The following is a 57,671-nucleotide window of genomic DNA, read 5'->3' as shown; positions in this document are numbered from 1 at the left end:
CTGCCCCACGTGCGGCGGCGCAACGTCGGATTCGCCCTGAAACTGCACCAGCGGGCCTGGACGCTGGCGCGGGGTGTGGGCGAGATCTGCTGGACGTACGACCCCTTGGTGCGCCGCAATGCGTACTTCAACATCGCCAAGCTGGCTGCCGAGCCTGCCGAGTACCTGCCGGACTTCTACGGCCCCATCGACGACGGGGTCAACCGCAGTGACGACAGCGACCGGATTCTGGTGCGGTGGCGTCTGGAGTCTCCGGACGCCGAGTCGGTCTGCGCCGGGCGGCCCAGACCGGCCGACGCGGAAGTCGCCCGGTCGCGCGGAGCGACCGTCGCCCTCGGAGTCTCCGCCACGGGCGCGCCGTCGGTGGGGCACCTCGGCGGCAACGCACGGACCGTACTGGTGGCCGTACCCGAAGACATCGAGGCACTGCGCGAGAGCGACCCGGCGTGCGCCGTGAGCTGGCGCACGGCGGTACGGGACGTGCTGGGCGGACTGCTCGCCGACGGCGCGCGGGTGCGCGGCTTCGACCCGGCGGGCTGGTACGTCGTGGACCGCGGAAGCCCGACGCAGGTCGCCGGCGGCACGCGCCGGCACGGAACACACCACAACGAAGCGCCACAGGAGACAGCGTGAAGGTCACCGGAGTCGAACTGCGCACCATCAAGGCACCCCTCGTATCCCCGTTCCGCACCTCGTTCGGCACCGAGACCGTGCGGGAGGCCCTCCTGGTGCGCGTCGTCACCGACGAGGCCGAGGGCTGGGGAGAGTGCGGCGCGGGCACCGCTCCTCAGTACTCGTCGCAGTACACGCACGCCGCCGCGGACGTCCTCAGCCGCTTCCTGGTTCCGGCGCTCGCCGGGGTGGCCGACCTCGACGCCCACCAGGTCGCCCCGGCTCTGGCCGTGTTCAAGGGGCACCGCATGGCCAAGGCCGCCCTGGAGACGGCGGTGCTGGACGCGGACCTCCGGGCCCGGGGAGTGCCCCTCGCACACGCCCTCGGCGCGGTCCGCGACAGAGTGCCGTGCGGGGTGTCGGTGGGGATCACGGAGTCGATCCCCGCGCTCCTCGACGCCGTCGCCGGATATCTGGACGCCGGCTATCTGCGGATCAAGCTGAAGATCGAACCCGGCTGGGACATCGAGCCGGTGCGCGCCGTCCGCGAACGGTTCGGCGACATCCCGCTGCAGGTGGACGCCAACGCCGCCTATCGCCGCGGCGACGCCCGCCATCTGGCCCGGCTCGACCCGTTCGCCCTCCTGATGCTGGAGCAGCCTCTCGCGGAGGACGACCTCCTCGGCCACGCGGAACTCGCGAAGCGCATCACCACCCCGATCTGCCTCGACGAGTCGATCGTCTCCGCCCGCGCCGCCGCCGACGCGCTCGCGCTCGGCGCCTGCCACGTGGTCAACATCAAGCCGGGCCGCGTCGGCGGCTATCTGGAGGCGCGGCGGATCCACGACGTCTGCGCGGCGCACGGCGTCCCCGTCTGGTGCGGCGGCATGCTCGAGACGGGACTGGGCCGCGCCGCCAACGTGGCGCTTGCCGCACTGCCCGGGTTCGTGCTGCCCGGCGACACCTCGGCCTCCGACCGCTACTACCGGACCGACATCACCGCACCGTTCCACCTCGTGGACGGACATCTCGCCGTGCCGACCGGGCCGGGCCTCGGCGTCACCCCCGTCCCGGAGATTCTGGACGAGGTGACGGACTCGACGACCTGGGTGCCCGTCCCCTGAGGCCCTCACCGCGCCGGCCCGTTCGTCCGTGTGGACGAACGGGCTGGCATCATTACGTCATGCGCGACCAACTCCGATGCCGGTGGGCCGGGCTAGTTTCGGCCCCGTGCTCATTCCCGTGACCAGCCTTCCGCGAGCGAGCCTCGCGCGTGTCCTGGAGGAACTCGGTTCCACCCTGCTCGACGTGGTCTGCGGTGACGTAGAACGCGCCGACGGCATCGGCGGCGTCGTCATCCACGACCCACTCGACGAGCCGGAACTCCCGGACAACGCACTGGTACTGGGCGTAGCCCTGCACGACCTCTCCGACATCGCCCGAGTCGTCACCCGCCTGGGGCAGCGCGGCGCCGCCGCCCTGGTGGTACGCGCGCCCCTCACCGCCGACGAGGCGCTGATCGATGCGGCCGAGGCGTCGGGCGTGGCCGTGCTCTCCTTCGCCCGCGGCGCCTCCTGGACGCACCTGGCGGGGATGCTCCGGACGCTGACGACCGACAGCAACCGGCATGACATGGGTGGTCACACGGCCGACCGGATCGAGTCCGGCGACCTCTTCGCGGTCGCCAACGCGATTGCCGCGCTGCTGGACGCGCCCGTCACCATCGAGGACCGCAACTCGCGCCTGCTGGCCTTCTCCAGCCGGCAGGAGGACATCGACCCCTCGCGGGTCCAGACGATCCTGGGCCGGCAGGTCCCCGAGCACTACACGCGCATCCTTGAGGAACGCGGGGTGTTCCAGGCGATCTACCGCAGCGACCGCCCCGTCTTCGTCGCGTCTCTCCCCGAGTCGGGCGACACGACACAGCCGCCCGAAATGCCGCGCGCGGCGATCGCCGTGCGCGCCGGGGACGAGATCCTCGGCGCGATCTGGGTGGTCGTCGCCGAGCCGCTGAGCGAGGACCGCAGCGAAGCGCTCTACGAGGCGTCCAAGCTGGTCGCGATGCACATGGTGTGGCAGCGCGCGGACGCGGACATGGAAAGGCGGCAGCGCGCGGAGCTGCTGGCCACCGCACTGGAGAGCGGCCCCGGATCACCCGAGGCGATCCGCCGCCTCGGCCTGAAGGACGAGCCCGCCGTCGTTCTCGCACTCACCGTCGTCGACGCGGCGAATGAACACCGGCTGCCCGCCCGTACCGCCACCGAACGCAAACGCCTCGCTGACGCGTTCGCCATGCATCTGGCCGCGGTGCACCCGCGCGCCACCGCGGCGCTGATCGGCGACATCGCGTACGGCATCCTGCCCCTTCTTCCGCAGAACCGGCACGATGCCGAGGAACGGGCGGCCCGCATCGCCACCGAGTTCCTGGCCCGCGTGGGCTCCCGGCTGCGCCCCGTGATCGGCGTAGGGCCGTACGCCGAGGACAGCGCGGCGCTGGCCCGGTCGCGTACCGGAGCCGAACGGGCGTCGCGCGTCCTGCGGTCGGGAACCGCCGGGCAGCCGGTCGCCCGCCTGGACGACGTCCACGTCGAGGCACTGCTGCTGGAGCTCGCCGACCTCGTCCCGCGCGGGGACCTGCCCAGCGGCGTCGTCGCGCGCGTCATCGCCTACGACGAGATCCACGAGACCAACCTGGCCGAGACGCTGCGGAGTTGGCTCGACGCCTTCGGCGATGTCGCCACGGCCGCCGCCTCGATGTTCGTGCACCCCAACACCTTCCGCTACCGGCTTCGGCGCGCGGCGGAGGTCGGCCGGATCGACCTCAATGATCCGCCCGCACGTCTCTCGGCCATGCTGCAGCTGCACCTGATGTCGCTCAGGTCCGCCCCGGACGGCGGATGAGCGGACAGGCCGTCCCGCCCGCTCATCCGGAAGCTTCCTGACGGCCCAGACCGAGTGTCCTGATCAGAAAGGCCAGCCACTCGGCGTCCTGTGCGGTCGCGACCTCGTACGACGTCGCCGCGCCGTGCCCGGCGTTGTCGAAGACGTGCAGGAGGATCGGCGCGTCCCCTTCCTGTGCCGCCTGCAGGCGGGCGGCGAACTTGCGCGCATGCCAGGGAGGACACCGCGGATCGGTCGCCCCGGCCTGAAGATAGATCGCCGGGAAGACGCCGGGCCCGACCAACTGGTAGGGCGAGAGCCGCAGCAGCCGCCGCACTTCCGCAGGATCGTCCGGATCCGCCCACGCCTTGCGGATGACGAAGTCCAGATAGGGATCGCGGGTTCCCCCGATGAGGTCGAGGAGCGGCGCCATCGGCAGCACGGCACACCACAGCTCGGGGCGCGTCGTGAGGGCGACCCCGCACATGAGACCACCGTCGGAGCCACCGGTCAGCGCGAGCCGCTCGGGTGTGGTGCGCCCTGTGGCGATGAGGTGCTCGGCGACGGCGATGAGGTCGCGGTCGCGCACGTGCTTGCGTTCCCGGTGCGCGGCCAGGTACCAGTCGCGGCCGAACTCGCCGCCCCCGCGCAGATGCGCCTGGACGAGCACGCCGCCGGCCGCGACGAAGGCGGCCATCTCGGGCTGGTACTGCGGCAGCAGAGGCACGTTCGCCGCTCCGTACGCGGAGATCAGCGTGGGCGCGGGCTGCGTCGGGTCGCTGCCCGCCGGTCGTACCACGTGGTAAGGGATCTCCACGCCGTCGAGTGCGACGGCCCGCTCGAACGTCACGTCGGCGTCGAGGGTGACCGCCGGGGCCGACAGCGTCTCGGTGTCCGCCTCTCCCGGACGGTGCCGATAGACGCCCCAGGAGCTGGTCGGGGTGGAGAAGGCGAAGACGAAGTCGTCCGGGGGAGAGCCCACGGCCAGGCCGGTCAGGGCGAAGAACGGTGCGGAGAGCGCCCCCTGCCCGGGCAGCGGAACCTCCCCGGTGACGGCGCCGGAGCGGTCGAGGATCCGTACCCGGGCGCAGGTCCGGTCGAACTCACTGAGGTACAGATGGTCACCGACCGGAGACAGGGACCGCAGCACCGTCTCGCCCTCCGGCACCAACTCCGTCCACGAAGCAGGGTCGTTGGGGTCGGCGGCGTCCAGCGGGAGCGCAACCACGCGCCCGCGTGGTGCCGCCACATCGGTCACCGCGATGTAGCGGTCGCCGACGATGTGTCCGGCGACGGTCCCGGCGCAGTCGGTGACGAAGGGGCGCCAGGGGGTGGTGGGCCGGGACAGATCGCGTACGGCGACCGGAACAGGACTGCCCACCCGGTGACTTGCGACGGCCCAGCGGCCGTCGGCCGAGAACTGCACGAGTGTGTACTCCTGGGAGCCCTCGCCGACCGGGATCGGTTCCACCACGGTGCTGCCCGCGCTGTCCCGCGTGGCGAGCCGGTGACGGTACACGGCCTGCCGGAACTCGTGCGGCGCACCGGTCAGGGCGAGGAAGAGGAAGCCGCTGCTGTCGGGCAGCCACGACACGCCACCGGCCCACGCGCTGTGCAGGACCTGCCGCGGCGCGCCGTCCAGTACGCGCCCCGAGTCCACCTCGATGAGCCGGACCGTGTTGTGCTCGCTGCCGTCGGTGCAGACGCCAAGGGCCAGGACGCGACCGTTCGGCGACGGCGCGAGCCACGACAGGAACGCGGGGTTCTGCCCGTCGCCGAACGCGGTCAGGTCGACCACCGGCCGGCCCGCGCCGAACGGCCGGTCGGCGACGACCACGCCGGGCGCCGCCGCACCGGGTGCGTTCACGGCGCGGAACCAGCGGCCCGCCGCGAACCTCGGCAGTGCCGGGCGGGACCCGGCATCGTAGGTCTCAATCAGCTTTCGTACGGCCGCGGGGTCCTGCCCGTCGTAGGCGATCGCCGTGGCGAGTTCGGCCTGTCGGCGCTGCCACCGCCGCACCTCGTCGGTCTCCGGCTCCAGCCACCGGTACGGGTCCGGCACCCGGACGCCCGCAACGTCCTCGAAGGCGTCGACGGTCCGCGCGGGCGGATACGGCGGAGGGCTGCTGTTCACTGTGACTCCGACTCCTCGGTGTCCCGGAGACCGTCGAGGTCTCCGGGACGCATGGACTGATCTGCATCTGCATCTGCATCCGGGGGCGCCTCGAAGCCCGCTCGTGCGGCCGCGACGAACTCGGCACGCAGCCGCTCGAACGCCCCGGGGATCCGGTTCACCTGCCGGAAGTGGAGCAGTGCGTCGTAGGCAGCCGGGAAGTCGTCGACGGGGTCGAGCTCCCCACCGGCGAGCGTCCCCTCGACGCCGTCGAAGAACCCGGCGGGCGCGCGGCGCGGATCGAGGAGGGTCACCTCCGGGCCGAGACGGTCGAGCCGTGATTCGACGGACTCCGGCGTCAGGGTCCGCGCCCCGAGCGTGACGTCGCAGTCGAACGGACGCGACGACCGCTGGGTGAAGGTGACTTCGGGCCCGGAGCCGTACGTCGTCCCGATGACGACGAGGTCCGCTCCCAGCTCGGAGGAGAGCAGACCGCCCAGGGTCGGCCGACGGTGCAGCGGTGTACGGCGGACGTGTGCGTTGTGGGCGCTCACCACGATGCGCCGCTCCCGGCGCAGGATCCACTCCACGCTGCGCGCCATGAAGGCCTCCCGCGGATAGGGACCCTCCGAGGAGGTCCCGTCCTCGTCGGCCTCGGCGACGAAGGCTTCGAGCGAGGCCGCGCACCACAGGGCGATCTCGGCGGCCTCGTCGTCCGGGCCGCTGTGCCGGCGGTAACGGAGTGCGCGCTCGTCCAGTCCGCGAAGGCCGTCGAGCAGCCGGGCACGGTCCGAGGAGGACATCGCCGCGTACCGGACCGCCGCCTGCGACCGGTCGCCCAGATCGCTCAACCGCAGCAACTCCTCGTCGCCCGGACGTGCGGGCAGCCGGTCGAGGCAGGCACGGACCGCCGGGCCGGGGGAGGTGGACGAGCCGGGCAGGTCCATTCCGTAGAAGGCGACCTTCGCCGACCCGCCGGAGTTGCGCCGACGCATCCAGCGCAGTTGCCTCCACATCGGCTCGCACTCGCCGAAGCGGTAGGTGATGCCGTCCCGGGCGACGGTCCCGACCCGTCCCGGCCCGCCGTCGATCCACTCGTCGACGGCCAGCCCCTCGGCGAATCCGGACTCCAGGACCAGCCCGGTGAACCCGCACTCCCGGACCAGGAACCGGAAGAGCAGGTCCCTGAGCCCGTAGAACTCCGTGATGTTGTGCGCGCCCTCGCCGAGCGCCACCACCCGTGCTCCGCCGATCAGTTGACGCAGCGCAGCCATGTCCGCAGACGTGTCGTGGAACGTATCCATGACGGCTCACCACCTTCCCGCGCGCGGCATTCAGTTGTGGAAGTACCAGAGTTCCGGCGTATACAGGAAGCTGAGCAGTGAGCTGAACGACGACGGCGGCCCGGAGAGGCTGTTCTTCCACACGACAAGGGTGTGCGGAGTCGGGAAGTAGAGCACCGGCAGGTCCTGGCCGAGGCGGGTCACCTCGGCCGACAGGGCCTTGGAATCCGCTCCGAACGTCGACGCGTCGATCAGCTTGTCCGCCTCGGCGTCGCGGTACCCGCCGAGATTGAAGCTGCCTCCCGTGTTGAACACGGTGTTGCTGCTCGGGTATCCGGCCGCCAGGTACAGCGGTCCGTAGTCCTGCGCCGCCCACTTGTTCTTGTTGGCGGGCGCGAAGGAGTTGCCGTAGTTGGTGTACAGGTAGTTGAGCGACTTGCTCACGAGCGTGACCTTGATGCCCAGCTTCTTGGCCTCCGATGCGAAGGCGGTGCCCCGGGCGCCGACGTACGCCGGGGTGTTCGCGGAGGCGAGGGAGAAGTCGACCGTCTGCCCGCGCGGGATGCCCGCCCCGCACTCGTCGGCCCCGGTGCCCGGGCGTCGGCAGGTGGTGGCGCCGCCCGGCTCGACCTTCCAGCCGTGGTCGGCGAGCAGGCTCTTGGCGGCGGCCGGGTCGTACGGGTAGGGCGCCTTGTCACCGAACGCGGGCGGATACGGGGATTCGCCGCCCGCGGTGGAGTAGTTGGGGGAGGCGGCACCGTTGTACACGCCCCGGCTTCTGATGTAGCCCTGCTGGTCGATCAGGTGTTGCAGGGCCTGGCGGAAGTACGGCTGCGCGATCACCTTGTCGAAGTGGTGGGTGGTGTTCTCGAAGTTCAGGACCAGTGGGTCGAACCGGGCGGGCGCCGGGGCGCCGTAGACGTGGTAGCCCTTCTTCTTCAGCGCGCCGATCTGCATGATGAAGCTGGAGTCCAGCGTTCCGACGGTCAGGTTGCCGGCCTTGAACTGGTTGAGGACCGCCGGGGCGGAGGTGAACGACTTGAAGTCGACCCGGTCGAGCCGTGAGCCGCCCGGGCCGCTGTAGGACGTGTTGGGGACCAGGGAGAACGAGCCGGTCGTGGGGTCGAAGCTCTTGAGACGGTACGGGCCGTTGACCACCTGCCAGAGCGGGTTGTCGGCGAATGTGGCCTGGGACTCCGACTGCTTGGTGAGGTAGGTGTAGATGGCCTTGGCGTTCTTCGGCTGCGTGTAGTCCAGGTGCGGCCCCGAGGTGCGGGCGATGTTCCACTCCTTGGAGGGCATCACGTACAGCAGGGTCAGCATCGACATCAGGTAGGACGGGTTGTACGCGGTCGTGGACCTGAGGGTGAGCTCGTCCGACGCGGTGGCCTTCGCGGTGATGCCGTCGGGAAACTGTCCTGGGGTGTAGAAGCTCCAGTTGGCCGGGCTCTCCTTGAGCGCGGCCTTCAGCAGGGCCAGGGAGAAGACGACGTCGTCGGCGGTGACCGGCCTGCCGTTGGACCATGAGTAGTGCTTCATCTTGATGCTCACGGTCTTGCGGTCGGTGCTGTAGCGGGGCGCCTCGGCCAGGCTCAGGGCGGCGTCCGCGATCTGGTCGCCCTCGCCACTGGGGCGGTAGAGGGAGCGCCACAGGAGCCCCCGGGCGATGACGGTGCCGTTGGCGGACGCCGGCGGATACGGATAGATGTAGTTGGGGCTGAGCCCGGGAGTCAGCGCGACCGTGGCCGTGCCGCCGTCCTTGGGCTTCCCGGACTCCTTCGGCAGGGTCTTGTAACCGCCCTGCAGATCCTTGGCCAGGTCGCCGCCGGTGCACGCCGTGGCCAGTACGGCGAGCACGGCGGCGAGCACCGCGAAGCGGCGTCCTCGCGCCTTGCCGGGCACATGTGTCATGGATGGCTCCCTGCGAGGTGTGGTGGAAGGGGGTGAAAGGGGCGACGGTTGTGGCGAGCGGCCTCAGCCGGCCCGGTGACCGACCGCGTCGCGGAACGCGTCCGCCAGCAGGTTGAGCCCCAGCACCGTGACGATGACGCAGATGCCGACGGGATACACCAGCCACCAGTAGTCGGCGGAGATGAACGTCGCGCCGTTGGCGAGCTGGCTGCCCCAGTCCGCGGTCGGGTATGTCAGGCCGAAGCCCAGGAAGCCCAGAGCGGCGACGACGAGGATCGCGTCGGCTACCTGGAAGGTGATGACGACGATGATCACGCTGAGCGCGTTCGGAATCAGGTGGGTGAGGATCAGCCGTGGGCGGGAGGCCCCCATCACCCGGGCCGCCAGCACGAACTCCCGTACCCGCAGGGTCAGGACCTCGCCGCGGACGAGCCGGGCGGAGACCAGCCAGGAGAACCCGCCGATGACCAGGCTCAGCGACACGGCGTTCGCATGGAAGCGCACCGAGAGGATCAGGACGAAGAAGAGGAAGGGGACCGACAGCAGGGTGTCGACCACCCGCATCAGGAACCCGTCGACGATCCCGCCGGCGAGTCCGGCGACGGCGCCGTAGACCGTACCGATCGTGGTGGCGAACAGCGCGGCGAGCAGCCCGATCTGCAAGGACACCCTGCCGCCCGCCATGAGGCGGCCGAGCACGTCGAACCCGTTGAGGTCCGTCCCGAGCGGATGCTCGGTGCTGGGCGGCAGAGCCGCGTTCACCAGATCCACGTCGGTCTGGTTGGTCTGGTAGAGCAGGGGGCCGAGGAAACAGAACCCGACGACGAGTAGCAGAAGCAGTCCGCCGGCGAGGCCCAGCGGGTGGTGCCGCAGTGCGCGCAGCACCGGCTTCGGAGTGAACCGCTCGCGCACGTCGGTCGGTTCGACCGGGTCGGCTGCTGACGGCGCCGTGGCGCCCGCCTCCAGGGCCCCCGCTGTGTCCGGGTGTCGTGAGGTCATTTGTTCAACTCGATTCGGCTGTCGGCGGCGGCGACCGCGATGTCGGCGACGAAGTTGCCGGCCACCGTGAGGACGCCGCCGATCAGGGTGTAGGCGAGGAGCACCGGGTAGTCCTCGTGCTGCAGGCTGTTGAGGAACAGCAGGCCGAGGCCGGGGTAGTTGAAGAGCGACTCGACGATCAGGTTGCCTGCCAGGAGGCTGGGGATGAGCGTGCCGACCAGCGTGATCAGCGGCAGACAGGCGTTGCGCAGCAGGTGGCGCGTCAGGACGCTCCGCTCCGGGAGCCCTTTGGCCCGGGCGACCCGGATGTAGTCCTGGCCGAGCTGGTCGAGAGCCGACGAGCGCTGGTACTGGGAGAAGATCGCGACGCTGGTGATAGCGAGCGTGATGACGGGCAGGGCCATGGCGCGGGGATCGGTGAGGACCACCCACGCGGAGTGCGACTGGGACGCCTCGGCAGGGAAGAACGACAGGGACTGGCTGAACACGGCGATCAGGATCAGGCCCAGCAGGAACGACGGAGTCGCGTAGAGCACGTAGGAGGCCGCCGTGGTGGCGCGGTCGACGAGACTGTTGCGGCGGACCGCCTGGAGGATGCCGAGCGGGACGGCGATCAGCAGCGCCAGGACCAGGCCGGCGAGCGACAGCATCGCGCTGCGGCCGGCGTTCTGCTGCAGTACCGCCCCCACGTTCTCGTTGAGCTTGTAGGACCTGCCCAGGTCACCGTGGGCGAGCTGGCCCAGATAGCTGAGGTACTGCACGACGAGCGGCCGGTCGAACCCGTGCTCCCGGTTGAAGTCGGCCACGGCCTGGGGGGATGCGCGCTGTCCCAGGACCACGCGGCCCGGGTCGTCCGAGACCACGTGCAGCAGGAAGAACACCATCGCGGAGATGCCCAGCAGGACGACGAAGGAGATCGCCAGCCGTCGGACCACGTACCAGCTCATGCGTGACCATCTCCTCTCAGGGAGATCCGTGGGGTCCCTGATGTGCAGGGGAGTGGTGAGTGACGGTTCATGGTGCGGAGAGCTCCTCGGGCTGTGCGGCCGGCGAGCGCAGGGGGTGGTGGCAGGCGACCTTGTGCGTGCCGGTGAGGGTCGTGAGGGCGGGCTCCGTCGTCGCGCACACCTCGGTCGCCAGTGGACATCGGGTGCGGAACCTGCAGCCGCTGGGCGGATCGATAGGACTGGGCAGTTCGCCGCGCACGCGCGTGCCCGAGCGGGGGCGCGGCGCGGCGGGGTCCGCCTCGGGAACCGCCGCGAGCAGCCCCGCGGTGTACGGGTGCGCGGTGGACCCGTACACCTCCTCGGTGGTGCCGGTCTCCATCAACTTGCCCAGGTACATGACTCCGACGCGGTCGGCCAGGTACCGCACGACCGCGAGATCGTGGGAGATCACGACACTGCTCAGTTCGCGTTCACGTTGGACGCGGAGCATCAGATTGAGGATCTGGGAACGGATGGAGACGTCCAGCGCGCTGACCGGCTCGTCGGCGACCAGCACCTTCGGGTCCAGGGCCAGCGCGCGGGCCAGCCCCACCCGTTGGCGCTGTCCCCCGGAGAGTTCGTGGGGGTAGCGCTCCAGGACGCCCGACGGCAGCCCCACGTCCCCGAGGAGCTCGCGGGCCCGGGCGGTCCGGGCGGCGCGCGTGCCGATGCCCTGGATCGCGAGGGGCTCGCGCAGGATCGCGCCGATGCGCATGCGGGGGTCGAGAGAGGAGTTCGAGTCCTGGAACATCATCTGCAACTGGGACCGGCGCGGCGCGAGTTCGCGGGCACTCATGCCGGTCACCGACGCGCCGTCGAAGATCACCTCGCCCGACGACGGCCGGTTCAGGGCCACGAGCATGCGGCCCAGCGAGGACTTGCCGCACCCTGACTCCCCGACCAGGCCGAACGTCTCACCGGGCGCCACGTCGAAGCTCACTCCGGAGACCGCCTTGACAGTGCGGCGCCGCCCGAGGAGGCTCCGTCCGCCCACCGGGTACTCAAGCCTGAGATCGACGATCCGCAGCCGCGGCGTCGTCTCGCGTGCGGCAGGGGCCCCGGGGGAGACGGCGGGCCGCGCGACGGCCGATGCCCCTGAGCCGGTGCGGACTGCTGCCGTGGCGACCGGGTGCCAGCACGCGTGGGTGTGCCCGTCCTCCTCCACCGAGAGCGGCGGCCGCTCCTCGTGGCAGCGGTCCGTCGCGGCCGCGCAGCGCGGCGCGAAAGGACAGCCCGCGGGGGAGGCGGCCAGATCCGGCGGTGTGCCGGGAATGCTGAAGAGCTGCTCGCGCCGGTCCTGGGTGAGCGAGGGGATCGAGGACAGCAGCGCATGGGTGTAGCGGTGCCGGGTATGGCTGAAAAGAGCTGGTGTCGGCCCGGTCTCGGCCACGCGCCCGGCGTACATCACGCCCACCCGGTCGGCGTGCCGGGCGATCACTCCCATGTCGTGGGTGATGAGGATCATCGACATGCCCAGCCGGGACCTGAGGTCGTCCAGGAGATCGAGGATCTCCGCCTGGATGGAGACGTCGAGCGCGGTGGTCGGCTCGTCCGCGATGACGACCTGCGGCTCGCACGCCAGGGCCATCGCGATCATCACGCGTTGCCGCATGCCGCCCGAGAGCTGGTGCGGATGGTCGTCCAACCGTTCGAGGGGCTTCGGTATCCCGACCAGGTCGAGCAGCTCCGCGGCACGTGCGTGCGCGGCCTGCTTCGACGCGCCCTGGTGCAACCGCACCGGTTCGGCGACCTGTTCGCCGATGCGGCGGGTGGGGTTCAAGGCCGTCATCGAATCCTGGAACACCATCGCGATGTCGTTGCCGCGCAGTGCCCGGTACCGCTCCGCGGGGAGTCCGACGAGCTCCGTACCGCCGAAGTCGATCGAGCCGCCGGTCACCCGGCCACCGGCCGGCAGCATGCCCATCACGGCCAGGCCGGTCATGGACTTGCCGGATCCGGTCTCCCCGACGATCCCCAGGGTCTCCCCGCGATCGAGCGCCAGACTGACGCCCGAGACCGGGTGGACGATCCGGTCGCCCCGGCGGATCTCGACCGACAGATCGCGGATCGTCAGCACTCGGCTGCCGTCCGCGGGCTCACGTGCGTTCTCAAAACCATCGCTCGCGCGCACGATATGGCTCTCCATCTCCTCGACCATCCGACGATTTTGAGACACGTACTTCAGTCGTCGTTCGTCGGGTTCACTGAACATTCAGGTGTGCGTCGTTCCGATCGCACGAAGGGAATCTCCTGCCGCGCACGGCGCTCAGCCGGCGGACGCGGGCCGGCCCAGTTCGTTCCGCAGCAGGCGCCGTACGTTCTCCCCCAGGACCGCGACGATGTCGCGCTCCGGCCACCCCCGCTGTTGCAGCGCATCGGTGACCAGCGGCAGCCCGGCCGGGCCCTCGAGCCCGGGCAGATAGGCGTCGGCCGGCACTCCCTCGACGAAGGCCCGCTCGCAGCACGGGGGCGTGGTGTCGGCGAGTACTTCCTTGATGAAGTCGGGACCCAGCCCGACGTGCTCGACGCCGGCCACCCCGGCCATGTGCTCGATGTGGTCGATCAGCCGGCCGATCGAGTAGTCGCTCTCGTGCAGGTACGGAGCGAAGAAGTTCACGCACACCACTCCGCCGCCCGCGGCGACGCCCCGGATCTGCTCGTCGTCAAGGTTGCGGTGGTGGTCGAAGAGCGCCCGTGCGCCGGAGTGCGTGGCGATCACCGGCCGCGAGGACAGCTCCAGGACGTGCTCGACCCCGGACGCGCCGAGATGGCTGATGTCGTAGAGCATGCCGAGGCGCTCCATCTCGGCCAGCGCCGCGACCCCGGAGCGGGTCAGCCGGCCGCCCGTCGCGTCCTCTCCGCTGCCGTCGGCCAGGGAGGTGCGACCGAAGTGGGCCAGGGACGCGATCCTGACCCCCAGCCGGAACAGGGTCTCCAGCAGCTCCACGTCCTCGCCCACGCCGGGTGCGCTCTCCAGTGCCAGCACCAGGGCGATCCGGCCCTCGGCCAGCGTCCGGTCGACCTGGGCGCCGTCCGTGCACAGCGTGACGGCATCGGCGTTGCCGGCCGCGAGGCGGTGCGCCGCCTCGATCATGCGCAGCGTGCGGCGAAGCGCGCCCTCCGGCCGGTACGGATCCTCGACGAACACCGGCAGCGCCTGAAGGTTCACCCCGCCGGCCCGCAATTGCGGCAGCCAGCGCTCCCGGAAGAACTCCGCCCAGTGGTCCACGGGCCGGGCGACCACCGCACACAGCAGGTCGTTGTGCAGGTCCGCCACGATCGCACGTCGGTGCAGCTCGTTCATCGCTGTGCCCGCCGCTCGGCCCGGCCGGTGTGCAGATACAGCGCGTGTCCCTGCCCGTCGTCACCGAGGAAGGCGAGCGGCGCGTGGACCCCGCGCTCCGGCTCGACCGGGATCAAGGTGTCACCGCGCCTGCCGACCAGCTCCGTGCGGTACGGCGCCTCGTCCAGTTCGGCGATGGCTCCCCGGGGAGTGCGCTCCAGCCACAGCCGCCCGGCGGTGTCCCGGCTCACCGTGGTCTCGGCGGTGCTGGACGTGTACGTACCGACGTACCGGGACGTCTCCGCGACGGGAGCGCCCAGGTCCGGCACCGGCGAGGCGGGCAGACCGACCCCGGCGAGTTCACCGAGGACCCGGCCCGCGATCTCCGTGTAGACGCGCCGTGACAGGCCGCCGTTGGTGACGATCGCCACCGCGACATCCCGCTCCGGCACCAGGCGCAGGAACGCCGACTGACCGATGGTGTTCCCGTCGTGTCCGATGACCGCGGCGCCCGACAGGTCGAAGAGCTCCCAGCCGAGCCCCCAGGCGGCGCCCTGGTCGATGTCGGGCAGAGTGACCTGCGGCCGTTGCATCGCCCGGACGGTCTCCGGGCCGAGCACGGTCACCCCGTCGGGGCCCCGGCCTCCGGCGAGGTGCATCCGGGCGAAGGCCAGCAGATCGCGCGCGGGCATCGCCAGCATCGATCCGGCCGGTGCGTTCGAGCGTGCCAGGGCCCACACCGGCGTCGGTTCGAGCGGCGCCCCCGGCACCTTCTCGACGTGACCCACCGCCGTGCGGTGGACGATCGCCTCGTAGGGGTCACTCGCGGTGTGACTCATGCCCAGCGGAGTGAACAGGTGCCGCCGGGCGCAGACGTCGAACGGCTCCTCGCGCAGCACCTCGACGATCCGCCCGAGCACGCAGTACCCGGCGTTGTTGTACGAGAACATCGCGCCCGGCTCGAAGAGCTGCGGCACCTCCCGCAGGACGCCCAGGTACTTTTCCAGGCAGTCGTCACCCTTGCCGGTGTCGGTGAAGATGTCTCCCTCGAAACCCGCGACGTGACTCAGCAGATGCCGCGTGGTGATCCCTTGCGCCGCTTCCTCGTCGGCGATCCGGAACTCCGGCAGGACGGCCCGTACGGGAGCGTCCAGATCCAGTCGTCCCTCGTCGGCCAACTGCATGACCAGCGTTGCGGTCATCACCTTGGTGATCGACCCGATCTGGAAGAGAGAGTCCACCGTGGCGTCGACCCCTGTGGCCGTGCTCAGCACACCGGACGCGGATTCGACCCATTCATCACCGGCTTGGACCGCCACGGCTGCCCCGGGCACCTGGCTCTCGACGAGCAGATCCGGCAACCGGCGGCGCAACCAGGCACCGACCTCCTTTAGCTTGTTCAGCTGCTCCGACCCGTCCAGCTTCTGCACGGCATCCCTCCCTGCTCGACTGCGCAGGAGCTTAGGACCTGCGGAAACCGCCCTCTTCGTCCACTCCCACCACATGCGGCCCGGGCATTGGTGCGACTGGCCGAACCGGGCGGCTCGCCGCTTCGACGGGTGGGGGAGCAGGCTCCGAGGAGGGCCTCGGGGGGCAACTTGCACGGTACGGACCTGACCGTTACGGAACGCCCCTACGACGGCCTCGTCGCCGCCGCGGTGGACCGGCCCGGCCGCAACGTCGTCGACTGCCTGAACACCGGCTGCAAGGGGGCTGTCCAGGACGGCTACGACGCCGTGATCACACCGGCCACGTCAAGATCATTTCACCCTGACCAGCAGCTGCGGGACGGCCGAGGTACGCGGGCTCAGCTCGCCGTTGCCGTTCGAACTCCCAGGGCGACCAGCACGGCCCCCGCCAGACGACTCGTCCCGCGTCGGAATCGCGGTGTGTCGGTCGCCGCGCGCGCAGCGGCGACCACGGATGTCCAGAACAGCAGCCACACCAGCACGACGGCCACATGGGCGGTCGCGAGCGTCGCGATCTGTGGCGCGACGGGGCGGCTCGACGTGAGGAACTGCGGTACCAAGGTGAGATGGACCGACGCGGCCTTCGGGTTGAGGACGTTGGACCACAGCCCCTGGCCAAACCCTCCGAGCCGAGCCCATGGCGAGCGCCATCGCCTCCGTGCGGTCGGTTCGACGCCCTGACGTGTCGAACGCCACGTGGTCACGCCCAACCAGATCAGATAGATGCCGCCCAGGAGCTTCACCACCGTCAACGCCTGAGCCGACGACATGACGAGGGCCGACAAGCCGATCGCGGCGAGTGTTGCGTGCAGAGCCCGCACGCGGAGCCAAATGCGGCGCGCACACCGTCGGACCGCGATCCCGCGATCACCTGCTGCGTGACCAGCGTGAAGCTCGTGCCGGGAATCAATGTGAGGGGTGTGACGGCGACCACGAAGCCGAGTACCTGATGCCACTGCACACAACGTGCCTATGCAACGAGCATGCTCCGAGCCACCGGTTCTCCCGTCCTGTTCGAGGCAGGCGAGGCCGGGGTCAGCCACGTCCCACATCGACTCGAAGATCATTCGATCGACTCGCGCTGAAGGTGGGTCGTCGAGCGGACCATGGCCTGGCTGACCGACTTCGGTGGAACCGACCACCACGACGAACGCCACCCCCGCAACCACTCGCCGTTCTCGGACTCGCCGTCATCCTCCGCTGCTGCAAACGACGACTCCGGCAACTCACAACACAGGACACCGGCTGGGGAGGAGCGGGCGCATCAGAGATCCGTAAGTGGCGTATGGAATGCGTCAGTGCTGCTTCTCCTCCGTACGCAGGCCGACGCAAGATCTTTCTCGGCCCCGGAACCGGGGTCGAGTGAACACCCGGGCGCGGTGGAAACCGCTGCCGGGGAAGGGAGTTGGTCATGTCGTATTCCCAGGCCGCAGAGCCGTCGAAGCGTGCGGAGATCTCCAAGCGTGCCGCACTGAGCGTGGCGGCGCTCGCTGTTGCCGGAGGGGCGTTCTTCGTGCCGTCCGTCGGGGACGCCGCCGCGTCCCCGACCTCGGACCAGAGGATCGAGGCCGGGTGCGGGGATTGCTACCCCGACGTCATGTGATCGGCTGACCGACGCGCACACGAGTGCGCGCAAGCGCGTCCAGGACCCGCCGGTGCTCACACCGGCGGGTCCGCCCGGAGAGGGACGGAACAATGGACTGGCTGGAACGCTGCATACCGAACGTGGAGCAGCTCCTGGGTACGTATTGGCGGAAGGAACCAGTGCTTCTGCGGCCGCAGGACCCGCCGTTGGAGGTGCTGACACTCTCGGACGTGGACGCGCTCCTCGACGCGGGGCTGCTGCGCGTTCCGTACGTCGGCCTGTACACCGCACAGGGGAGCATCGCCGACGAGCGTTTCTGTCCGACGCGCGTCATCACCGGCAGCCCTGCCCAGGGGTACGTCGATGCGGCGGCGGTCCGACGACTGATCGATGAGGAACGGGCGACCCTGCAGCTCCGTTACGTCGACCAATGGCATCCCCCCGTGCGTGAACTCACGAGGGATGTTGCCGAGCGGCTCGGCCGGCTCGTCGAGGCGTTCTTCTTCCTGAGTCGTCCCGGCCGCCGGGGTCCGGTGCATCGGGACGACGGGGACCTGCTGGCCATTCAGCTCAGCGGTGCCAAGCACTGGCAGGTGTACGCCGGTCCGGCCGACGGAGACTGGGCGCCGGTCCGCGAGGAGAATCCGGGAGCGCCACTGCTGGACACGGTCCTTGAGACCGGTGAAGTGTTGTACGTGCCGAGAGGCTTCGCGCACACCGCCACGGCCGTGGGCGACTCCTCGTCGGCTCATCTGACCGTGGTGGTGAGGGAGGCCGGTGCGGAGCATCTGCGCACCGCTCTGCTGACGGGGATCGTCGACGGCCTGGCTCTGCCGGGCCGTCCGCTGGACGATGACGCCCTGCTGCGCACCGCGGCCGAACTCCTGGACCATCTCGGCGCGCGGCTAGACGCAGTCACCCCGGACGATGTCATCGGCAGGGCACGGCCGCGTGCGTACAGCAACCGTCAGACCGTCTGATCACGCCGACGGCATGGAACGTGGAGAGGCAACGATGGACCCGCTTGCACGATTTGTGGGCGACGAGCAGGCATTTCATCACACCCTGTGGCGCCGCACACCCGCCGTACTGCACCCCCGCACACCCCCGATGGAGCTGCTGACGGTCGCCGAGCTGGACAGGATCCTGGATGCAGGTCTCCTCACCACCCCTTACGCGACGCTCGTGCACGAGGACGGTCCGGTACCGGAGGAGCGTTACTGTTCCCCCCGAGTCGTCCTGGGCGGGATCGACAACCGCTACGTGGATGCCGGGGCGGTGCGCCGACTGATCGGCGAGGAGGGAGCCACGCTCCTTCTGCGGTACGTCGACCAGTGGCACGCAGGTGTGCGGGAACTGGCCGATGGGCTTGCGGAGTGTTTTCAACGCCAGGTGGAGGCGTTCTTCTTCCTGACCCCGCCGGGGACGCAGGGCCGTGCTGTGCACCGCGACGACGCCGACGTGCTGGCGGTGCAGATGCACGGCTCGAAGCGGTGGCGTGTGTATCCGGGACCGCCCGGCGGGAACTGGCAGCCCGAGCGCGTGGACGGCGACCCGGGGGATCCGCTGCTGGACGTGGTTCTGCGTCAGGGTGAAGTCCTCTACGTACCGAGGGGGTTCGCGCATGTGGCCGAAGCCGCCGGGGGGAGCGCGTCCGCTCACCTCTCGTTCACGGTGTGCGAGGCCGGCTCCGCCCACTTGTACGCCGTTCTTGAGGCACTCCTGCTGGACGGCGACGGACTGCCCGCCCGGCCCAACGATGACGCAGCGCTGACCGGGGCCGCGAACGACCTCATCGCGCATTTTCACCGCACGCTCGCCGGCCTCACACCAGAAGAGTTGGTACATCTGGCCCGGGGCGCGATGCGCCGCGAACAGCACACCACCGCGGGTTCTTTGAGCGCACTGTTGGGCTGACCCGGTGGTGAGGGCGAGGCGGGTGGGGAGGCAGAGGCGTTGGCCTGGACCCGGGTGCGCGGCCGGCTCATCCGACGTGGACACGGGGGCGGCTGGCCCGGTCGGGTTCCGCTTCGCGGAGGACCTCGCGAGTGACGGGGGCGACCTCGCCCTGGCCGAAGAGGAAGAAGCGCAGGAAGTTGGTGAAGGGGTTGCCTTCGGACGGCGACGCCAATGGCCTCCAGGAAGCCCTTGAGGAACACCGCCCCGAGCAGCGCGACCAGCAACAGTGTGATCAGCATCTGCTTGTTGTGCAGCGCATCGTTCAGGTGCGGGTTCTCCACCAGGTGGGTGGCGGCGTCCGCCGCCGACAGCGTGATGGTGATCAAAAAGTCGGTGGCGGCGAAGCCGAGCAGCGTCAGGACGAACAGCTTGCCCTTCCAGAACGAGAGCAGCCGCTCCAGCATCGCGATCGCCCTGACGTGCGGAGAAGCGAACGGTGCAGGCCATCGGGGAGACGGCTGCATCAGCGTACGCACGGAGTGATCCGCAGCCGAGGGCTTCCCGTGCCGAGGGGAAACGTGTCCGCGCCCACCCACTGCGTTCGTCCCCCGAACCGTGCGAACGCCCCAGTGAGGTCACCGTGAACGCGCTGGACCCGGGCCCACGGGCGGCGCGGGCATCTGAACCGGAGTCGCTGACGACGACCCGTACAAGAAGGTCCTCGGCGACAGCGCCTCGCCGGACCGGCTCGCCGCTCCCGATGATGTGGCCGTCATCGCCGATCTCCTAGCCGGCGAAAGATCTTTACCCGGCGTTGGACCCGTGGTCCGCTGGTCGTCCCGGCGTTGCGGGCTCGGCGCTGCCAACAGCCGGACATCTCCGTCACCATCACCGGTGTCCTCACTCACTTGTCCGAGATCCGGCCCTGGATCCCATCGATGCGGCCTGCACGCCACCGCAGCCCGCCGAGGACGCGAAACACCCCAAGGGTGGCGTTGAGCGCTCCGGCCGGTGTCGTCGAGTGGAACGGCTTTGACGGGCGCACCATGGAAGGGCGCGAACACGACATGGGGGTGACCTGGGCAGGAGTCCGCCGGTGGCACGTGGACGGTTGCGGATCTACCTCGGGGCCGCCCCCGGGGTCGGGAAGACGTACGCCATGCTTGCCGAGGGGCAGCGGCTGCGTGCACGGGGCGCGGATGTGGTCGTCGGCTTCGTCGAGCCGCATGGTCGCCGGCCGACCGCGGCCATGGCCGACGGTCTGGAGACGACGGCCCGCCGTACGCTGAGCCACCGCGGTGCGCTCTTCACCGAGATGGATCTCGACGCGGTGCTGGCCCGCCGTCCCCGGGTCGCGCTGGTCGACGAGCTGGCCCACTCCAACGTTCCGGGGGCCCGCAACGCCAAGCGGTGGCAGGACGTGGAGGAACTCCTGGACGCCGGCATCGATGTTGTCACCACGCTCAATGTCCAGCACCTGGAGTCCCTCAACGACGTGGTACGGCAGATCACGGGGGTCACGCAGCGGGAGACCCTGCCCGATGAGGTGGCCCGCCGGGCCGACCAGATCGAACTGGTCGACCTGCCACCGGAGGTGCTCCGCCGCCGCATGGTCCATGGCGACATCTATCCGCCGGACCGCGTCGAGTCCGCCCTCACCCACTACTTCCGGGTCGGCAACCTCACCGCCCTGCGCGAAATCGCTCTGCTGTGGCTGGCCGACCGGGTGGAGGAAGGGCTGCAGCGCTACCGCGCGGAACATGGCATCGTCGCTCCCTGGGAGACCCGGGAGCGCATCCTTGTGTCCCTGAGCGGCGGGTCGGAGGGGGAGACGCTGATCCGCCGTGCCGCGCGGATCAGCGCTCGTACGCCCGGCACCGAGTTGCTGGCCCTCCACGTGGTCCTGGAGGACGGACTCGCCGACGTCGACCCGGCAGTACTGGACGCCCAGCGCACCCTTCTGGAGTCGCTCGGCGGTAGCTACCACCAGACCACGGGCGAGGATGTTGTCGATGCCTTGCTCCAGTTCGCCGAGGCGGAGAACGTCACCCAGATCGTGCTGGGCGCGAGCCGGCACGGTCGCCTCGCCTCCCTCCTGAGAGCAGGGGTAGGAGAGCGGACGATCAAGGGGTCCGGCCCTATTGACGTGCACATCGTCACCCATAGAGAGGCAGCAGGGGCCGCTGTGCTGAGGCTTCCGCATCCGAGCCGTGGCACGGGCCCAAGACGGTACTGGGCTGCGCTGGTCGGCGCCGTGGTACTGCTGCCTGTGCTGACGCTCCTGCTGACCGCGGTGGGTGGCCACCTCGATCTCTCCAGCGACCTGGTGATCTATCTGCTCGCCGTCGTCGTGGTCGCCCTGGTCGGAGGGCTCTACCCCGCGCTGCTCGCCGCCATTGCCGCGGCACTGCTCGCCGACTACTACTTCATCGCACCGGTGCACTCGCTGGCCATCGCGCGCCCTGACGCGATCACCGCGCTCGTGGTGTTCATTGCCACGGCCGCTCTCGTCGGCACGGCAGCGGGAACGGCTGCTCAGCGTACGCACCAGGCCGTACGCGCGACATCCGAGGCGAGGGCGTTGAGCCGCCTGGCCGCCGCCATGATGCGTGGCCAGGATCTGACGGCACTGGTGGAGCAGATCCGGGAGAACTTCGGTCTCAGTGCGATCAGCCTGCTCGAAAGGGATCCGGAAGCATCTCCGGTGCCCCGCTGGTACGTGGTTGCCAGCGCCGGGGAGCGGCCACCGGAAAAGCCCTACGAGGCGGATGTGGAGAGCCCCGTCGACGACAATCTCACGCTGGCCGCGCGCGGCTCAGGACTGAGTACGGGGGACCAACGCGTCCTCGCTGCATGCGCCGCCGAACTGGGGCTGGCACATGTGCGAGGGCGGATCGCAGGGTCTTCCGATGGCACGGACACCTTCGCTGACGCCGAACGTACCCGGGCATCCCTGCTTCTCGCGGCAGGACGCGATCTGCGTGCTCCGCTGCACACGGCCGAAGAAGCGCTCGTGCGCCTGCGGAGTCGGCGCGCCGGCGCGACCGTCCCGGAGGAGGCGCAGTTGTTGGTCGGTGCCCACGCGGCGGTGCACCGGGCGGCGCAGTTGGTCACTGATCTCGACGATGTGAGTCGTTTGCACGCCGGGGCACTCGATCTCTACCTCCGCCCGGTCGACCTCAACGAGATGCTGGGCGCTGCCTTGGACGACCTCGGGCCCGGCGGCCACTCGATCATTCTGCGCCTGCCGGAACAGTTGCCCGACGTGATCGCCGACGCCGCTCTCCTCACCCGCGCTCTGACTGCCCTGGGGGCCGATGCATTGCGTCACAGCCCGTCGGACCGGCCTCCCGTCGTCACCGCCGAGGTCCAGGTCGGCCGCGTGAGGATTCGGGTGGAGGACGGCACGCCCGACCGGGGTCCGGAACCGGGCCCCGAGGCCTCCCGGGCTCCGGGTCCCAGGGCCGGCAGCCTGGCTGTGCGGCTGTCGCGAGACTTGGCCGAGGCCATGGGCGGGGCCCTGGAAACGGCCGCTGATGGCCCGGGTTTCTCGGTGATGCTCACTCTTCCGAGTTCCGCGCCCGGCGGCAGCGCGACATCCGGCCGCAACGAGTGAATCCGCGCACTTCACCGTCATCCCATCGGCGCACAGGGTGGCAGGGCAATCTCGGCGTCCACTGATATAGCGTCATAAATGAATCGATCCCGTTTTCCGGATCAATTCCATACGCCGGTCGGGAGGGCCCAAAAGTCCCGCCCCTCATGACTCTGCGGGGTGCTTCGCGCATGTCGGACATCGCGTACATCGGCCTCACGGTAGTGGTGTTCGCCCTCATCGGCCTGGCCGCCAAGGGGGTCGGACGCCTGTGAACGTGGAGAACATCGTCGGCCTGATCGTTGCCGCGTGCCTTGTGATCTACCTGGTCATCTGCCTGATCTTCCCCGAGAAGTTCTAGGAGAAAGCCCGGATGAACGACACCCTCGCGGGCTGGCTCCAGGTACTTGCCCTGGTGGTCGCGCTAGGTCTCTCATTTCGCCCGCTGGGCGGCTACATGGCCCGCGTCCTGACCACCGATCACCATTGGCGGGCTGAACGCTTGATCTACCGGGCAGGCGGAGTGAACGGCGACGCCGACCAGAAGTGGTCGGTCTACCTGCGGAGCATCCTGGCCTTCTCGGCCGTATCGGTACTGTTCCTGTACGCATTTCTGCGCCTGCAGAACCATCTCCTGCTGTCCCTGGGAATGAAGCCGGTCGCCACGGACCAGTCGTTCAACACCGCGGCATCCTTCGTCACCAATACCAACTGGCAGTCGTATTCCGGTGAGTCGGCGATGGGGCATCTGGTCCAGATGGCGGGCCTCGCGGTGCAGAACTTCGTCTCCGCGGCCGTGGGTATTGCCGTTGTCGCCACGCTGATCCGGGGCTTCAACCGGAAGAAGACCGATCGCATCGGGAATTTCTGGGTGGACCTGACGCGGATTGTGCTTCGCGTCCTGCTGCCGCTGGCTTTCGTCTTCGCGATCGTTCTGGTGGCTGCCGGTACCGTTCAGAATTTCCACGGAATCCACGACATCACCACCATCGCGGGCGGGCACCAGGGCCTGACCGGAGGCCCCGTCGCCTCCCAGGAAACCATCAAGGAGCTGGGCACCAACGGCGGTGGTTTCTACAACGCGAACTCCGCGCACCCCTTCGAGAACCCCAATGCCTTCACCAACCTGATCGAGATCTACCTCATGCTGGTCATCGCGTTCTCGCTCCCGCGGACCTTCGGGACGATGGTCGGCGACAACCGCCAGGGATACGCCATCGTCGCCGTGATGGCATTGATCTGGGGCGCATCGGTCGCCATCGTCACCGCCAACGAGGTGCACAGCGTCAGCAGCACCGCCGGTCACGCGGCCGGCGGAATGATGGAGGGCAAGGAGACGCGCTTCGGGATCTGGGCCTCGGCCCTGTTCGCCGTGTCCACCACCCTCACGTCGTGCGGAGCGGCCAACTCCTCCCACGACTCGTACACGCCGGGCGGCGGCGGAATGACGATCTTCAACATGATGCTGGGGGAAATTGCGCCCGGTGGTACCGGATCCGGGCTCTACGGGATCCTGGTCCTGGCGATCGTCGCCGTCTTCGTCGCCGGACTCATGGTCGGCCGTACGCCCGAGTACCTGGGCAAGAAGCTTCGGGGCCGGGAGATGAAATTCGCCTCGCTCTACATCCTGACCACACCCGCGGTTGCACTGATGGGTGCGGGGCTGGCCATGGCGCTCCCGGGGGAGAGGGCAGCCATGCTCAATTCCGGTCCGCACGGTTTCTCCGAGGTCTTGTACGCCTTCGCGTCGGCTGCGAACAACAACGGCTCGGCGTTCGCGGGGCTGAGCGCGAACACCGTCTGGTACAACACCACACTGGGTGTGGTCATGCTCGTCGGCCGGTTCCTGCCGATGGTGTTCGTCCTGGCGCTCGCCGGCTCGCTCGCAGAGCAACAACCCGTTCCGGTCACCGCAGGCACCCTGCCCACTCACCGGCCGCAGTTCGTCGGGCTGTTGACCGCAGTGATCCTCATCGTTGTCGGTCTGACCTACTTTCCCGCGCTCGCGCTCGGACCCCTTGCGGAAGGCCTGCACTGATGTCCACGACCGCCACTCCCACTCCCGGCCCGCCGGGCGCCGGGCGTCAGCAGCACCGGGTCTCGGGCGGACTGCTCGATCCCAGGCAGCTTCTGACGTCTTTCCCCGACGCCCTGCGCAAGCTGGATCCGCGAGTGATGGTCCACAACCCTGTCATGTTCGTGGTGGAGGTCGGGGCGGTGCTGACCACGCTGTCGGCCATCAGGGCGCCCAGCGTCTTCGCCTGGGTGATCACGGCGTGGCTGTGGCTGACATCCGTCTTTGCCAACCTCGCCGAAGCAGTGGCCGAGGGACGCGGCAAGGCCCAGGCGGAGACTCTCCGCCGGGCCAGGACGACGACGACGGCCCGCCGTCTCACCGGCTGGTGGCCAGGCGCGACCGACGCCGCGGAGCAGGAAGTTTCGGGCGTCGCTCTCCGTCTGGGTGATTACGTCGTCGTCGAGGCCGGGCAGACCATCCCCGGCGACGGAGATGTGGTCGAGGGCATCGCGAGCGTCGACGAATCGGCCATCACGGGCGAGTCGGCGCCGGTGATCCGCGAGTCGGGCGGTGACCGGTCGGCGGTCACGGGCGGTACCAAAGTGCTCTCGGACCGGATCGTCGTGAAGATCACCTCGAAGCCGGGGGAGACCTTCATCGACCGGATGATCGCACTCGTGGAGGGGGCCGCGCGGCAGAAGACGCCGAACGAGATCGCGCTCAACATCCTGCTGGCATCCCTCACGATCATCTTCCTGATCGCGGTGACGACCCTGCAACCCTTCGCCATCTTCGCCGGGGCGGAGCAGACCATCGTCATCCTTGTCTCCCTCGTGGTGGCCCTTATCCCTACGACGATCGGTGCGCTGCTCTCGGCGATCGGCATCGCGGGCATGGACCGGCTCGTGCAGCGCAACGTGCTGGCGATGTCCGGGCGCGCGGTGGAGGCCGCGGGCGACGTCAATACCCTCCTGCTCGACAAGACCGGCACCATCACGCTCGGCAACCGCCAGGCCGCCGAGTTCCTGCCGGTGGACGGGGTGAGCGTCGAGGAACTTGCGGACGCCTCCCAGCTGTCGTCGATCGCCGACGAGACACCCGAGGGCCGCTCGATCGTCGTCCTCGCCAAGCGGCAGTACGCGCTACGCGGCCGTAGTGAAGGCGAACTGGCCCAGGCACGGTTCGTACCCTTCACCGCTCAGAGCCGGATGAGCGGTGTCGACCTCGACGATCCTCAGGGGAACCTGTCGTTGCGCAAGGGAGCGGCGACGGCGGTGATGCGCTGGGTCCGTGACAACGGCGGCCACCCCACGGCGGAGGTCGGCGGCATCGTCGACGGCATCTCCGCGAGTGGCGGCACCCCGCTGGTCGTCGGCGAAGTGACCCGGCACGGCGACGCGCACGGCGCCCGCATCCTCGGCGTCATCCACCTCAAGGACGTTGTCAAGGAGGGCATGCGGGAGCGGTTCGACGAGCTGCGCCGCATGGGCATCAAGACGGTCATGATCACCGGGGACAACCCGCTGACCGCGCGCGCCATCGCCCAGGAGGCAGGGGTGGACGACTTCCTGGCCGAGGCCACGCCCGAGGACAAGATGGCCCTCATCAAGCGCGAGCAGGCGGGCGGCAAGCTCGTCGCGATGACCGGCGACGGCACGAACGACGCGCCGGCGCTCGCCCAGGCGGATGTCGGCGTGGCCATGAACACCGGCACCTCGGCCGCCAAGGAGGCCGGGAACATGGTGGACCTGGACTCCAACCCCACCAAGCTGATCGAGATCGTCGAGATCGGCAAGCAGCTGCTCATCACCCGTGGTGCGCTGACGACGTTCTCGATCGCCAACGACGTCGCGAAGTACTTCGCGATCATCCCGGCAATGTTCGCGATGGTCTACCCGGGCCTGGACAAGCTCAACATCATGCGACTGCACAGCCCGACCTCGGCGATCGCCTCCGCGATCGTCTTCAACGCACTGATCATCATTGCTCTGATCCCGCTGGCGCTGCGCGGCGTGCGCTACCGGCCGTCCTCCGCAGCGACACTGCTCAGCCGCAACATCTGGATGTACGGGCTCGGCGGGCTGGTACTGCCCTTCGTGGGCATCAAGCTGCTCGATCTCTTCATTCGGTTCATCCCCGGCCTGCGCTGACAGACGGCCCGACGAGAGAAGAAGGCGATCCCAGGGTGCGCACCCACCTTCCCCCCGTACTCCAGCACCATCTGACCGCCCTGCGGATACTGCTGGCCTTCACCGTGATCACCGGCATCGCCTATCCGCTGCTCGTCACCGGCATCTCCCAGTCCGGTCTCTCCCACCAGGCCAACGGCTCCCTGCTGACGACGAACGGCACGCCGGTGGCCTCCAGCCTGATCGGCCAGAACTTCTCCCTGCCGAAGAAGAATCCCCGGGACGAGAAGGAGACACTGCGCCCCGACCCCAAGTGGTTCCAGCCCCGCCCGTCCGCCGGCGGCTACGACCCCACGATCTCCGGTGCCTCCAATCTGGGCCCGAACAACACCGACCTGATCAAGACCGTCAAGGACCGCCGCGCAGCCGTCGCCGCCTTCGACGGGGTCCAGCCCGCGTCCGTCCCCGCGGACGCCGTCACCGCCAGCGGCTCAGGACTCGATCCGGCGATCTCTCCGGCGTACGCCTATGAGCAGGTAGACCGCGTCGCGAAGGCCCGACACCTCGCCCCCACCGAGGTCAAGACACTGGTCGCCCGACACGTCCAGGGACGTGTTCTCGGATTTCTGGGTCAGGAACGCGTCAATGTCGTCGAACTCAACCACGATCTGGCCAGGCTGACGTGACCAGAATGTGGGGGTGCCGAGGTGAGGGCGGCCGAGGCGAGGACATACACCGGCGAGGGGGCGTGACGTGGACGTGGGGGCCGTGGCAGTACGTGCGGGGATCACCGCATTCGGCGGCATGCTCGCCGTCCTTGTGGGGCCCACGGCTTGCACCAGGCACGGCGAGTGAGAGAGACCGGCGTGCGTGTCCAGGCGCTGGTCGAGCGACGCCCGGGAGCGGCTCATGAGGATTCGGCCTACGAGCTGTGGCTGGGCGGCAGCAGTGGGCTGATCGGCAGCCGGGACATCGGCTCGGCCGACGGGCCCGTGCCGTCAAGCGTGGGCGCGGCCGACCGCGTCGAGCTCCGCCCCGACCTGGTTGGCCAGGGTCACCGCGACCAGACGCGCGGCGAGTGGGGGCGCCGCTCCGGGCGTGGGCTGAAGCATGAACCGGCCGTGGAAGCGTCCATGGTGGAAGACCCGCAGTTCCAGTTCCTCGCGGGGCAGGCCGTCGCGGTCCGCGTCCCAGCACCGGTCGCCCCAGGCAATGGTGCCGTCCTCCTCCAGACGAGGCGGGCGTCCTACGAGGGTGCCGTATTCGAAGCGGCAGCCACTCAACCTGAGCAGTCCCACGAGCTGCCGACACACATGGTCGATCACGGTGTGCGGGCTGGTGCTGGTCTCGGCCAGCCGGGCGGTGTGGTGGATCTGCGCCAGGTAGTCATCGTCGGTGAGGGCGATCACCTTCAGTTCCCGGGCGCGGGCCGCCAGCCGGGAGACGGCGATGCCGACGACGACGAGCAGCACGGCGGTGACGACGTCGGCGGGCTTGATGACGGTGAACTGTCGGTAGGGGCGGGTGAGGAAGAAGTCGAACCACACCGCTGCGGACAGGGCCGTGAGCGCACCGGCCAGGCGATGTCCCAGGGCGGCCACGGCAACCACTGCGACGACGAGTACCAGGACCGTGTTGGTGTCGGACATGTCGGCCCGGAAGAGCACCAGCACCGCGCACACGGTCGGCGGCAGCGCGAGGGCGGCCCCGACCGCCACCTGGCCCCTGGTGAGGTACAGAAGCATGAGCCCCACCTCCACCTCAGGTGTAACCGGGACGGACGCTCCCGTGTTCGATTCCGTCCGGCTTTGATGGGGCCTTGATGACGCGGGCGCTGGTGGGCACCCCGATCGTCTGGACCAGCCCCCGTCCGTTCGAACTCGATCGGGCTGAGGAAGCCGAGCCGTTCCTGGATGCGCCGCCTGTTGTAGAAGCCGTCGACGTACTCGAAGAGCGCCAGGTTCGCCTCGGCCCGGGTGGCGAAGAGGCGCCCGCGCACACACTTCCCACGGGTACATGCTCGCCACGCACGCCAGCTGCGCATGTCGCCGGACGCGTTCGCCCCACTGCTCGCAAGAAGGACGGAGATCCGCAGATCCACCATCGCCACGCGGGGTGACGCGGGCCCCCGAGCACCGCCGCGTCCCAGTCGGCGTCCGGCAGACGAAGACCGGGCCGCCCGCTCCCTCCCTCTTGATCCACATCGCCTCACGGTGAACGCTCTTCGGGTACGAAGCCGAGAGGGCACAGCAGCATGGCCGAACCGTCCTTGCACGCCTCGACGAGTCATCGCCGACGCGATCAGCGAGCGAGGTGGATCAGGCCTGAGCGCTTCCGGCACAACCCTCCCGCGGCATTTTTTGGTCGCTTGACCTATATTTGGTGTCATGAATGACGAACTCATCTTTGACGCCGACGGACCTGTGCTCCTGGTCGGCGGATACGGCACGGTCGGCACGGAGCTCGCACGGATGGCGGCCCCGTCGTGGCCGCTGGTACTGACGGGACGGACCGTGCGGCGCGGACAGTCACTGGCGGACGAGACGGGCGCGGAACTGCGCACCTGGGACCTTGCGGACCCGGCACCGTTCCGGGCGGCGATCAGCGCGGTCGTCACCGTGGTCAACGATCCGGACGACCGGGTGCTGCGCGCCGCGGTCACCGGCGGCGTGCCGTTCGTGGACGTCACCCGCTGGACCACGCGGTTGCAGCGCGCGGCCACCGTCGCGGCACTGGCGGGCCCGACCGCACCGGTGCTGCTGTCCTCCGCGTGGATGGGCGGTGTGACCAGCCTCGTCGCCGCCTCTCTCGGCGACCGCCTGGGCGGCGCGGACACGGTCGACGTGGCCATTCGCTGGGACCTCGCCGACCGGGCGGGCGCGGACTCGGTGGAGTTCATGGACCGTCTCGGACTGGACTACGAGGTGATGCGGGACGGACAGCGGCACACGGTCATGCCACTGAGCGACGCCCGCCGCGTCCGCATCGGAAAGACGCTCACCCGGGTCGCGAGGATCGACACCCCCGAGCAGTTCACTCTCCCCCTCACCCTCTCGGCGCAGACCGCAACCACCCGGATCGGCTTCAGCTCGCCCGCGTCCACGACGGCCCTGCTGGCCGCCAAGCGGCTCGGGTTCTTCCGCTGGGGTCGCGGCGAACGCTTCACCGGTGCCCGCCGCGGATTGCTGTACGCACCCGGTGAAGGCGGCACGGCCCAGCTCCGCATCGACGTCACCCGTGGGGGCGACACCCTCTCCGCGACCGTAACCGATCCGGCCGGGCAGGCCCATCTGACCGCCCTGGGGGCCCTGATGGGGTTGCGCCGGGTACGCGGCGAGGACGGCGCCCCGGCACCGAGCGGCGTGGTCTTCCCCGAACAGCTCCCGAGTCCGCAGAGCGTGCCGTCGGACCTTGCCGCACAGGGCGTCGACCTGGTTGTGCGCAGGGTTGTGCGCGACGAACATGCAGAGGGCGTGGCGGCATGAGCGACCGGTCCCGGGAGCAGAAGAAGCGCACGGCAACCACGACCAAGGGTGCCCAGCGGCGCGCTCTGATCCTGGACGCTGCCGAGAAGATCCTCTTCGAGTCCGGGTACAGCGAGCTGACCATGCGGGCGGTGGCGGTCACGGCACAAGTGCGCCTGGGGCACGTCCAGTACTACTTCCCCTCCCGCACCGAATTGATCGCCGCGGTCCTGCACCGCACCCTGGACCGCTCGCTCGACAGGCTGGCCCCGTTGTTCACCGACACGGCCGCGCATACTACGCCGGACGCGGAGGGGCTGATTCGCCAACTCCTGGCCGAGCACGATGATCCGCGACTCGTACGGGTCTACGCCGAGTTGTGGGCGCTGGCGGGCCGTGACGAAGCCGTCGCGACGGTCCTACGCACCTTCTACGGCGATTACCAGGACCATGTGGCCGGGTTCCTCCGCGCCCGCAACCCCGCTCTCCCCGACACTGTCTGCCAGGCACGGGCAAGGGTCTTCACCGCGCTGATCGAAGGAGCGGCGCTCTTCCGGTCCGGCATCGCCGCCCACCGCACCGAGGCCGCCGACGCGGAGCTCATCAACACGGCCACCGCCCTGCTCGGCTGACGGAGCCTGTGGAAGAGCGCGGTGGCATCAGCGCGGGATGCCCGCCCGCCTTCCGCCGACTGCGACGATCTCACAGGAGAACAAACGCAGTGGGCGGGTCCTCCATCGGCAGAGCGTCGAGACCGGTCCGGAGTCGCCGGGAAGCCCTGTTGTCTCCGCCGGCCCATCCACTCCACGCCCCTGCCCGTTGCGCTCGACGACTCCGTGCTCGCCGCCTCCGCTCGGCGAATCCGGTGGGAGGTCTCGCCGCCCACACGTTGCCCTTCTACATTGGGTTCCCGGATCAACGACCGCAGGGGGGACATCGGATGGACCCGATCGTGCTGGCGGCAGGGACCGCCCTGGTGAGTGCCATGGCAACGGACGGTTGGCAGCAGGTGAGAGCCGCCACCGTGGCGTTGTGGCGCCGTACGCGCCCGGACCGCGCCGCCCACATCGGAGCCGAGCTGGACGTCCTCCGCGCCCAGGTCCTCGCTGCTCGCGAAGCGGACGACGAAGACACCGAGCAGGCGCTCACCGGGGCCTGGCGGTTGTGCTTTCAGCAGGTGATAGAGGCCGACCCTGCTTTCGCCGCCGAGTTGCGGGCGCTGCTGGACGACCACCTCGGGCCGGTGCTGCCGCAGGACGAGCGGCCTGAGACCGGTCCGGTCGTCATGAAGGCGGAGGCCCATGACAACGCCAAGGTTTTCATGGCCGGGCGGGACCAGCACATCACCGGAGAATGACCGTGGGACTGAATACGCCTGACGGTGAGTCGGAGGCGCGCCCGGTTCAGGTGGAAGTCCATGCAAGTGGCGAGTCCCAGGTGTATGCGGCGGCTCGGGACTCGTACGTCACGTACATGTTCGCGAGGCCCGGTGAGGAGGACGTTCCCGTCCACGGGGTCGGCCGCGCCCTCGGCCGGACGGTGGCGGCGGTGCTCGCTGCTGTCACTGGTGCGGCCCTGATCCGTCTGGCGTACGACCGTGACGGTTGGGTCCGCGGCGCGCTCCTGCTCGCAGGTCTGGCCTGTGCGGCGACGGCGGTCCTGATGCTGCGTTCCGGTGTACGGCGCCGACGACGGGCCCGGCTGCGCAACAGTCCCGCGCTCGCTCGCCGGCTCGGCCGACAGCTGGACGGGGCCACGAAGCAGCTGGCCGAGGAACTGCTCGCGGAGTGGGGACGCGAGGAGAAGCTGCGCGGACTCCATCATCCGAGCCCGTTGCCGGTGCGCTGGGAGAACGAGCCCGAGTTCACGGACCACTGGTCCAGCATCCACGGGGACGACGACTGCGACGAAGCACTGGATCTTTCGGGCCGGCTCGCCGACATCACGGAGGTGTACGCCACGGTATCCTCCGGCCGGCTGCTCGTGCTGGGCGATGCCGGAGCAGGTAAATCCGTGCTGGCCCTGCGCTTCGCCCTCGACCACCTGCGGCGAGCAGAACCCGGTGGCCGAGTGCCCGTCATCCTTCCGCCGGCATCCTGGGATCCGGCCCGTCAGGACCTGGAGTCATGGGCGTCCGGGCGTCTTGTCGTGGACCACCCGGCACTCGCCGCGCGGACCGTTTCCGGGGAGACGGTGGCCACCGAACTCCTGCGCACCCGCCGTCTGTTACCCGTCCTGGACGGCTTCGACGAAATGCGCCCCGAAGCGCAGAGCGAGGCACTGCGCCGCCTCCGAGCCGGCCTGCGCCAGGACGATCCGTTCGTACTCACCAGCCGGGTGAACGAGTTCAGGAAGGCTACCGAGGAAGCCGACCTCGCACTGCCCGCCACAGCTGCCGTACGCCTGCGGTCCCTGGCCCTGGACGAGTTGGCACAGTACCTGCGCCGCAGCGCGCGGAAGCGGGTCCGCGGAGGGACCGTGTCGACCAAGTGGGACCGGGTCATCGCCGACCTGCGGTCCCGCCCGCACGCCACACACAACCGGATCCTGCTAAGCGTACTGTCGACCCCGCTGATGACGGGCCTGGCGCGTACCGCCTACAACGAGACGGACGGCGATCCGGTAGAGCTCCTGGACACCCGCCGGTTCCCCACCCGGGCGTCGATCGAGACCCACCTGCTCGACCAGCTCGTCCAAGCGGTCAGCGACCACCCGGAGCGGACCACCCGAGGGCTCGCGTTTCTCGCCCGGCGGCTGAATGAGCTGGGAACGCAGGACCTGGCGTGGTGGCGGCTCGACCCGAAGGCCGCCCAGATCACCGCGAAGGCGGGCTTGCTTTCCGCGCTGGCGGCCGCCACGGCTGCCGTGTGGTGGCTCTTCGACCGGTCCGACCAGAGAGTCCTGTTGTTCGGAGTCGGGTTGTCCCCGGTCTGGTCCTTGTTCGGGCTGTTGTGTCTGGTGTCGGCCGTCGATCTGATGCATGCCCCGCCGGAGAAGGCGGCCACGCCCCGGTACTTCCGTCGTCCCGACTCCGTGCCCCGCTTCCTGTTCGGTGCGGTGGGAGCGCTGATCCTGGCGCTTGGCTGGGGTGTCTGGCTGATGGAGCTGCCTCTCGCCCCGGTGCTGTTTCTCGGCGGCTTCGTGCTCAGCGCCGTGCTGCATCCTGGCATGAAGACCAGCAACGCCGACAACAGCGCAGAAGAGGTACTGCGCAAGGACCGGCTCGCCACATTGACGTCGCTCGGTCTGGTCAACATTCTGGCGGGCGGCGGTGCGGTCCTCAGGGCGGCCGGGCTCGTGATCTTCCCCGTGGCGGCCCTGGCGACCTGGGAGGCGAACGGAGCTCACGAGTCCGTCGGACACACGGAGTGGGCCGTGACGATCGCCGTCACGACCATCGCTCTGGCCGTTGCCGGGGCGTCGATGTCCGCCTGGGCCGGCTACACCTCCGCCAGGGCCTGGCCGTGGGCGAAAGGACAACTCCCCTGGAATCTCGTCGGCTTCCTCGGCGAGGCACATCGCCTCGGCTTCCTCCGTCAGACCGGTGCCGCCTATCAGTTCCGGCACGCCAGGCTCCAGGAACGGCTGGCGGTACATACTGACGGCCGATCGGTGGCAGCACCCCGGCCATCCGCCGATGGCGAACGGAGTGCGGCACGTCACGTCATCCGCCTCATCGGCAGATTCACGACCGTGCTCGTTCTTGTACTCGGCGCCGGTGCGCTGTGGTTCGGCATCGGGAACGCGCCGGACCAGGTTCTCACCGGTCCTGGCCGCGAGGCGATCCCGTCCGCCTGCGCCCTTCTGACCAAGGAAGACCTCGCAGACGTCGTGCCGGACGCGCGCAGTGTCGCCGACGAAGGAAGTGCCAGCCACCTCGACACCAGCAAGTGCTGGTGGAGCGAGGGCACGCAGAGTGCTTCCGCGCCGAACGCAATGCTCGAGTCGAAGCTGCACCGTTCCCTGTTCGGGATGACTCCCGCGGAGACAGCTCAGAAGTACTTCGACGGCGCGGAGGAGTCGACGGTAGCTCTTCCGGAAGCCGTCGCACGTCCCGCGGGTCTGGGCGACAAGGCCGTCACACTCGTCAAATTCCCGGGTCCCCATCCACTGGTGCAGACCACAGTCCGCGTCGACAACGTCGTGTTCACCGTCAGCTACGACGTCAATGTCGCCCAGGAGGACGACGAGACGTACGGGCGCCTCGCCAGGGTCACGCAGGAGCTGGCGCGCACTGTCGTGGAGAGGCTGGGCCCCTAGGCCCTGCTTCGTCCTTCGGCGGGGAGGGCCCGGCACGCCAGGATGTCGCCGTCGAGTCGTGTGTGGCAGGCGGCCGGTGTCCGCTCCCCGGATACGGGACACGTGGGGTCTCTGCAGCCGTCACCGGCGGTGTGCTGGGGCCAGTCGTGGTGCTGGACTCGGGCTCCTTGCTGGTCGGGGCCCAGCGCACACGGTCGAAGCCCTGCGCTGTTCGCCGGCCGATCCGGGACCACCGCATCCACACGTCAGCGAGCATCGGGTCTCCTTCGTTCCAGGTGCCGGAGGCCGTCCGGTTCCGGCCGGTGCGGTGATCGGAACAACGCCGGTGCCTCGCTGAAGCCGAGGGGGCCGTGATCGCATCCGGGCGCGGAACGTACGATCGCAGGCAGGCGGGCCTGGGAGGGCGCAGTGGGACATTTCGAGGGCTTCGACATGGCCGGGTTCTGGGACGATTCGGCGTACGCGCTGGCGGAGTACGTGGAGGAGGCCCCGCCCACGCGCGACTCGATCGCGGCGGTGGAGGAGGAGCTCGGCGGATACCGTCTGCCCGACTCCTACATTGCGCTGATGACAGCGCACAACGGCGGCGTTCCGAACCGGGACCACTTTCCCATGACCGAGCCGACCTCCTGGGCCGACGACCACATCGTGATCACCGGCATCAGGGGTGTCGGACGGACAAGGCCGCAATCGCTCGGCGGCGAGTACGGCAGTCGGTTCTGGATCGACATGTGGGAGTACCCCGAGATCGGTGTCTACTTCGCCGACACGCCATCGGCAGGCCACGACATGCTCGCTCTCGACTACCGCGCGTGCGGCAGGCACGGCGAACCGACCGTGGTGCACGTCGACCAGGAGGGCGACTTCGCGATCACCCTGGTCGCGGAGAACTTCGAGGCCTTCGTCACGGGTCTGGTCGACGAGTCCGGCTACGACACCTCGGAGCAGGACCGGATCGACGCCCTGGCCACGGTGCGCGACGGCAGCTTCTCCCCGGTGCTGCGGCGTGCATTCCGCGAGGTCGCTGACGTTCTGCCGGACGCGGAGCGGCGCATGCGGATACTCGGAGAGGCCGTCGTGCACGACAAGGGGTTCTTCGCTCTGCACGCCGATGCGCGCTCCACGCTGATGTACGACTACCTGTTCTGGTTGTTCACCAGCTTCAACCAGGTCGGATCCTTCGACCGGTACGTCAGCGCCCCTCCGCAGTACGAGCGCTCCTACGCGCTGCCGGACTACGAACTCATGATTGTCTTCGGTCTCGTGGCCGAACCCTACGACTTCAGCACCGGCGGATACGCCCCCGGCTTCCTCGAAGACTGGTGGAACTCCCGTGTCGCCTCGGGTCTCATCTCCGAGACCGCCGACGGCTATCGGATGACGGATGCCGCGGTTGGCGCATTGCTCGACGAACTCGCCGGCGTGGTGCGCGACCGGTAGCCGCGCTCGCCGGGCGACGGCGTTCCCGGTCCCGAGCAGCACCACCGTGAACGCCGTACCCGCGGCCTGTGGCCTCCAGCAAGGTTGTGAGCAGTCGGCCCTGACCGTCGTCGTCCTGGCCACGACGGCCCGCTCACTTGGAACGATGGACCGTTGGCCACGTAGGCGGTCGCTCTGCCCGGAGTGCCGAAGCCCACGCCGCGGCCGCACTCCGAGAGTCTCCCTGAGCAGATACGGCGGTCGCGAGATCGTTGCGGTGGGACCGTACCGACTCGGGATTCGGGGGCGGCGGCGGTCAGTTCCCTTCGAAGACGGATCGGGTGCTGGTGACGACGGCGCACTTGCCGGCCGCCCAGCGCAGTGCCATCGCGTGGTCCCGGGCGGAGAAGTCGGCCACCGCGTCGGCCACCACGAACGCCTGGATGTCCTGCATCCAGGCGTCGCACGCGGTCATGAGGACGCCGATGTGGGCGTAGACGCCGGTGATGACGATCTGGTCGCGGCCCTGCTCGCGCAGCCTCTCCAGGAGATCGGTGCGGACGAAGCCGCTGTACTTCCACTTGGTGAGCACCGTGTCACCCTCGTCGGGTGCGACGGCATCCGCGATGGCGGCGGCGTGCGGGTCGGCAGGGAGGCCCGGACCCCAGAAGTCCTGTTGCAGACCGCGCTCGTCCGCACTCTGGCCGCCGGGCTGCGCGGTATAGAGCACCGGTACGCCGATACGCGTCGCCTCCCTCTTCAACTCCGCTACATGCGACAGAAGTTCGGGAATCGGCGAAGCCCGGCGGTCGTAGGCCGACAGGAAGTAGTTCTGCAGATCGTGGACGAGGAGCACCGCGCGCGCGGGGTCGACGGTCCACTCGACCCGGTTGGCGGGCAGCTCCTCGGCGGTCGGCATGGGGTACGGGGCAATGGCGGGCAGGGCCATGGTGCTGGGATTCCGTTCGGAGCCGAGGGGAGGCCGGGCAGGGGTGGCAGGCCCGGCAGGGTTCAGGCGTTCGGGGCGGCGGATGCGCTGCGGGCCGCGGCGGTCCGCAGGTCCTTCTTGGAGATCTTCCCGACACCGGTCTGCGGGAACGCGTCCACGAACTCGACCCGGTCCGGCACCTTGTACGCCGCCAGGCCCCGTTCCCGTACGAACCGTTTGATGTCCACCGGCTTCAGCGGACCCGCGGCCGGGCGCAGCATCACGTACGCGCGGATGCGCTCGCCCAGGTACGGGTCGGGCTCGGCCACCACATTGGCGTCGTGCACGGACGGGTGGGCGAGGATGTGGTTCTCCACCTCCTCCGCGGCGATCTTCTCGCCGCCCCGGTTGATCTGGTCCTTGGCGCGTCCCTCGACGACGATGTGCCCGCTCCCGGTGACCCGGACGACGTCGCCCGTGCGGTAGAAGCCGTCCTCGGTGAATGACCGGGCGTTGTGTTCCGGTGCCCGCCAGTAGCCGCGGATCGTGTAGGGCCCCCGGGTCAGCAGGTGCCCCGTTTCGCCCGGTGCGACCTCGCGGTCCTCGTCGTCGACGACCAGAATCTCGTCGTCCGGCGAGATGGGCCGCCCCTGGGTGGTGACGATCACCTCGTCCGGGTCGTCCAGCCGGGTGTAGTTGACCAGTCCCTCGGCCATCCCGAAGACCTGTTGCAGGGTGCAGCCGAGCGCCGGCCCGACCCGCCGCGCCGCCTCCTCGCTGAACTTGGCACCACCCACCAGCAGGACGTCGAGGCTGCCGAGGTCGTGCGCGGCGGCGGTCGCCGTCTGGGTCCACAACAGAGCCAGCGGCGGGACCAGCCCGGTGATGGTGACCCCCTCCCGCTCGATCAGCGGGAAGGCCACCTCGGGGGAGGGCTGTGGGCACAGCACCACGCGTCCGCCGGCGTGGAGCGTGCCGAGCGAGCCGGGGGAGGAGAGCGGGAAGTTGTGGGCCGCGGGCAGCACGCAGAGGTACACGCTGTTCTCGTCGACCCCGCAGATGTCGTTGGATCCGCGCAGCGAGTAGATGTAGTCGTCGTGGGTGCGCGGAATGAGTTTCGGTACGCCGGTGCTGCCGCCGGAGAGCTGGAGGAAGGCCAGGTCGTCCGGGCGCGGAGCGGCGTGGCTCACCGGATCCTCCGCCACGTCGGACAGCGCCTCGAATTCGCCCGGGTCCCCGGCGGCGACGAACACATGCCGCAGTGTGCCCGCTCCGGCGCGGGTCTTCGCCGCCAGCTCACGGTAGTCGTAGCCGCCGTGTTCCGCCGCGATGACGTACGCGACCGCCTCGGTGAACTCGCAGAAGTACGAGATCTCCGTCTCGCGGTGGGCCGGCAGCGCGAAGACGGGCAGCGCGCCGATCCGGAACAGTGCGAAGACGACCTCGAAGAACTCCGCGATATTGGGCAGTTGCACCACCACGCGGTCGCCCCTGGTGATGTTCCGGGCGAGGAAGCCCGCGGCCAGCCGGTCGGCGCGCCGGTCCAGTTCCGCGTAGCTCCACCGGCTTTCCGCGACGGGATCGACCACGGCGATCCGGTCCGGGTGCGCCTCGGCGCGCTCCCGGAGCATGGAGCCGAACGTCTCTCCGCGCCACCAGCCCGCAGCCCGGTACCGTTCGGCGAAATCGGACGGCCAGGTGGGGGCGTCGTCGAGGCTCACAGCTCGGCTCCCAAGGCGCTGAGGAACGTACGGAACTTGGCTGCCGTCTCGGCGGTCTCCGCCTCGGGCTCGGACGCCGCCACGATGCCGGCACCCGCGTAGAGGCGCAGCGTGCGCTGCTCGGCCTCGGCGCAGCGGATCGTGACGACCCACTCGCCGTCACCGAAGGCGTCGCCCCAGCCCACCACCCCGGTGAAGAACCCGCGGTCGAACGGCTCGGTCTCCGTGATGACCTGACGTGCTGTTGCGGTGGGGGTGCCGCACACGGCGGGAGTCGGATGCAGGGCGCAGGCGAGAGCCAGGGCCGAGGTGTCGGGGGAGGCGAGCGTGCCGGTCACCGTGGTGGACAGGTGCCACATGGTGGCGGTGCGGATCAGTGTCGGCCGGGCGGGGACGGTCAGCTCCGTGCAGTGCGGGGCCAGGGCCTGGTGGACGGCATCCACGACGACGGCGTGCTCGTGCAGGTCCTTCACGGAGTCCAGCAGTGCGGCGGCACGGCGGACGTCCTCGGCGAGGTCGGTGCTGCGCGGGGTGGACCCGGCGAGCGGATTGGCGACCACCTGCTGCCCCTGCCGGGAGACCAGCAGTTCCGGGCTGGCGCCGATGAGGGTACGGCCGACCCCGGTCGGCAGCGCGAAGGTATAGCCGACGGGGTCGCGGCGGGCCAGGCGCTGGAGCATCGTGGGCAGGTCGAGAGGGGCGGGGGAGGTGAGCTCAAGGGTGCGGGCGAGCACCACCTTGCTGAACTCTCCGCGCCACATGCGCTCCACGGCCGAGGCTACGCCCGCTCCGTAGACCTCGGGGTCGGGAACCGGGCGCATTCCCCAGTCCGCCGAGCCGGACACACCGACGGGCAGGGCGATCAGTGGGTCGGAGGCGAGCGGCGGCGCGACGCGCAGTGCTGCCGGCACGCTCAGGGCGGCCGGTGCCTCGTGGTCGAACGGGATGGCACCGATGACCACGGGCGATGGCTGTCCGGCTGCGCCGGCCTCGGCCAGGGTGGCTTTCACCCGCTCGTCCAAGGGCCGCTCGTCGTGCGGCACAGGGCGTGCCGCACCGTGTGCCAGCAGGGTGCGGCCGGGGGTGGCGAGGAAGCGGTCCCCCGGTGTGTAGGCGTCCAGCAGCGAGGTGGCCGCGCCTACGGCCGGGTGGGTCGGATCAGCCGGGAGTACGTGCGTGGCGACCTGGGATGCCGTCGACACGGGGGCTCCATTCTCGATGGTTCCGTCAGCGGGTGCGGTGGATGAGGTGCGGTGGATGAGGCGTACGGAAGAAGTGAGGACCGTTCAGCGCAGGGTGGCGCCGCCGTCGACATACAGCTCCTGCAGAGTGATGTGGCGGGCGCGGTCGGAGGCGAGGAAGGCGACAGCCTCGGCGATGTCCTCGGGGGCGGCGATGCGGCCCAGCGGTATGCCGGTGCGGTAGGTCGCCGGGTCCCCGTCGATGACACGCTGCTCGGCGCCGGAGCCGGTCCACAGCGCGCGTTGCATCGCCGTGTCGGTGGAGCCGGGTGCGACGACGTTGCAACGTACGCCGCTGCGGGCGAGTTCGAGGCCCAGACATTTGGTGAACATGGCGGCCGCCGCTTTCGACGCGGCGTAGGCGGCCATGCCGGTGCGAGGAATACCGGCGGCGTTGGAACCGACGGTGATGACGCAGCCGTTGCCCCGGCCGGCCATCAGCGGTGCGAGGGTCTGCGAGACATGGAAGACACCGCTGGTGTTCACCGCGAAGGTGTCCGACCAGTCCTGCGCGGAGAGTTCGGTGGCGGGGCCGGTGCGAAGGATGCCCGCGACGTTCACGAGTACGTCGACGGGCCCGAGTTCGCGCTCGGCACGCGCCACGGTGCGCTCCACCGAGGGCCGGTCGGTGACGTCCATGACGTACGGCTCCAGACGACCTGCCGAGCAGTCGCTGCCCGGGTTCTTCTCCTGTCGCCGATTCCACTCCGTGGCCAGGGCGTCGATGCCGTCCCGCGCGCGGTCGGTGGCGGCCACCCGGGCGCCGAGGGTGGCGAACAGCTCGGCGACAGCCGCCCCGATGCCTTGTGCGGCACCGGTCACCAGGACAGTGCGGCCGTCGAACTCGCCGCTTCTGCCCGGTATGTGCTCAGGCATGAGCAACCTCCTGTGGGAAAGTTAGGCAAGGGTAACCTAACTTATGCCCGCCGGAGGAGGCGCCCTGGTGGAACCGTGCAGCGGCGGACAGCTGGTCGTGCGGGCGGAGTTGGGGCGGGGGTGTCGCGCGGCGCCGGCTCCGCGTTCATGTGTTCAGCGTCAATAAGTTAGGTTAGCCTTGCCTGGGTTCGAGTGAGCCGCTGGCGTCCCGGCGCGGCCGCCGTTTCCTCCCGTTCTCCCACGCACGCCATGACCGGGCGTACGTCACCCCTTGTCGTGGCGTCGTGACCACCACCGCCGACGCGTCGACCGCGCTGTCGGCGCCCATCCCCGCAGGAGCATCCCGATGCATCAGACCTTGTCGCCCGAACGCGTCCGAGCAGACGTCGCGGAACTGCTCGACTGCGACCCCGCCGAGATCGCGCCCGACGAGAACCTGGTCGACCTGGGACTGGACTCGGTGCGGATCATGGCCCTGGTCGGGCGCTGGCGTGCCGCCGGGGCGGTCACGCTGGAGTTTCCCGACCTGGCCGAGCAGCCCGAACTGGCGCACTGGACGGCGCTGCTGACGGGGGATGCCGCATGAGCCGGGTCGACCACCGGCACCGGCACCTGGACCGGATCGCGGAGGTCCGGGCGGGTCTCCACGCCGAGAAGGTGGGCTACCCGATCGGTATCCGGGCGACCGAAGTCGTACGCGTGGTCGCGGTCGGCGCCGGCCTGCTGCGGGTGACCCTGGGCGGGGCGGGCACCGAGGGGTTCGAGGCCCACTCGCCGGATGAACACGTGAAACTGATCTTCCCGGATCCGGACGGCACACTGCGGCTGCCCGAGCCGAACGGGGCGATGCTGCGCTGGCCGCGGCCGGCGCTCATCTCGCGGGAGTACACCGTGCGCCGTTACGACCCGGTCGCGGGCGAGATCGACATCGACATCGCCGAGCACGAGGGTGGCCTCGCGTCGGACTGGGCGCGTGCGGTCCGGCCCGGCGACATCATGCATGTCGCGGGGCCGCCCGGTGGGCTGATCGTCCCGCACACCTACGACCGGTACCTGCTCGCGGGCGACATCACGGCCCTGCCCGCGATCGCGCGCCGGCTGGAGGAACTGCCCAGGACCGCGAAGGGCTGGGCGTTCGTCGAAGTCGTCGACGCCGCACAGGAGATCGAGCTGTCCGCGCCCGACGGCGTCGAAGTGCGCTGGCTGCACCGCGGCGATCTGCCGGCGGGAACCGGCGACGCGCTGGCACGGGCCGTTTCCGCCGTGACCGTGCCCGAGGGGGAACGGGTGTACGTGTGGGTCGCGGGTGAGGCGGGGCAGATCAAGCCGCTGCGCCGCTGGGCCCGCGACGAGCTTCGGCTGGACAGCGCCGATCACGACATCACCGGCTACTGGAAGCGCGGCGTCGCCGACTTCGACGAGGACGACCACTGACCAGCCGGTCGGACAGGGGCAGGCGTGACGCCGCTTCCTGGTCGTTCTGCCAAAAGGCCATCGAGCAAGACAAGTCCTACGCAACTAGCAAGGAGCACTACATGTCCATACGCAGATCGTCCGGCCTGGTCGGCGCCGTGTCGCTGGCCCTCGTCCTGGTCGGGTGCGGGTCGTCGTCGGAGGGCGGGTCGGATGCCTCGGACAAGGGGAAGACCCGGGTGTTCGCCGCGGACAACGGCAAGATCACCATCCCCGCCGACCCGAAGCGTGTGGTGGCCACCGGCTATGCCGTGCCCGTCATGATCGAGGCCGACGCGCCACTGGTCGGAATCTCGTCGTGGAAGCGCGGTGAGCCGATGATGACCAAGGAAGACCTGGCCACGTACAAGAAGCTCACCAAGGTGGCGGGCGAGCAGGCCGCCGAGACCAACTACGAGGCCGTCGCCGAGGCCGATCCCGACCTGATCGTCATCGGTGTACCCGCCCCGGTGCTCGGCGACATCGACATCAAGCGGCTGGAGTCCATCGCCCCGGTAGTGGCCATCGGCCCGACCGTGCCCTCCGCGTGGCGCGAGCTGTCCCACAAGCAGGCCGACGCCGCGGGCGCACTCGAGCAGTTCGACGTCGCGAAGAACACGTACGAGGCCAAGGCCGCAGAACTGTCCAAGAAGTACAAGGACGTGCTGCCTCGACTCAAGCTGGGGCATGTCGGCGCGTACGGCGAGGTCGCCAAGGGCACCTTCCAGCGCGAGTTCAACGGTTCGTGGGGCACCAACATCGCCGAGGACCTCGGTGCGAAGTACTACGGCAAGGTCAAGGAGCCCGGCCCCGGCTCGCGCGCGGTCAGCGAGTACCCGTCCATCGAGGAGCTCCCGGCCGCGTTCGGTGAGGCCGACGTCATGACCTACTCGGTCAACGCCGACGGCAGCATCCCCAAGTCCGTCCAGTACGTCCTGGACTCGAAGCTCTGGAAGAACCTGCCCGCCGTCAAGGCCGGGAAGGCCTTCCCGTTCCGCTACACCGAGGCCGCGACCTACGGCGAGGCCGTTCAGACCCTGGACGCGATCGACAAGTCGCTCGCTCCGCTGCTGAACCGGTGACCGTTGCGGGCCGCGCGTCCCGGACGGCGGGAACCGGGCGGGCCGGGCCACAGATCGGCCTGCTCGTCGGCGGACTGCTGCTGCTGGCGGTGATCGCCGTGCTCAGCATGGGCGTCGGGGCCCGCCGCGTTCCGCCCGCCGAGGTCGTGCGGGCATTGTTCGACCACCAGGGCACCGACGACCAGGTGATCGTGCGCGACATCCGGGCGCCGCGCGCACTGCTGGCCATCGCGGTGGGCGCCGCGCTCGCGGTGGCCGGCGCGCTGATCCAGACGCTGGCCCGCAACCCGCTGGCCGAGCCCGGCATCCTCGGGGTCACCGCGGGCGCCGGGTTCGCCGTCACCGTCGGCTCCGCGCTCGGGCTGGCCGCCGGGCAGGCGGGCGAACTGGGCTTCGCGATCGCCGGATCCGTGCTCGCGGCGCTGCTGGTCGCCGCGGTCGGGCAGCGCTCACCGCTGCGTCTGGTACTCACCGGCGTGGCCCTGACCGCGGTGCTGGGCGGCGTCGCGCTGGGGATGCGGCTGATGCTCCCGGACATCTTCGACGCCTACCGGTTCTGGTCGGTCGGGTCGCTCGCGGCCCGCGAACAGGCACCGCTGGCGCTGCCGTTGACCGCGATCGCCGTGTCCTTGCTCGGCGCGCTGCTGCTGAGCCGGGCGCTCAACGCCCTGACGCTGGGCGAGAGCGTGGCGCAGACACTGGGTGCGGGCGTGGGCCGGGTACGGGCCGCCGCCCTGGTGCTGATCACCGTGCTCAGCGGGGCGGCGACGGCGGTGGCCGGGCCGATCCTGTTCGTCGGGCTGATCGTGCCGCACCTGGTACGCAAGCCGGCGGCGGGCTCGGTGCCATGGCTGATCCTCTACACGATGGTGCTGGGCCCGATCCTGCTGCTGGTCGCCGACATCGGGTCGCGGGTACTGCTGCCCACCGGCGAGGTGCCGGTGGCCGTCGTGACCGCGTTCCTCGGCGGCCCCATGCTGATCTGGGCCGTTCGCCGCTACGGAGCGGGATCGCTGTGACCGTACTCGGATGGAGAGTCGAACGCCGCACGATGCTGCTCGTGGCGGTGCTGGTGACCCTGATGCTGGGCCTGGCCCTGCTCGGGCTGTGCTACGGCGCGTCGTGGTCCTCCCCCGGCAGGGTGTTCGCCGTACTGACCGGGGCGGAGCACTCCGTGGTGATCCGGGACTGGCGGTTGCCGCGGGTGCTGGCCGGGCTGGTCTTCGGCGCCGCGCTCGGCGTGGCGGGGGCGATCTTCCAGAACCTCACCCGCAACCCGATGGGCAGCCCGGACGTCATCGGCCTCGACGCGGGCGCCTACACCGGCGCCCTGGTCGCCATCACCGTGCTGTCGGGCACGTCCGCCCAACTGGCCGTCGGTTCGGTGCTCGGCGGGCTGGTCGTCGCGGCAGCGATCTACCTGCTGTCGTTCGAACGGGGCTTCTCCGGGATGCGGTTGGTGGTCATCGGAATCGCGTTCAACACGATGGTGACCGCGATCAACTCGTGGATCGTGCTGCGCGCCGAGCTGGAGGTGGCGATCGCCGCCGTCGGCTGGAGCGCGGGCTCGCTCAACGGCGTGGGCTGGGCCGACCTGGGGATTCCGTTCTCGGTGATCGCCGTGCTGCTGATCCTGATGACCACCCGGGCGCACGCCATGCACCAGGCCTCGCTCGACGACGCGATCGCGGTGACCACCGGGGTCGGGCTCGACCGGCTGCGGCTGCTGATGGTGCTGGTCGGCGTCGGTTGTACGGCCACCGTGACCGCCGTGGCCGGCCCGATCGCGTTCATCGCCCTGGCCGCCCCGCAGATCGGCCGCAGGCTCGCGGGCGCGGCCGGAGTACCACTGCTCCCGGCCGCGCTGACCGGAGCGGTGCTGCTCCAGGGCGCCGACCTGATCGCCCAGATGCTGCTGGCGCCCGTCGCGCTGCCCGTCGGCGTGGTGAGTACCGCGATCGGCGGTTGCTATCTGATCTGGCTGCTGACCAAGGAGGTGAGGCGCGCGTGACCGCACGCCTGACGGCGCGGGAGATCACCCTGCGCTACGGAGACCGGATCGTGGCCACACGTCTGAGCCTCGACGTCCCCGACGGTGCGTTCACCGCCGTCGTGGGTCCCAACGGCTGTGGCAAGTCGACCCTGTTGAGCGCGCTGGTCCGGCTGCTGCGCCCGGACTCCGGGCACGTGGAACTCGACGGCCGCGAGGTCGGCGGCTACGCGACCAAGGCACTGGCCAAGAAGCTCGGCTTCCTGCCGCAGGACCCGCTGGCACCCGACGACATCAAGGTCCGGCAGCTGGTGGGCCGGGGACGGTTCCCGCACCAGTCGATGCTGGCGCTGTGGTCGAGGGACGACGAGACGGCCGTCGACGCGGCGATGGCCGCCGCCGGTGTCGAGGACCTGGCCGACCGGCCGGTGCAGGAGCTGTCCGGCGGACAGCGGCAGCGGGTGTGGATGGCCATGGTGCTCGCCCAGCAGACGCCCTACCTGCTGCTCGACGAACCGACGTCGTTCCTCGACATCACTCACCAGTACCAGCTGCTCGGCCTGCTGGCCAGGCTGCGCAACGAGGGCCGCACGGTGGTCGCGGTCCTGCACGACATCAATCAGGCATGCCGGTTCGCCGACCACCTGGTCGCCATGAAGGACGGCCGGGTGGTCGCCGAGGGCGACCCCGGGGACATCGTGGACGCCGCACTGATCAAGGACGTGTTCGACCTGCCGAGCGTCATCGTCCCCGACCCGGTGACCGGCACACCGATGGTCGTTCCCACACTTCAAGGAGAGTAAGTTGAGCCCCGCAAGCGTGCCCTCGGACGGCCTCCTCGCACTGACCGGCGCCCAGTTGGGCATCTGGAACGCGCAGCGCCTCGAACCCGACTCGCCGTACTACGTGGTCGGCGACGTGGTGGAGATATCCGGCGGCGAACCGATCGACACGCACGCGCTGGCCGAGGCGGTCCGGGCGACCACCGAGGAGGCCGAGACCCTCCGGCTACGGGTGTACGACACCCCGGACGGGCCGCGCCAGGCGGTGAGCGGGGAGCCGGTCGAGCCGCCCGAGGTGGTCGACCTCAGCGGCGCGGCCGATCCCGTGGCCGCGGCCCAGGCGTTCGTCGACGCCGAGCGGGGGCGGACCGCCGAGGCATGCCGGGGGATGGTGGACCGGCCGTTGTACGCACGCACCGTCATCAAGCTGTCCGACCGCGAGGTCTGGTACACCCAGCTCGGCCACCACCTGGTCTTCGACGGCTACACCGCCGCGATGCTCGCCCGCCGCACCGCCGCCCGCTACACCGCCCTGGTACGCGGGACCGAGGTGCCGCGCTCGACCTTCGGCCGGTTCGCCGACCTCGTCGCCGCCGACCGGGCCTACCGGGACGGCGACCGGTTCGCCGAGGACCGCGCGTACTGGGTCGAGCGGTTCACCCCGCTGCCCGGCCTCGGCGACCTCGGCGATCCCGGCACCGCCGCCGGTTCGCCCGGCCACACCCTGACCGCCCGTGCCCTCGTCACGCCCGACGAGACGGCCCGGCTCCGCGCGTTCGCCGACCGGGAGGGCGTCACCTGGGGCGAGGCGCTGATCGCCGGCTACGCCGCCTTCCTGCACCGCATGCTGGGCCGCACCGACGTGGTGTTCGCGCTGCCGCTGATGTGCCGGGCAGGCTCGACCGAGCTGCGCACACCCGCCATGGCGGTCAATGTGCTGCCGTTGCGGGTGACCGTGCGCGGCGGGGACGGGCTCGGGGAGCTGAGCCGGCGGGTTGCCTCCGCCATGCGGGAGATGCGTGAACACCAGCGGTACCGGGGCGAGGACCTGCCGCGGGACCTCGGAGTGCCCGGCGCGGGCGCGCTGCTCCACGGGCGCGGGATCAACCTCAAGGCGTTCGACCTGACGATCGACTTCGCCGGGGCCGGCGGGGTGATGCGCAACGTCGCGGGCGGTCCGCCGGAGGACATGGGCCTGAGCGTCCTGCCGACCCGTGACGACGGGCTGCTGCTCGGCTTCGAGGTCGACGCCCGGTCCAAGGACCAGGCCGCGGTCGACAGCCTGCTCTCGGGGCTGCGCACATTGCTGTCCGGGCTGACCGACGGCCTGCCCGTCGGGCGCATCGCCCTGACCGGCGACGTGGACGGGCTGCCGGCCGACTGGTGCCCGCCCGCGCTGCCCGGCACGCCGGTGGACGTGCCGACCGCGTTCGACACGATGGTCGCCGCCGGTCCCCGGCGTACGGCCCTGGTGAGCGGTGACGACCGGCTGTCCGCGGCGGACCTGGCGGGCCGGGTGCACCGGCTGGCCCGCGCACTGCGGGCCCGCGGGATCGGGGCCGACGACGTCGTGGCGCTCGCGCTGCCGCGCTCGGCCGACTCGGTGGTCGCCCTGCTGGCGGTGCTGGACGCCGGCGCCGCGTTCCTGCCCCTGGACGCCGCGTATCCGCCCGAGCGGCTGCGCGAGCTGATCGACGACACCCGGCCCGCGCTGGTACTGACCGCCGGCGCGGTCGACGGGCTGCCGTGGAGCACCCTGCTCGGCGAGGCCGCCGGGCTGTCCGACGCACCCCTGACGGCCCATGAGCTCTCCGCGCCCCGGCACCCCGAGCACCTCGCCTACGTCATCCACACCTCCGGGTCGACCGGACGCCCCAAGGGCGTGCTCGGCCGGGTCGGCGGCCTGGCCGCGCTGCTGCACCACCAGCGGTCGACGGTCGTAGCCGAGGCCGAGCGGGCCGCGGGCGGACGGCTGCGCGCCGCCCACACCTACTCGTTCGCCTTCGACTCCGCCTTCGACCACCTGGTGTGGCTGCTGTGCGGGCACGAACTGCACGTCTACGACACCGGGACCGCCCGCGACGCCGACGCCCTGCTCGCCGCGTACGCCCGCGACGGCATCGACATCGTGGACACCACCCCGTCGATGGCCTCGCCACTGGTCGACGCCGGACTGCTGGACCTGCGGCCGACGCTGCTGGTCCTCGGCGGAGAGGCCACCCCGCCCGCGCTGTGGCGGCGGGTCGCCGAGTCCGGGGTCACCGCGCGCAACATGTACGGGCCGACCGAGGCGACCGTGGACAGCACCACCGCGCGCATCGACGGCGACGAGCCGACGATCGGCCACCCGCTCGCCGGCACCCGCATCCGTGTGCTGGACAGCGCGCTTCAGCCGGTGCCGCACGGCACGGTGGGCGAGCTGTACCTGGCCGGACCGCACCTGGCCCGCGGCTACCTCGGCAGGCCCGGGGCGACCGCCGAGCGCTTCGTCGCCGACCCGTTCGGTGCGCCGGGTGAGCGGATGTACCGTACCGGCGACCTGGCCCGCTGGGTGCCCGGCCGGGGCCTGGAGTACCGGGGCCGGGGCGACGGACAGATCAAGATCCGCGGCCACCGGGTGGAGACCGGCGAGGTCGAGGCGGCGCTCGCCGGGGTGCCCGGGGTCACCGCGGCGGCCGCCGCGGTGCGGTCGTCCCGGCTGGTCGGTTATGTCGTGTCCACCTCGGTCACCGGGGACGAGGCGCGTGCCCACCTGGCCGAGCGGCTGCCCGAACACATGGTGCCCTCGGCGGTGGTGGTGCTGCCCCGGCTGCCGGTCACGCCCAACGGCAAGCTCGATCACGCCGCCCTGCCCGCGCCCGCCCTGCCCGGCGGCGGGGGCCGGGAGCCGAGCACCGAGCGGGAGCGGCTGCTGTGCGCAGTCCTTGCCGAGGCGCTCGATGTCGAACGGGTCGGCGTGGACGACGACTTCTACGCCCTCGGCGGGGACAGCATCACCGCGATCACCGTCAGCAGCAGACTGCGGGCGGCGGGCCTCGGACTGCGGCCACGGGACCTGCTGGCACGCCGCAGCTTCGCCGCTCTGGCAGCCTCCGCCGACCTGTTGGAGGAAGCTCCCGGGCCGGTGGACGACCCGATCGGGCCCGTGCCCGCTCCGCCGATCGCGCGCGGTCTGCTCGACCCGCATCCGAACGTGGACGTCGTCGCCGGATACGCGCAGTGGACCGCCCTGCGGGTCGACGAACTCGACCACGACGACCTGGTCACGGGCGTGCAGGCCGTGCTCGATCACCACGACGCACTGCGGCTGCGGGCAGGCGACGGCCTGGAGACACTGCCCCGCGGCATGGTGCGGGCCGTCGTGGACGAGGTCCACGGCGAGGACGTGACCACCCTGGCCCGGCGGCTGGCCGGAGAACTCGACCCGCGGTCGGGCGACCTGTTGCGGGCAGCCCTGCTCCGTACCGGCGACGGCACGTCGGACCGGCTGGTCGTCGTCGTGCACCACCTCGCCATGGACGGTGTGTCCTGGCGCATCCTGCTGCCCGACCTGCACACGGCCTGCACGGGCGGCACCCTCGATCCGGTCGGGGCATCCTGGCGGCGGCACGCCATGCTCCTCGCCGGCCAGGGGGAATCCGGTGCGCGGCGCGGCGAACTCGATCACTGGCGGACCGCGCTGGGCTCCGCGTCCCGGCTGGGCGCCCGGCCGCTGGACCGGACGCGGGACACGGTGTCGACCGCTCACCGTTCGGTCACCGTGGCCTCGGCCGAGGCCACCGAGGCGCTGCTGACCACCCTGCCCGCGGCGTACCGCGCCGGTGTCGACGAGGTGCTGCTGGCCGCGCTCGTGCTCGCCCTGCGGGGCTGGGGCCTGCGCGGCGACGCGCTGACCGTTTCGATGGAGGGCCACGGCCGCGAACACCTCGACCTGTCCCGCACCATCGGCTGGTTCACCAGCGAGTACCCGGTGCGTGTGCCCGCTTCCGACGACGTGGGGCAGGCCCTCCGCGCCGCCAAGGAGGCCCGGCGCGGAGTCCCCGACGGCGGTGTCGGCTACGGCGTCCTGCGTCACCTCGACCCGGAGGCCGGCAGCGAGCTCGCGGCCACCCCGCCACCGGACGTGCTGCTCAACTACCTGGGCAGGTTCACCCCGTTGACCGGAACCGGATGGCACCTGCCGGAGCACGACGCCTTCTCGGTGACCGAGCCCGACGCCAAGGCCCTGGAACAGGTGCTGGCCCTCAACTGCTTCGTCCACGAGGGTGACGAGCCACGGCTCGCCGTCGAGTGGACCGCCGCGACCGGGGTGCTCGGCACCGACGCCGTGGGGGCCCTCCAGCAGGCCTGGGCCGCGGCTCTGGACGCGTTGGCCGCGCACGCGCTCCACACCCCGGGCGGGCTCACCCCGTCGGACCTGCCGCTGGTCGACCTCGACCAGGCCGCCATCGACGCCCTCGAACGCACCGGCCGCATCGCCGACGTACTGCCCGCCACACCCCTGCAGGTCGGGCTGTCCTTCCACACCCTGGTCCGCGACGACCACGACACCGACGTCTACGTCGTCCAGGCCGTGACGACCCTGGCCGGTGAGCTGGAGCCGGACCGGATGGCCGAGGCCGCACGCGAACTGCTGCGCCGCCACCCCGCTCTGCGCGTGTACCTCGGCACGGCCGGGGACGACGTGGTGCAGGTGATCCCCACCGACGTCGCCCTGGACTGGCGGGAGGACGACCGGTTCCCCGAAGCGGCCCGCGCCGATCTGGAGCGCCCCTTCGACCCGGCCCGGCCGCCGCTGATCCGCTTCCTGCTGTCCCGTGTCGGGGCCGCCGAGCACAAGCTGGTGATCACCAACCACCACGCCCTGCTCGACGGCTGGTCGATGCCGCTGGTCGGCCGCACCCTGCTCGCCATCTACGCCGAGCTGAGCGGCGGCCCCGCCGCACCTGCCGCCCCGCCGTTGTCGGAGTACTTCCGGTGGCTGGCGGGCCGGGACCGGGAGGCGTCGCTCGCCGTGTGGCGGGACGCGCTGGCCGGCGTCGACGACGCGACGCGGCTGGCACCCGCGAGCACCGGGACCGGCGTCGAACGCCCCGGCCGCGAGACCGTCGCGCTGGGCCGCGAGTTCAGTGACCGGCTGCGTGCGTTCGCCCGCGAGCGGGGCGTCACCCTGACGACCGTGCTCCAGACGGCGTGGGGGCTGCTGCTGGGCAGGCTCACCGGGCGCCGCGACGTCGTGTTCGGCTGCCCGGTGTCCGGGCGGCCCGCCGAGGTCGACGGCGTCGAGTCGATGATCGGCCAACTCGGCACCACGGTCCCGGTACGCGTCAGGCATGCCCAGGACCAGACCGCGCTGGACCTCATGGCACAGGTGCACGCCGAGAGCGTCGTACTGGCCGAGCACCACCACGTCGGCCTGCCCGAGATCCAGCGGGCGGTGGGCATCGGCGAGCTGTTCGACACGATGCTGGTCATGGAGAACTTCCCGCTCTCCAGCCGCAAGCGCACTCCGCTCGCCCCCGGGCTCGACCTGGCAGGGGTGGACATCACCGACGCCACGCACTACGCGCTGACCGTCATCGTGATTCCGGACGAGGAGATCACGATCGGCCTCGGCTACCAGCCGCGCGCCTTCGCCGGGGCGACCGTGCGCGACTACGGCCGCTGGCTCCACAACCTCCTGCGGGAGATCGTCGACGACCCGTCACGGCCCGCGATCCGGCTGCCCGCGCTCGATGCCGACGAGCGGGCGCGGATGCTGCGTACCGGCACCGACACCGTCCCCGCCAGGGCCCGCGGCCACTGGCTGGAGGAGTTCGCCGCCTGGGTGATCCGCAAGCCCGACGCCGAGGCCCTGGTCTGCCGTGACCGCAGCCTCAGCTACGCCGACCTGGACCGGCAGGCCAACCGGCTCGCCCACGCGCTGATCGAGCGCGGGGTACGACCGCAGGACCCGGTCGCGGTCCTGCTCGGCCGCGACGTCGAGATGACCGTGGCACTCTTCGGCGTGGCCAAGGCGGGCGCCGTGTACGTACCGATGGACGCGAGCTACCCGCGCGAGCGGCTGGCCTACATGTTCGACGACATCGCCCCGGCAGCGGCCGTGACGACCGGCGCCGAACCGCCCGTCGACCACGGCATCCCGATCCTGCGGCTGGGCGACCCGGCCACACTCGCGTCCGCACCGGACACCGACCCGGCCGAGGCGCGCGCCCGGCTCACCGAGGACGCGCTCGCCTACGTCATCTACACCTCCGGAACCACCGGGCGGCCCAAGGGCGTCGGCGTGACCCACCGGGGCGTGCCCGACCTGATCGCCCTTCAGGAGGAGGTCGTCGGGGTCACCGAGCACGACCGGTACCTGCACTTCGCGTCGACCGGCTTCGACGTCGCGTTCTGGCAGACCATGGTGCCGCTGCTCTCCGGCGGCACGTCCGTGATCGCGCCCGAGGAGGTACGCGTCCCCGGCGACGAACTGCTCGACTACATCGCCGAGCACCGGGTGACCGGAGTGAACCTGCTTCCCTCGTTCCTGGCCGCGATGCCCGACGACCGCACCGTCGACCCCGACGTGTTCTTCGTCGTCGGCGCCGAGCGCCTCGACCCCGAGCTGGCACGACGCTGGGGCCGGGGCCGCCGGGCGCTGTTCAACGCCTACGGTCCGACCGAGGTCACGATCAACTCCACGACCTGGCACTACGACCCGGACGACGCCGGGCCGCTGCCGATCGGCCGCCCCGACCCCAATGTCCGTGCCTACGTCCTCGACGGCGGACTCCAGCCGGTCGGCGTCGGCGTGACGGGCGAGCTGTACCTCGGCGGGCCGAGCCTGGCCCGCGGCTACCTCGGCCGACCCGCCCTGACCGCCGCCGCTTTCGTGGCCGATCCGTTCGGCCCGCCGGGCGAACGGATGTACCGCACGGGCGACCTGGTGCGGTGGCGGCCGGACGGACAGCTGGTGTTTCTCGGCCGCGCCGACCACCAGGTCAAGGTCCGCGGCTTCCGCGTCGAGCTGGGCGAGATCGAGTCCGCTCTGACCAGCCACCCCGACGTGCGCGCCTGCGCCGTGATCATGCGGGAGGGCAGGCTCGTCGGCTACGTCATCCCGACCGACGACGCCGACCTGGACACGGCTCGGGTACGTGCGTACCTGGCCGAGGAACTGCCCGACCACATGGTGCCGACGGTGCTCGTCCCGATCGACCGGCTGCCGCTGAGCCCCAGCGGCAAGCTCGACTCCGCCGCGCTGCCGGCCCCCGGGACCACGGCCGCCGCACGGCGCGAACCCGCCACCGAGGCGGAGGCGGTGCTGCTCGGCGTGTTCAGGGACGTCCTGGGCACCGACGACATCGGCCCCGACGACAACTTCTTCGACATCGGCGGCGACAGCATCGTGTCGCTGCAACTGGTCTCGCGGGTCCGGCGCCAAGGACTCGGCCTGACCCCGAAGGACGTGTTCGAAGGGGAGACGGTCGCAGGCATCGCGGCGCGGGCCCGCGCCCTCGACGGCGGTGCGGCACCCGCGGTCGGGGACGCGCCGCTGACCCCGGTCATGCGGGACCTGCTGCGCCGCTCCGGGGCGGCCACCGACGGATTCTGCCAGTGGGTGGAGATCTGCGTCCCGCCCGGCGGCGACGAGACGGCCTGGCAGGCCGTGCTCGACGGTCTGCTGGCCCGGCACGACGTGCTGCGGGCCCACCTGGCCGGCGACATGCTGCACATCCCGCCGGTCGGCGCGGTGACCGGCGCCGAGGTGCTGACCTGCGTACGGGCGGCGGACGACCTGCGGGCCACGGTCGACTCCGGGATCGCCGCCGCCCGGGAGTCGATGGACCCGCGCACCGGTCCTGTGCTGCGCGTGCTGTGGGTCGACGCGGGACCGGACCGGCCGGGCCGGCTCGCCCTCGTCGCTCACCACCTGGTCGTCGACGGTGTGTCCTGGCGCGTCCTGCTGGACGACCTGGAACACGCGCACTCCGGCGGATCACTCACCCGGCACGGCCAGTCGTTCCTCGGCTGGGCGCGTTCGCTGCGCGAGGCCGACCGGCGGACCGAACTGCCGCACTGGCAGCGGATGAGCGCCACGCCGGCCCTCACCCGCCCGCTCGACCCCGCCCGGGACACCGTGGCGACCGCGACGCACCACGAGATCGCGCTCGACGCCGAGTCGACCCGTGCCCTGATCACGACCCTGCCGGCCGCCTACCGCACCACCCCGGACGCCGTGCTGCTGACGGCGCTCGCTCAGGCCGTACGGGCCTGGCGCGGGACGCCGGAGGTGCTGGTCGCGCTGGAGAGCCACGGCCGTCCGCGGGAGGTCGACCTGTCCCAGACCGTCGGCTGGTTCACCGCCGTCCATCCCGTACGGCTCGACGCGGGCGACGACGTGAAGGCGGTCAGGGAGCGGCTGCGCGCCCAGGGCGACGGCCTCGGCTACGGCATTCTCACCACGGCGGGCCTCCTGGACCCCGTGGAACCGGAGATCGCCTGGAACTACCTCGGCCAGTACCCCGGCGCCCCGGACCGGGAGACGCCGTGGCAGGCGCCCCCGGACGCCGACCCGCTCGGTTCGGGCGGCTCCGACGCGATGCCCCTGCCGTACGGCCTGATGGTCAACGCCCTCGTGCGCGATGACGCGCTCGGGGTCCGGATCACCTGGCCGTCCGCGCTGTTCACCGCCGCCGAGGTCGAGGAGCTGGCCGAGAACCTGCGGACCGCGCTCCTGCGGATCGCCGCCGCACCGGAGATCGGGGCACTCGACCGGGACCGCCCGGTCGCCGACGTACAGCCGCTCACCCCGTTGCAGGAGGTGATGCTGCGGCACTCGCGTACCGAGCGCCCCGACCCGTACACCGTGCAGTCGACGTTCTCCCTCGCCGGCCGGCTCGACACCGACGCCCTGCGGGCCGCGGGCGACGACCTGCTGGCCCGTCACCCGAACCTGGGCGCCATATTCCCCGCCTCCCTGGCGGTGATCCCCACGTCGCCCCGGCCGGACTTCCGCGTCTGCGACGGACCGGCCGAGGAGGTGCTGGCGGCCGACCTTGCCGAGCCGTTCGATCTCGCCCGGGGCCCGCTCTTCCGCCTCACCGTGATCCGGTGCGGCCCCGAGCGCGCCGACCTGGTCCTGACCAGCCACCACGCGCTCTCCGACGGCTGGTCGGCCCCGCGCATCCTCACCGAGCTGTTCGCCCTCTACACCGCGAGGGTGCGCGGTGAGGCTCCGGACCTGCCGGTCCCCGTGCCGTTCGCCGACTACCTGAGCTGGTGCGCGGAGCACGAGCCCGACCTCGGCGCCTGGGCGGCCGAGCTCGACGGCCTGCCCGAGGGCGACTACCTGGGCGGCGGCGAACCCGGTCCGGCGTGGCAGGAACCCGAGGTCATCGAGTTCGACGCGGCGCTGGTGGCCGGCCTCACGCGCCTCGCCGCCCGGCGCGGTCTGACCCGGAACACGCTGGTGCAGGGCGCGTGGGCGGTGCTGCTCGCGCGCCGTTCCGGCCATGCCGACGTCTGCTTCGGCGCCATGGTCTCCTGCCGGCCCCCGGAGCTGGAGGGCGTCGAGGAGATCATCGGACTGCTGGCCAACACCGTGCCGGTCCGGGCACGGCTCGACGGCACGCTCGCCGACACCCTCGGCGAACTGCAGTCCCGGCAGCGGGCGCTGGTCGAGCACCATCACGTGGCCCTGTCCGACCTGGAACGGCTGACCGGGCGGCGCAGGCTGTTCGACAGCCTGGTGGTGTTCGAGAACTACCCGGTCGACCCGGACCGCCTCCGTGAACCCGCCCCCGGGCTCACGGTCGTCGGAACCCGCTTCCGGGAGGCCACGCACCACCCCGTGACCCTGACCGTCATGCCGGACGGCGACGGGTGGACCGGCGTGTTCGCCCACCGGGCCGGCACGGACGTCGACGGGCTCGCCGAGGAACTGCTCGACCTGCTCCGCACCCTGGACAAGCACCTCGACAACGACGTGCGCGACCTCCTGGAGGGCCGATGAGCCGGAATACCGCGCCGCCGGCCGAACGCGTGGACAAGCAGTTGCTGAGGACCGCGTTCATTCTGGTGCTCGGCACCTTCATGGCCACACTGGACGCCACGATCGTCAGCGTCGGCATCGACAGCCTGACCCACGAGTTCGGCGCCTCCGTCGCCGAGATCCAGTGGGTCACCACGGCCTACCTGCTGGCCGTCGTCGCCGCCGTGCCCGCGTCCGGTTGGCTGGCCGACCGGTTCGGCGGCCGGCGGACGTGGCTCGTCGCCGTGGGCGTTTTCCTGCTCGGCTCGGTCCTGTGCGCGTCCGCCTGGTCGGTGACCAGCCTGATCGTGTTCCGGGTGGTCCAGGGCCTCGGCGGCGGGCTGCTGCCCGCGACCGGGCAGGCGCTGCTGGCCCGAATCGCGGGCCCCGGCCGCACCGGGCGGGTGATCAGCGTCGTCGCGGTGGTGCCGCTGCTGTCACCGGTGCTCGGCCCGCTGGCCGGCGGCTCCATCCTCGCGGTCGTGCCATGGCCGTGGCTGTTCCTGGTCAACCTGCCGATCGGCGCGGTCGCGGTCCTGCTCGCCCGCCGCCACGTGCCCGCGGTGCCGCCGTCGACCCGGCGGACGGCATTCGATCTGCGAGGAGCCCTGCTGCTGTCGCCCGGCCTGGCCGTGCTGGTGTTCGGGCTGACCGAGGTGGCCCGCGGCCGCACCCTCCCGGCCACGGTCGGCGTGTCCGCGGGACTGGCGATGCTGGCGGGCTTCACCGTGCACGGGCTGCGGACCCGCCGCACACCGCTGGTCGATCCCCGGCTGTTCGCCCGGCCGCCCTTCGGGGCCGCCGCCGTCGCGCTGCTCGTCCTGGGCGCCTCGGTGTTCGGCACGATGTTCCTGCTGCCGCTGTACTTCCAGACCGGCCGCGGAATGTCGGCGTGGGAGGCCGGACTGCTTCTGGCCCCCCAGGGGCTCGGTGCGGCGGCCGGGTCGGTACTGGTCAACCGCACCATCGACAGAGTCGCGCCGCGGACCCTCGTGGTCACCGGCATCGTGCTGATCCTCGCGGGTACGGTTCCGTTCACCCAGCTCGGCCACGGGGTCCCGGACACTGTGATCGCCTTGGCGCTCGCGGTCCGCGGCGTCGGGATGGCCATGGTCGGCGCGCCCGTCATGAACATCGTCTACAGCCGCATCGAATCCGAATACCTCCCGCGCGCGTCCGGAGCGCTCAACCTGCTCAACACTGTGGGCGGCTCGGTCGGCACCGCTGCCCTCGCCGTGATCCTGCAGAACCGGCTGTCCACCCGCGGCCCGGACATCTCCGGGGCGTTCGGCGACACCTTCTGGTGGGTGCTCGGCTTCTGTCTGTTCGCCGCAGCCGGAGCCACGAGGCTGCCCCGGACCCAGGTCGCGAAGTCATGACGTGACCGCCGACCGCTGAGCGGTGGTCATGGGAACGCGCGGCTCTGACAGGTTCCGGGCCTTGATCCGCCGGAACAGTTGATTCTGTCAGTGGTACTGGGGAGGGGGCTCCGTGGGCCGGGTGCCGTCATGGTTGCGCAAGCCGCTGTTCATAGGGGTGCCGCTCGTGTCGGTGGCCACCGGGGCGGTGTTCTTCCTCGATGCCGACCGGTCGGACGGCAGTGGTCACGCGGCGGCGAACCGGGCGCAGTTGAAGCGTGCCTGTGCGGGACTGCTGGTCGCCAACGGGATCACCGCC

General features: G+C 70.6%; 40 protein-coding genes and 2 pseudogenes (2 of these 42 only partly in view). 25 read left to right on the top strand and 17 right to left on the bottom strand.

All coding sequences use genetic code 11. The features are described 5' to 3' along the window. From ACFVX4_RS20070 to ACFVX4_RS20060, 3 genes are all read left to right on the top strand, one after another. Positions 1-633, top strand: the 3' portion of a protein-coding gene (locus ACFVX4_RS20070; RefSeq protein WP_389978909.1) for a GNAT family N-acetyltransferase. The gene continues 324 nt to the left of window position 1, outside the view; only the last 633 of its 957 coding nucleotides appear in the window; its start codon lies beyond the left edge, outside the window; the stop codon is at positions 631-633. Next, the gene (menC, locus tag ACFVX4_RS20065) at positions 630-1,736 is read left to right on the top strand and encodes an o-succinylbenzoate synthase (protein WP_389978906.1); all 1,107 of its coding nucleotides are present in this window, start codon (positions 630-632) and stop codon (positions 1,734-1,736) included. The genes ACFVX4_RS20070 and menC overlap by 4 nt, the downstream gene beginning before the upstream one ends. Positions 1,737-1,842: 106 nt before the next feature. Then, positions 1,843-3,513 (top strand): PucR family transcriptional regulator, encoded by a 1,671-nt coding sequence (locus ACFVX4_RS20060; protein WP_389978903.1) that lies wholly within the window; start codon positions 1,843-1,845, stop codon positions 3,511-3,513. Between the two features lie 22 nt (positions 3,514-3,535). Here the strand turns inward: ACFVX4_RS20060 and ACFVX4_RS20055 are convergent, their stop codons facing one another. From ACFVX4_RS20055 to ACFVX4_RS20015, 9 genes are all read right to left on the bottom strand, one after another. Further along, the gene (locus tag ACFVX4_RS20055) at positions 3,536-5,626 is read right to left on the bottom strand and encodes a prolyl oligopeptidase family serine peptidase (protein WP_389978899.1); all 2,091 of its coding nucleotides are present in this window, start codon (positions 5,624-5,626) and stop codon (positions 3,536-3,538) included. After that, the gene (locus ACFVX4_RS20050) at positions 5,623-6,909 is read right to left on the bottom strand and encodes an erythromycin esterase family protein (protein WP_389978896.1); all 1,287 of its coding nucleotides are present in this window, start codon (positions 6,907-6,909) and stop codon (positions 5,623-5,625) included. The genes ACFVX4_RS20055 and ACFVX4_RS20050 overlap by 4 nt, the downstream gene beginning before the upstream one ends. A gap of 30 nt (positions 6,910-6,939) precedes the next feature. Then, the gene (locus ACFVX4_RS20045) at positions 6,940-8,799 is read right to left on the bottom strand and encodes an ABC transporter substrate-binding protein (RefSeq protein ID WP_389978893.1); all 1,860 of its coding nucleotides are present in this window, start codon (positions 8,797-8,799) and stop codon (positions 6,940-6,942) included. 63 nt (positions 8,800-8,862) lie between these two features. After that, entirely contained in the window at positions 8,863-9,798 is a 936-nt protein-coding gene (locus ACFVX4_RS20040; RefSeq protein WP_389978890.1) for an ABC transporter permease, read from the bottom strand. Continuing rightward, a complete protein-coding gene (locus ACFVX4_RS20035; protein WP_389978887.1) occupies positions 9,795-10,745 on the bottom strand; it encodes an ABC transporter permease in 951 nt (316 codons plus the stop codon). The genes ACFVX4_RS20040 and ACFVX4_RS20035 overlap by 4 nt, the downstream gene beginning before the upstream one ends. A 67-nt stretch (positions 10,746-10,812) precedes the next feature. Next, positions 10,813-12,942, bottom strand: a complete 2,130-nt coding sequence (locus tag ACFVX4_RS20030) for a dipeptide ABC transporter ATP-binding protein (RefSeq protein ID WP_389978884.1) — start codon at positions 12,940-12,942, stop codon at positions 10,813-10,815. A gap of 108 nt (positions 12,943-13,050) precedes the next feature. After that, positions 13,051-14,088, bottom strand: coding sequence for a dipeptidase (locus tag ACFVX4_RS20025; protein WP_389978881.1), 1,038 nt, complete (start codon positions 14,086-14,088; stop codon positions 13,051-13,053). After that, positions 14,085-15,497, bottom strand: coding sequence for a serine hydrolase domain-containing protein (locus ACFVX4_RS20020; RefSeq protein ID WP_389978878.1), 1,413 nt, complete (start codon positions 15,495-15,497; stop codon positions 14,085-14,087). The genes ACFVX4_RS20025 and ACFVX4_RS20020 overlap by 4 nt, the downstream gene beginning before the upstream one ends. Positions 15,498-15,874: 377 nt before the next feature. Then, positions 15,875-16,357, bottom strand: a complete 483-nt coding sequence (locus tag ACFVX4_RS20015; RefSeq protein ID WP_389978875.1) for a LysE family translocator — start codon at positions 16,355-16,357, stop codon at positions 15,875-15,877. Between the two features lie 590 nt (positions 16,358-16,947). On the opposite strand from ACFVX4_RS20015, the gene ACFVX4_RS20010 reads away from it, so the two are divergent. From ACFVX4_RS20010 to ACFVX4_RS20000, 3 genes are all read left to right on the top strand, one after another. Next, positions 16,948-17,139, top strand: coding sequence for a hypothetical protein (locus tag ACFVX4_RS20010; RefSeq protein ID WP_389978872.1), 192 nt, complete (start codon positions 16,948-16,950; stop codon positions 17,137-17,139). A 92-nt stretch (positions 17,140-17,231) separates the two neighbouring features. After that, positions 17,232-18,101 carry a JmjC domain-containing protein gene (locus ACFVX4_RS20005; protein ID WP_389978869.1) on the top strand — a complete coding sequence of 290 codons (870 nt, stop codon included), beginning with the start codon at positions 17,232-17,234 and terminating at the stop codon, positions 18,099-18,101. Between the two features lie 34 nt (positions 18,102-18,135). Beyond that, positions 18,136-19,038 carry a JmjC domain-containing protein gene (locus ACFVX4_RS20000; protein ID WP_389978866.1) on the top strand — a complete coding sequence of 301 codons (903 nt, stop codon included), beginning with the start codon at positions 18,136-18,138 and terminating at the stop codon, positions 19,036-19,038. Positions 19,039-19,105: 67 nt separating this feature from the next. Here ACFVX4_RS20000 and ACFVX4_RS19995 read toward each other — a convergent pair whose 3' ends face one another. Both ACFVX4_RS19995 and ACFVX4_RS19990 read right to left on the bottom strand, forming a co-directional pair. Further along, positions 19,106-19,252 (bottom strand): hypothetical protein, encoded by a 147-nt coding sequence (locus ACFVX4_RS19995; RefSeq protein ID WP_389979146.1) that lies wholly within the window; start codon positions 19,250-19,252, stop codon positions 19,106-19,108. After that, positions 19,239-19,508: pseudogene (locus ACFVX4_RS19990) on the bottom strand (amino acid transporter); the annotation flags it as partial. The gene ACFVX4_RS19995 and the pseudogene ACFVX4_RS19990, both read right to left, overlap by 14 nt. Before the next feature lie 608 nt (positions 19,509-20,116). On the opposite strand from ACFVX4_RS19990, the gene ACFVX4_RS19985 reads away from it, so the two are divergent. The 5 genes from ACFVX4_RS19985 to kdpC all read left to right on the top strand — a co-directional run bounded on the left by ACFVX4_RS19985 (position 20,117) and on the right by kdpC (position 27,447). After that, a complete protein-coding gene (locus tag ACFVX4_RS19985) occupies positions 20,117-22,636 on the top strand; it encodes a DUF4118 domain-containing protein (RefSeq protein ID WP_389978863.1) in 2,520 nt (839 codons plus the stop codon). 250 nt (positions 22,637-22,886) lie between these two features. After that, positions 22,887-22,976 carry a K(+)-transporting ATPase subunit F gene (gene kdpF / locus ACFVX4_RS19980; protein WP_306091126.1) on the top strand — a complete coding sequence of 30 codons (90 nt, stop codon included), beginning with the start codon at positions 22,887-22,889 and terminating at the stop codon, positions 22,974-22,976. A 12-nt stretch (positions 22,977-22,988) separates the two neighbouring features. Then, positions 22,989-24,653, top strand: a complete 1,665-nt coding sequence (kdpA, locus tag ACFVX4_RS19975) for a potassium-transporting ATPase subunit KdpA (protein ID WP_389978860.1) — start codon at positions 22,989-22,991, stop codon at positions 24,651-24,653. Continuing rightward, positions 24,653-26,782, top strand: coding sequence for a potassium-transporting ATPase subunit KdpB (gene kdpB, locus ACFVX4_RS19970; protein WP_389978856.1), 2,130 nt, complete (start codon positions 24,653-24,655; stop codon positions 26,780-26,782). Before kdpA ends, kdpB begins: the two co-directional genes overlap by 1 nt. 35 nt (positions 26,783-26,817) lie before the next feature. Next, entirely contained in the window at positions 26,818-27,447 is a 630-nt protein-coding gene (gene kdpC / locus ACFVX4_RS19965) for a potassium-transporting ATPase subunit KdpC (protein WP_389978853.1), read from the top strand. Positions 27,448-27,759: 312 nt separating this feature from the next. Here the strand turns inward: kdpC and ACFVX4_RS19960 are convergent, their stop codons facing one another. Both ACFVX4_RS19960 and ACFVX4_RS19955 read right to left on the bottom strand, forming a co-directional pair. Beyond that, on the bottom strand, positions 27,760-28,506 hold the full coding sequence (locus ACFVX4_RS19960; RefSeq protein WP_389978851.1) for a DUF4118 domain-containing protein: 747 nt from the start codon (positions 28,504-28,506) through the stop codon (positions 27,760-27,762). A 125-nt stretch (positions 28,507-28,631) separates the two neighbouring features. Beyond that, a pseudogene (locus ACFVX4_RS19955) lies at positions 28,632-28,745 on the bottom strand (IS3 family transposase); the annotation flags it as partial. Positions 28,746-29,148: 403 nt separating this feature from the next. Between ACFVX4_RS19955 and ACFVX4_RS19950 the strand changes: the two are divergent. From ACFVX4_RS19950 to ACFVX4_RS19930, 5 genes are all read left to right on the top strand, one after another. Beyond that, on the top strand, positions 29,149-30,246 hold the full coding sequence (locus ACFVX4_RS19950) for a saccharopine dehydrogenase (protein WP_389978848.1): 1,098 nt from the start codon (positions 29,149-29,151) through the stop codon (positions 30,244-30,246). After that, on the top strand, positions 30,243-30,857 hold the full coding sequence (locus tag ACFVX4_RS19945) for a TetR/AcrR family transcriptional regulator (protein WP_389978846.1): 615 nt from the start codon (positions 30,243-30,245) through the stop codon (positions 30,855-30,857). The genes ACFVX4_RS19950 and ACFVX4_RS19945 overlap by 4 nt, the downstream gene beginning before the upstream one ends. 353 nt (positions 30,858-31,210) lie before the next feature. Beyond that, complete coding sequence (locus tag ACFVX4_RS19940; protein WP_389978843.1) at positions 31,211-31,582, top strand: hypothetical protein; 372 nt, start codon at positions 31,211-31,213, stop codon at positions 31,580-31,582. Positions 31,583-31,698: 116 nt separating this feature from the next. Beyond that, positions 31,699-34,485, top strand: a complete 2,787-nt coding sequence (locus ACFVX4_RS19935; protein WP_389978840.1) for an NACHT domain-containing protein — start codon at positions 31,699-31,701, stop codon at positions 34,483-34,485. A gap of 408 nt (positions 34,486-34,893) precedes the next feature. Beyond that, positions 34,894-35,925 (top strand): SMI1/KNR4 family protein, encoded by a 1,032-nt coding sequence (locus tag ACFVX4_RS19930; RefSeq protein ID WP_389978837.1) that lies wholly within the window; start codon positions 34,894-34,896, stop codon positions 35,923-35,925. A gap of 295 nt (positions 35,926-36,220) precedes the next feature. Here the strand turns inward: ACFVX4_RS19930 and ACFVX4_RS19925 are convergent, their stop codons facing one another. The 4 genes from ACFVX4_RS19925 to ACFVX4_RS19910 form a co-directional block, all read right to left on the bottom strand. Continuing rightward, positions 36,221-36,853: an isochorismatase family protein gene (locus tag ACFVX4_RS19925; protein ID WP_389978834.1), complete on the bottom strand. Its 633-nt coding sequence runs from the start codon at positions 36,851-36,853 to the stop codon at positions 36,221-36,223. A gap of 62 nt (positions 36,854-36,915) precedes the next feature. Beyond that, positions 36,916-38,553 carry a (2,3-dihydroxybenzoyl)adenylate synthase gene (locus tag ACFVX4_RS19920; protein ID WP_389978831.1) on the bottom strand — a complete coding sequence of 546 codons (1,638 nt, stop codon included), beginning with the start codon at positions 38,551-38,553 and terminating at the stop codon, positions 36,916-36,918. Beyond that, positions 38,550-39,755: an isochorismate synthase DhbC gene (gene dhbC / locus ACFVX4_RS19915; protein WP_389978829.1), complete on the bottom strand. Its 1,206-nt coding sequence runs from the start codon at positions 39,753-39,755 to the stop codon at positions 38,550-38,552. Before dhbC ends, ACFVX4_RS19920 begins: the two co-directional genes overlap by 4 nt. A gap of 84 nt (positions 39,756-39,839) precedes the next feature. Then, the gene (locus ACFVX4_RS19910; protein ID WP_389978827.1) at positions 39,840-40,670 is read right to left on the bottom strand and encodes a 2,3-dihydro-2,3-dihydroxybenzoate dehydrogenase; all 831 of its coding nucleotides are present in this window, start codon (positions 40,668-40,670) and stop codon (positions 39,840-39,842) included. Between the two features lie 346 nt (positions 40,671-41,016). Between ACFVX4_RS19910 and ACFVX4_RS19905 the strand changes: the two genes are divergently transcribed. From ACFVX4_RS19905 to ACFVX4_RS19865, 9 genes are all read left to right on the top strand, one after another. Further along, positions 41,017-41,256: a phosphopantetheine-binding protein gene (locus ACFVX4_RS19905; RefSeq protein ID WP_389978824.1), complete on the top strand. Its 240-nt coding sequence runs from the start codon at positions 41,017-41,019 to the stop codon at positions 41,254-41,256. Then, on the top strand, positions 41,253-42,104 hold the full coding sequence (locus tag ACFVX4_RS19900) for a siderophore-interacting protein (protein ID WP_389978822.1): 852 nt from the start codon (positions 41,253-41,255) through the stop codon (positions 42,102-42,104). The genes ACFVX4_RS19905 and ACFVX4_RS19900 overlap by 4 nt, the downstream gene beginning before the upstream one ends. A 101-nt stretch (positions 42,105-42,205) precedes the next feature. Further along, the gene (locus ACFVX4_RS19895; protein ID WP_389978819.1) at positions 42,206-43,204 is read left to right on the top strand and encodes an ABC transporter substrate-binding protein; all 999 of its coding nucleotides are present in this window, start codon (positions 42,206-42,208) and stop codon (positions 43,202-43,204) included. Next, positions 43,201-44,223, top strand: a complete 1,023-nt coding sequence (locus ACFVX4_RS19890; protein WP_389978816.1) for a FecCD family ABC transporter permease — start codon at positions 43,201-43,203, stop codon at positions 44,221-44,223. Before ACFVX4_RS19895 ends, ACFVX4_RS19890 begins: the two co-directional genes overlap by 4 nt. Positions 44,224-44,255: 32 nt before the next feature. Continuing rightward, positions 44,256-45,215: a FecCD family ABC transporter permease gene (locus ACFVX4_RS19885; RefSeq protein WP_389979134.1), complete on the top strand. Its 960-nt coding sequence runs from the start codon at positions 44,256-44,258 to the stop codon at positions 45,213-45,215. After that, positions 45,212-45,997: an ABC transporter ATP-binding protein gene (locus ACFVX4_RS19880; RefSeq protein WP_389978813.1), complete on the top strand. Its 786-nt coding sequence runs from the start codon at positions 45,212-45,214 to the stop codon at positions 45,995-45,997. The genes ACFVX4_RS19885 and ACFVX4_RS19880 overlap by 4 nt, the downstream gene beginning before the upstream one ends. 1 nt (position 45,998) lies before the next feature. Then, complete coding sequence (locus ACFVX4_RS19875) at positions 45,999-55,976, top strand: amino acid adenylation domain-containing protein (RefSeq protein WP_389978810.1); 9,978 nt, start codon at positions 45,999-46,001, stop codon at positions 55,974-55,976. Further along, on the top strand, positions 55,973-57,373 hold the full coding sequence (locus ACFVX4_RS19870; RefSeq protein ID WP_389978807.1) for a DHA2 family efflux MFS transporter permease subunit: 1,401 nt from the start codon (positions 55,973-55,975) through the stop codon (positions 57,371-57,373). Before ACFVX4_RS19875 ends, ACFVX4_RS19870 begins: the two co-directional genes overlap by 4 nt. Before the next feature lie 112 nt (positions 57,374-57,485). Beyond that, on the top strand, positions 57,486-57,671 hold the 5' portion of the coding sequence (locus ACFVX4_RS19865; RefSeq protein WP_389979143.1) for a hypothetical protein. Its footprint extends 132 nt past the window's final position; only the first 186 of its 318 coding nucleotides appear in the window; its start codon is at positions 57,486-57,488; its stop codon lies off the right edge, out of view.

The sequence above is a fragment of the Streptomyces sp. NPDC058240 genome, from assembly GCF_042882135.1.
In the GTDB taxonomy this organism is placed as follows: Bacteria; Actinomycetota; Actinomycetes; order Streptomycetales; family Streptomycetaceae; genus Streptomyces.
The sequence above is the reverse complement of the archived record's forward strand: the minus strand, read 5'-3'. Positions and strand labels throughout refer to the sequence as shown.

Excerpts from the sequence above, each read along its gene's own strand:
- ACFVX4_RS20040 (WP_389978890.1), bottom strand. The coding sequence starts at position 9,798 with ATGACCTCACGACACCCGGACACAGCGGGGGCCCTGGAGGCGGGCGCC.
- ACFVX4_RS19870 (WP_389978807.1), top strand. The coding sequence starts at position 55,973 with ATGAGCCGGAATACCGCGCCGCCGGCCGAACGCGTGGACAAGCAGTTG.
- ACFVX4_RS20045 (WP_389978893.1), bottom strand. The coding sequence starts at position 8,799 with ATGACACATGTGCCCGGCAAGGCGCGAGGACGCCGCTTCGCGGTGCTC.
- ACFVX4_RS19950 (WP_389978848.1), top strand. The coding sequence starts at position 29,149 with ATGAATGACGAACTCATCTTTGACGCCGACGGACCTGTGCTCCTGGTC.
- kdpA (WP_389978860.1), top strand. The coding sequence starts at position 22,989 with ATGAACGACACCCTCGCGGGCTGGCTCCAGGTACTTGCCCTGGTGGTC.
- ACFVX4_RS19960 (WP_389978851.1), bottom strand. The coding sequence starts at position 28,506 with ATGCTTCTGTACCTCACCAGGGGCCAGGTGGCGGTCGGGGCCGCCCTC.
- ACFVX4_RS19940 (WP_389978843.1), top strand. The coding sequence starts at position 31,211 with ATGGCAACGGACGGTTGGCAGCAGGTGAGAGCCGCCACCGTGGCGTTG.
- ACFVX4_RS20025 (WP_389978881.1), bottom strand. The coding sequence starts at position 14,088 with ATGAACGAGCTGCACCGACGTGCGATCGTGGCGGACCTGCACAACGAC.
- ACFVX4_RS20050 (WP_389978896.1), bottom strand. The coding sequence starts at position 6,909 with ATGGATACGTTCCACGACACGTCTGCGGACATGGCTGCGCTGCGTCAA.
- ACFVX4_RS19895 (WP_389978819.1), top strand. The coding sequence starts at position 42,206 with ATGTCCATACGCAGATCGTCCGGCCTGGTCGGCGCCGTGTCGCTGGCC.
- ACFVX4_RS20000 (WP_389978866.1), top strand. The coding sequence starts at position 18,136 with ATGGACCCGCTTGCACGATTTGTGGGCGACGAGCAGGCATTTCATCAC.
- ACFVX4_RS20035 (WP_389978887.1), bottom strand. The coding sequence starts at position 10,745 with ATGAGCTGGTACGTGGTCCGACGGCTGGCGATCTCCTTCGTCGTCCTG.
- ACFVX4_RS20010 (WP_389978872.1), top strand. The coding sequence starts at position 16,948 with ATGTCGTATTCCCAGGCCGCAGAGCCGTCGAAGCGTGCGGAGATCTCC.
- ACFVX4_RS19910 (WP_389978827.1), bottom strand. The coding sequence starts at position 40,670 with ATGCCTGAGCACATACCGGGCAGAAGCGGCGAGTTCGACGGCCGCACT.
- ACFVX4_RS19925 (WP_389978834.1), bottom strand. The coding sequence starts at position 36,853 with ATGGCCCTGCCCGCCATTGCCCCGTACCCCATGCCGACCGCCGAGGAG.
- ACFVX4_RS19945 (WP_389978846.1), top strand. The coding sequence starts at position 30,243 with ATGAGCGACCGGTCCCGGGAGCAGAAGAAGCGCACGGCAACCACGACC.
- ACFVX4_RS19885 (WP_389979134.1), top strand. The coding sequence starts at position 44,256 with ATGCTGCTCGTGGCGGTGCTGGTGACCCTGATGCTGGGCCTGGCCCTG.
- ACFVX4_RS20005 (WP_389978869.1), top strand. The coding sequence starts at position 17,232 with ATGGACTGGCTGGAACGCTGCATACCGAACGTGGAGCAGCTCCTGGGT.
- ACFVX4_RS19900 (WP_389978822.1), top strand. The coding sequence starts at position 41,253 with ATGAGCCGGGTCGACCACCGGCACCGGCACCTGGACCGGATCGCGGAG.
- ACFVX4_RS19935 (WP_389978840.1), top strand. The coding sequence starts at position 31,699 with ATGTTCGCGAGGCCCGGTGAGGAGGACGTTCCCGTCCACGGGGTCGGC.
- ACFVX4_RS20030 (WP_389978884.1), bottom strand. The coding sequence starts at position 12,942 with ATGGTCGAGGAGATGGAGAGCCATATCGTGCGCGCGAGCGATGGTTTT.
- ACFVX4_RS19905 (WP_389978824.1), top strand. The coding sequence starts at position 41,017 with ATGCATCAGACCTTGTCGCCCGAACGCGTCCGAGCAGACGTCGCGGAA.
- kdpB (WP_389978856.1), top strand. The coding sequence starts at position 24,653 with ATGTCCACGACCGCCACTCCCACTCCCGGCCCGCCGGGCGCCGGGCGT.